Below are 51,628 nucleotides of genomic sequence, written 5' to 3'. Positions count from 1 at the left end.
GCGCCCGCCGCCGCGCCTGCACCGGCGCCCGCCGCCGCGCCTGCACCGGCGCCCGCCGCCGCGCCTGCACCGGCGCCCGCCGCCGCGCCTGCACCGGCGCCCGCCGCCGCGCCTGCACCGGCGCCCGCCGCCGCGCCTGCACCGGCGCCCGTCGCCGCGCCTGCACCGGCGCCCGCCGCCGCGCCTGCACCGGCGCCCGCCGCCGCGCCTGCACCGGCGCCCGTCGCCGCGCCCTCGCCGGCCCCGACGCCTGCGCCCGCCGTCCCGCCGCCGGCCGCGCCGGCCCCCGCCCCTGCGGCCGCGGGCCCGACGGGGGGCCTGCGCGTCGTCCCGGTCGAGACGCCGCCGGACGACCCCAAGAAGGTCCCCGTCGCGCAGATCCGCCGCCTCGCCTTCCTGTTCGGACCCGGACAGGAGGCGAAGTGCGCCGAGTTCGAGAAGTTCCTGCGCAACACGGCGCTCAAGCTCTCGAAGAAGCCCCTGCACATCCGCAGCGCCCTCTTCGCCGAGGTCGGGGAAGGGGCCGCTCCGGAGGCCGTGCTCGAGGCGATGAAAGCCGCCGGCGCCGTGGGCGCCGTCGGAGTGCTCTCCGGACTCTCCGACGCGCGGGTCGGGGAGCTCCAGGAAGTCTGCGCCAAGGCCGACTTCTTCTTCCGCAGCGTGCCGCTCGACCAGACGCAGAAGCGGACGCTGGCGATGGACATGATGCTCGAGCTCATGCTGCTGAAGGCCGGATGATCAAGCGCTGGAGCATCGAGCCGGCCCCGACCGCCCGCGACTCCCGCCGCCGCCGGCTCTTCCTCCACGCCGCCCTTTCCGACGTGCAGGGGCTCATCCGCAAGTTCGGCTCCCTCTGCGGGAGACCGAAGAAGGAGGGCGGGCATTCGCACTGGACCTACAGCCTCGGGCTGAGCGCCGCCGACGAGGGGGCGGTCGAGGCCCTTCGGGCCGAGCTGAGCGCTCTCTGCCCCGCCGAAGGAGCCGCCGGCGCGGCGAAGGCGCCGGAGGCCGCTGCGGCCGTCAAGCTCGAGCCGTCGGCGCCGAAGACCCCGCCGGTGAAGCTCGAGCCGCCGACGACGAACGCCGCGCCGGTCCCCGCGCCCGCGGACCTGGGCCTGGTCTCCCTCTTCGACGACGCTCCTGCGGGCCTCACGTCGGCGGGAGCGGCCTCCCCGCCTCCCGCGGCGACGCCGGCTCCCATGAGCGAGCCCGCCAAGGCCGCTCCACCGGCGGAGACGAAGTCCGGGATGCCGCCGATCAGGCTGCGGACCGAGCCGCCCAAGCCCATCGAGCCGCCGAAGGAGGCCCCGGCCTCCTGGTCCGTGGTCCCGCCCAAGGCCGCGTCCCCGTCGGCGGTCCCCGCCCCCGCGGCGGTCCGGGGCGCGCCCATCCCCGCCGGACCGGCTCTCTCCGCGGCGTGCGTGGAACCCCGCGCGGACATGAGTTTCGACAACCTCCTCGTCGGCTCGTTCAACCGCTTCTCCCACGCCGCGGCCGCGTCCGCGGCGTCCAACCCCGGCGAGCTCTATAACCCGATCTTCCTCTCCGGAGGCCCGGGCACGGGGAAGACCCATCTTCTGAACGCGGTCGCCCGTCAGCTCGCCGGGCAGTATCCCGGAGAGAAGATCTGGCTGACCTCGGGAGGCCGGCTCGCGGCGGCCGCGGCCGCCGCGGAGACGAACGGCCGCAGCGGCGAGCTCGAGGCGCTCGCGCGCGACGCGCGCGCCCTGCTCATCGACGACGCGCATCTCATGGAGTTCAACGACTCCAACCGCGCCCTCATCGTGAAGATCGTCCACGCCTTCATGGACGGTCGTCGGCAGGTCATGATGACCTCGGCCTATCCCGCGCGCCTGCTCGGCGCGCTCGAGCAGGCCCTGCAGCTGCGCTTCAGCTCGGGTTGGACCGGCGACCTGAAGCCCCCGGCCGGCGACCAGCAGGTCGAAGTCCTGCGGCGGCTCTTCCAGAAGACCGGCTTCGACATCTCCTTCGAGGACGCGAACGGGCTCTGCACGCGGCTCGGGGGGACGCTGGCCGAGGCCTCGCTGCTGGCCCGCCGCCTCTTCCGCATGCAGGAGCTGCTCACGCAGGCCCAGCAGCCCGTCGCCCTGCAGGACATGGTGAACGCGGTCATGGCCGCGCCCACGGCGGCGCCGCCGATCCCCGAGGAGGTCCAGGCCGTGCTGGCGGCCAAGACGCTGCTGCTCGACGGGCCCGAGGCCGCGGCGCTCTGCTTCCCCGTCGGGCTCGAGGACTACGCGCGCTTCGGCCTGCGCCGCGTCCAGGACACGGCCCGCCAGAACGGCTGGCCCTGCCCCCTCAAGGTCGGTCCCCTCTGCATCTACGACCCCTCCCAGGTCTTCGGCACCCCCTACGTCGTCGCGGGGGCTCTGCGCGCCGCCGGCGCGCGCACGGCGCTCCTCGTCGGACCGCCTCCGGGCAGCGACCTCGCGCAGCGCGAGGACGAGTTCCACTATGCCGTCGGCCACCTGAGCGCCGACGCCGGCGTCGCGCTGGGCTGGTTGCCGCTCTCCCTGCTCAACGACCCCGGGACCGTGTTCCGCGCCTACCTCGACGTCTCCGAGGCCCTGCGTTGAGCCCCTCGACGCCGCTCGGGGCGCTGGCGGCCGGGACCGCCGCCGCGGCGCTCTGCGCGGCCGCCGCGTACTGGTGGGCCCGCTTCCGCCTCCTGCTCCCGCTCGACCGCGCGCTCTTCCTGGAGCGCGAGCGCGCGCTCGGACTGGGCGCCTTCGCCCGCGAGCTCCTCTCGGACCCGGGAGAGCCGGAGACCCCTCAGCTGCTGGCCGGCGCGCTGCAGTCCGGCGGGGAGGAGCTGGGCCGCCGCTTCGAGAATCTCCACCTCTGCCTCTGGTACCGCATGGGCCTGGGGGGGGCGTTCTCGAACGAACGCGCCGAGCTCGCCCTGCGCACGGGCTTCCTCGCGGCGCTCGAGCCCGTGGACCTGGAGTTCCCCGTCGAGGTCTGGGAGCGCGCCGCGCGCGAGGGGACGGTGCTCTGGAAGGAGGACCTCCCCGAGGCCCTGCGCGAGCGTCTCGCCGCCTGCGGCCTGCGCGCGCTGCGCCTGAGCGCCTGGGGGACGCCCGGGCGGGTCTGGGGCCTGCTCGGCGCCTTCGACGCGGACCCCGCGGCCTCCTCCCTCGGGGAGGGGGCGGGCGCGCTCGACATCCTCACCGCCCACTGCGGCGCCCTCGCCGAGCGCGCCGCCCGCTCCTGGGAGCAGCGGCACGCGCGCGAGCGCCTCGAGGGCGGCCTTCACTTGACGATGCGGCGGCTCGACGAGACCAACCTCCAGCTCATCCAGAAGACGCGCGAGCTGCGCACCGTGCAGGAAGTCACCGAGGCCATCAGCGAGCACCCCGACCAGCCCGACGTGCTCGGGGCCATCGCCTCCACCGTCGCCAAAGCCCTCGAGGCGGACGTCTGCGCCTTCCTCCTCCTCGACGACACGGCCGGCGATCTCGTGACCCAGCCCGGAGCCTTCGGCCTCGAGGACGACGAGGGCTCTCTCTACCGCATCTCGCTGAAGAACGAGATGGCCTCCTCGGTGCGGGTCTTCCGTTCCGGGCAGGCGTTCATGACCGGCGACGCGCAGAACGACCCGCGCGTCCTCGCGCGCTACGCCCGACTGTGGCGCTGTCACTCGCTCGCGGTGGTGCCGCTGAAGATCGAGGCCCGCCGCATCGGCGTCATGCGCGTGGGGAGCTTCCGCAAGAACTTCTTCAACGAGAGCCATCTGCAGTTCGTGCGGGTCATCGCGGAGGAGGCGGCGGTGCTCATCGAGAGCGCGATGATGACCAAGCGCCTGGCCGAGATGAACCGCCAGCTCGCGCACCTGCACCGGCTCAAGGACGACTTCGTCTCGACCGTCAGTCACGAGTTCAAGACGCCGCTGACGACGATCACGGGCTTCCTCTCGGTGGTCCTCGACGAGGAGGCGGGCCCGCTGAGCAAGGACCAGCGCCGCTTCCTGACCTCCTGCAAGGCCGCCTCGGAGCGCCTGCGTCTGCTCGTCAGCGGCCTCCTCGACATCTCCAAGCTCGAGGGCGGCCTGCGCATGGAGTTCGCCTCCGTCGCCCTCGACGACCTCGCGCGCCTGGCGGTGGAGAACCACCTCTGGGACGCCGAGAAGGGGGGGGTGAGCGTGATCTTGGAGGCCCCCAAGCGCCTGCCGCCCGTGCACGGCGACGAGAAGTGGCTCGCCCAGGTGCTCGACAACCTGCTCTCCAACGCCGTCAAGTTCACGCCGAGGGGCGGGAAGGTCGAGCTCGCGCTCGAGAACAAGGGGGAGTGCGTCGAGGTCCGCGTCTGCGACAGCGGCATCGGCATCCCCGAGGAGGACCGCGAGCGCATCTTCGAGAAGTTCTACCGCGGGAAGAACCGCGAGAAGCTCCGTACGCCGGGGACGGGGCTCGGGCTCGCCATCTGCCGCTCCATCATCGACAAGCACGAGGGGCGCATCTGGTTCGAGTCCGAGGCCGGGAAGGGCACCCGCTTCTTCTTTCAGGTCCCCGTGTCCAAAGTCGCCTTGCAGGAGCGTCCGGATAAGCTAAAATCTGAAGGTCGTCCTTCGGAGGGAGAGAACACATGAAGAGCATCAAGATCATTGCCGCCGTCCTCGTCTGCGCCTTCGTCGCCGTCGGCTGCGGCAAGAAGATGGTCAAGGACGGACGCGTCACCGACACCATCAAGCAGGACATGGTCAAGGGCAGCTACATCGAGGCCATCGGCATCGGCGCCTCGGATCCGGCCCTGCCGACCGACACCCAGCGCAAGGCGCTGGCGCGCGACGCGGCCATCGTGAAGGCCCAGTACGAGCTGCTCACCCTGGTCAAGGGCGTGCAGATCGAGGGCGGCATCACCGTCGAGCGCGCGATGGAGACGGACTCCAAGCTCCAGGCCACCGTGAAGGAGTGCATCAAGGGCGCGGAGATCGTCAACACCGAGTTCACCAAGGACGGCGGCGCCGTCGTCACCCTGCATCTGCCGAAGGTCCGCCTCGAGCAGATGATGGGCGTCAAGTTCAAATAGAGCCTCGACCCCGTCGCGGCGCCGGTCTTTCCCCCCGTCGGGGGAGGCCGGCGCCGTCGGCGAGTCGGATCATGCTTCGAAGACTCCTCCTGATCTCCTTGGCCGGCGGCCTCTGCGCCTGTTCCGGCGGCCGGCTCTCGCTGGCCCCCGGAGAAAAAGGGGAGGTCGTCGAATCCGAGGGCTGGGCCCCCGTCGACGCGAAGGACGCGCTCGGGACCAAGACCCGGGCGCTCGCCGAGGCCCAGCGCAAGGCCGTGGAGCGGGTCGTGGGCGTCTACATCTCCGCCAAGACCCGCGTCGCCCAGGCCGTCGACGTGGACCAGAACATCCTCGCGAAGGTCGGCGGCTACGTCCGGAAGTACGACGTCCTCTCCGAAAGGGAGGAGGGCGGCTTCCATAAGACCCGCATCAAGGCCGTCGTGCTCTACGAGAAGGTCGGGGAGGACCTGCGCAAGGCGGGCCTGCTCGGCCGCAGCCCCGCCGCCGGGAACCCCAAGATCGTCGTCCTCATGGCCACGCGCGGCGAATACGCCGAGTCGGCCGACGGGCGCGCGGCCCAGGGCGTGCGCCGCGGCCTGCTCGAGAAGGGCTTCGCCGTCGTCGACCGCAACGACCCGCTCGCCTTCGGCAGCCGCCGCAGCACCGACAGCGCGAGCGCCGTCGGCGTCGGGCGCGAGCTCGCGGCCGATCTCGTCGTGCGCGGCGAGGCCGAGGCCGTTCCGCTGCGGGACGTCCGGCTCGGCGGCTTCTTCTCCAGCCGTGCGACCGTTTCGCTCGAGGTCCTGCGCCCCGACGGGCGCGTCGTCGCCTCGAGGACGCAGGAGGCCTCCGCGCTCGACCCGTCCCCGCTTCTCGCGGCCGGCAAGGCGCTCGACACGGCCGGACTGCTTTCCGGGGAGGGGCTCTCCAACGACCTCGCCGGTGCGCTCGGCTCGCGCGTGCAGGTCACGCTGCGCGTCCTGGGCGTCGCGTCCCTCGCCGAGCTCCAGCGCTTCGCCGAGGACGTGCGTCTCATCCCCGAGGTCCTCGAGGTCTCGCTGGCCTCCTTCGACCGCGAGAAGGGCGCCGAGCTCGCGGTCGCGACGGAGAAGACCCCGGGCGACGAGCTCGCCGCGGCCATGCTGCGCATGCGCAAGTACTCTTTGACGATCGCCGCCGTCTCGCCCTACGAGGTGGTGTTGGATGTCCGGCCGCAGATCCGCTAGCGTCCTCCTGCTCGCGGCGCTGGCGGGGTGCGGGCATAAGGCGGTAAGATACGCGGCGGCGGACCTCCCCGCGCGGATGCCGGCGAGCGTCGCGGTGATGCCGTTCGACAATCTTTCGACGGACGTCGACGCTCCGAAAGTGGTGCGGGGCGTCGTGGAGCGGGACCTCGCCGCGACCGGCCTGTCGGTGCGTCCGGTCGAGGGGACCGACGAGGCCCTCCGGGCCATCGGGGTCACCGACGGCGGGCAGCTGAAGGCCTATGCGCCGGCCGACCTGGCCCGCGCCGTCGGCGCCGACGGATTGCTCTACGGCTCGGTCGAGAGCTTCCAGATCCAGAATCTGGGGGTGTACGTGCGGCGCACGGTCGTCGTGCGTCTCACGCTGGTGGAAGGGGCGAGCGGCGAGAAGCTCTGGGAAGCGGAAGGCAAGGGTTCGTCGCAGAGCTTCGCCCGGCCCCAGCACGCGGGGCGCGAGTTCGTCAGGGAGCTGGTCCAGGATGCGCTGTCGAAGATGACGGGGAAAGTTTTGGCCGCCGAAGCCGAGAAAGCCGTGTTCGCGGCGCTGGCGGAAATGCCCAGGAGGTATTGAAGATGCAACGGACGATCCGGACGATGTCGGCGGCGCTGGCCGCCGCCCTGATGCTCGGCGCCTGCGCGCCCAGCGTCTCCATCCGCAAGGAGCAGGCGGTGAGCGCGAACGTCACCGAGAAGGTGGATTCGAAGTTCGCCGGCCCCAAGCGCCGCATCGGCGTCGTGGACTTCGAGAACAAGACGGCTTACGGGCAGCAGCGCCTGGGCACGGCGGCCACGGACATCCTCATCACCGAGTTGACGAAGACCGGGAAGTTCGTCGTCGTCGAGCGCGACAAGCTGCACAAGATCATGGACGAGCAGAAGCTCCAGGCCTCGGGCGCCATCGACGCCCGCACCGCGGTGCAGGTCGGCAAGATCCTCGGCCTCAACGCCATCGTCACCGGCGCCATCAGCGAGTTCGGCGTCAAGACCGAGGGCAGCGAGTACCTCATCGTCCAGAGCAAGCGGCAGACCGCGGAAGCCACCGTCGACATCCGCATCGTCGACGCGGAGACCGGGCAGGTCCTCCTCGCGGACTCGGGCAAGGGCCGCGCCGCCAGCGGCAAGGGCTCCATCCTCGGGCTCGGCACGCGCGGGGGCTACGACGAGACCCTCGAGGGCAAGTCGCTGCGGGCCGCCATCGCGCAGTTCACCGAGAACATCGTCAGCCAGCTCAACAAGAAGCCCTGGTCCTGCCGCGTCGCGGCCGTCAACGGCAACAAGGCCTATCTCAACGCCGGCCCGAACATGGGCGTCGAGAACGGGCTCAAGCTCGACTGCTACCACCTCGGCAAGGAGATCGTCGATCCGACCACCGGACTCTCCCTCGGCAACGAGGAGATGAAGGTCGCCAAGGTCAAGGTCGCGGGCCCGCTCGGCGACTCGGGCGAGGGCTCCATCGCGGACATCACCGAGGCCACCGGCGCGCTCTCGGCGAAGGACATCTGCCGGCTCGTGGACTGACGAGCGCGCCTCGTACGGGCGCGACCCTGTAGTCCACTCGCCCCTCACCCCCAAACCCCCTCTCCCGCCATGCGGGAGAGGGGGTGTTTTTTGTCCTCCCAGGCCGCTCCGTTTTATGCGTTTTATGTTTTTGTAACACGAAATTCGTCCTTTCTTCGTGATGATTTAACCTCGACCTTCCATACTTCCCAATAGTGCGCGGGGGAAGGCCTTCCCCCGCCCCTCCAGAACGCATGCGCGCGCGCGTAGAGACGCCTAAAGTCGCATTGACCGGTCTCCGGTGGGACGCTATCCTACCTGGAGCGCCGAGTGCGGCCTCCCCCATGCCGTATCCGCAGTTCCTCCGGACCCTCCTGCTCCTGCTCGTCCTCGTCCCGGCCGCCCGCGCGGCCGGACCGGGGACCTCGGCCGCGACCTTCCTGACCCTCGGTTTCGGAGCGCGACCGATGGCCATGGGCGAGGCCTTCGTGGCCCTTGCCGACGACGTCTCCGCGGTGCACTACAACCCCGCCGGCCTGGCCTTCCCCTCCGCGGGTTCCGGGGCGGCGGGGTCCAAGCCCTACGAGATGCTCTTCTCCCACGCCCTGCACATCCAGGACATCCGGATGTCGCAGGCCGGCTTCCTGCGCCGGCCCTACGGCGTGAGCGTCACCCACCTCACCCTCGACGGCATCGAGCGGCGCACGACCGAGACCGCCGCGCCGGAGGGCAGCTTCGGGGCCTCCGACCTGGCCGTGGGCTTCAGCTTCGGCCACCGCTTCGGGCCCACCGGCGTCGGCGCCACCGTGAAGGTCATCCGCGAGACCATCGGCGAGCACTCGGCCTCGGCCTACGCGGCGGACCTCGGCGCGCTGCACCGCCTCGAGAACTGGCCGGTGACCTTCGGCGTCGGGATGTCCAACCTGGGCACGAGCGTGCGCTTCATCGAGCGCAGCGACCCCCTGCCGCTGACCTGGCGCCTCGGTGCGGCCTTCGGCATGACGAAGAGCTTCCCGCACGCCCTGTGCTTCCAGCTCGACCTGCCGCGCGACAACGACCCCGCCGTCCGCGTCGGCCTCGAATACCTCGGCTTCGGGCCCTTCGCCCTTCGCGCCGGCTACCGCAGCGCCTCCGGAGCCCAGCGGAGCGCCGTCCTCGGCCGGGCCCTGGGGAGCAGCGCTTCGGGCATGGCCGAGTTCTACGGCATGTTCATGGGCGCGGGCTTCCGCTCGAAGCTCTGGAACATGGACTACGCCATCCTGCCCTACGGCGAGCTGGGCAGCGCCCACCGCTTCTCACTGAGCGTGAAGTTCGGCGGCCAAGGGGCCGCCGTCCCCGGAGGGCGCCGTTCTTCCGATCCCGCAGGGGGCAACGGGCTGGGCGCGAAGACGGACGTCCCTGCGTCGCCCTCTCTCCCCGCCTTCACGCCCGCCCCCGCCCTCCGGCAAGAGGATACGGGGGGTGCGTGGGGGCGGACGCTGCCCCTTCCTCCCGCGTCTCCCACGCCTTCGGGGGTGGCCCCGTGAGGAGGCTCCTCGGCGCGGCCCTCCTGCTCGTCCTCGCGCTCGCGCGCGGCTATGAGGCCGCCCACGCCGCGACCTGCGTCAGCACGGTCTATGTCACCGTCGGGACCATCCAGGCCGCTGTCAACGGCATCGGCCCGTCGTTCGCCGGAGGCGACTACTGCATCTACATCGACGTGACCCCGACGCGGCAGTACACCGAGCAGGTCCTCATCGAGGGCATCAACACCGACGGCAACCGCATCATCATCGCCGCCGACCCCGCGATGGGGGGCGCCGCGCGCACCGCGGTGCGCGCTCCAGGCGGCGGACTCGGGGCCGCGTTCACCATCCGCAACGCGAGCGTGACCCTCCGTCAGATCGACGTCTCCGACAACGGCGCGGGGATCCCGTTCGGCATCCACATCTCCTCGGCGTACGTGACCCTGAGCAGCGTCGCGGTGCACTCTCAGCTGATCTACGACTCCGGCGTCAAGATCGCCAGCACCGGCTGGACGACGATCGCCTACTCGAGCTCCGATATGATGGGCGCGAACGCCTTCTATCTGGCGGAGAGTTCGACGGTCATGATGGCGCACAGCACGGCGACGAACAACAGCAACACCGGCGGTCAGTTCCCGCTCTGGCTCAACGGCAGCTCGTCGGGGACGTTCGCCTGGACGATGATTCGGAACCTGAACGTCGGCGCCTCGGCGAAAGGCGTCCGCATCGAGAACAGCTCCCGCTTCAACCTCATCGACCGGAGTACGATCACGAGCGGGGGGCCTTCCCTCGAGATCATCGCTTCGTCGACCAATACCGTGACGCAGAGCATCGTCGGCAACGGCGCCTCGATCAACGGGAGCGCCTACAACACGATCTCGTACACGACGGTCACCGCGCAGAACGTCACCTATGCGCTCCATCTCAGCGGCGACGACAACTTCGTGACCCGGAGCTCGTTCACGCATCCCTCGGGCTCGGGGATCTACGTCGTCGGCAGCACCAATACCATCAGCTTCAGTACGGTCACGAACTACGACAACACGTTCGCCGCCGTCTATCTCGGCGGGGGCTACAACACCCTCTCGGAGAGCTTCGCGGGCAACTCGAACGGCGACGCCGTCAGCATCACCGGCAGCTTCAACTCGGTGCAGCGCAGCACGGCGACGAGCCTCGCCGCGTTCGCGGGCTACAGCGGGCTCAAGGTGTGGGGGGGAGCCATCGCCAGCAGCGGGAACGTGATCAGCGAGTCGTATCTGGAGAGCGTGAACGGTTATGGGGCCCGGCTCTACGACTCCGCGGTGAGCAACCAGGTCGTGGGGAGCACGATCACCTCCCCCTCGGCCAATCCGGCTTTCCGGATCGACAGCGGCACGAACACGGTCTCCTCCTCGCTGGTCGTCAGCCCGAACAGCGCCGCGCTCTTCCTCGGGGCCGGGGCGCACATGACGACGATCTTCGGCAGCACGTTCGCCGCTTCCGCCGCCGCCCCCGCGCTCGCCCTGGCGGGCGCCTCGTCCTGTACGGTCACGCGGACGCTCATCCGCAACTTCGCCGCCGCCGGCGACGGCATCTCGCTCGGCGCCGGGTCGTACAACAACCTCTTCGACCAGGTCTGGCGGCCGCAGCCCACGGGCTCGGGCGTCGCGATGAGCTTCACCAGCGTGAGCTCGAACACGGTGCAGAACAGCGTCCTGAGAGCGCTCGGCGCCTCCGCGGTCCTCTTCACCACCAGCGACAGGAACACCATCCTCAGGAGCACCGTCGCCAACAGCGCCGTCGGGAGCGCGGCCGTCTATGTCTCCGCCTCGAGCGACAACCTGCTGAGCCGCTGCCGTCTCGAGAACATCTCCGGGACGGCCGTCCAGATGGACGGGACCTCGGATTCCAACTCGATCCTGCTCAGTTCGGCCGCCGCGAGCGACAACATGGGGGCCTTCATCCTCTCCGGCTCCTCCAACACGATCGGCGACAGCTTCGTCTACAACTCCAACGGGCCCGCGCTGCGGATCAACGCGCCCGGAGTCGGCAACGTCGTCTCCCGCAGCACCTTGGCGGCGGCGGCGTGGGGGACGCTGGGAGGCCTCGTCCTGGTCGGCTCCTCGGGGACGGTCGTGGCCGACAGCTACATCCAGGGCTCGACCGGCGCCTACATCTGGAACCATCCGAATTTCACCGCCGCGGGGAGCACCTTCGCCGCGACGAGCGGCTCCGGCGACGGCATCGGCCTGGGCTCCGGGAACGTCGCGTTCACCGTCTCCTCCTGCACCCTGCGCGGCGGCATCGAGAGCGGCTCCGGAGTCAATCTCGGCTTCAACAACGACGGGATCCTGAGCGTCTCGAGCAGCGTCTTCCCGTTCGGCGCGCGCTACGGCATCTCCGGGCAGGGGCAGAGCGCCGGCGCCCAGGTCTGGATCTCCTCGAACGCCGTCGAGCTCAGCAGCAGCACGCTCGGGGACACCGCCGGCCTCCGCTTCGCCGGCCTGGTCACGGGAGCGACCGTCCACAACAACGACGTCTTCCTCTCGCGTCTGACCGACACGGCGTTCTACATCCGCGGGCTCGAGGCCGTGGGTTCGCAGTACCTGCTCGTCCGGAACAACCGGATCTCGAACCCCGGGCGGACGAACGCGAATCCCTTCTACGTCGCGATGGACTTCCAGGACTCGCCGAACAACGACGTGCTCTACAACGACATCCACAGCACGGGCGCGGCGTCCTGGTGCTATGGTTTCCGGGCGGGCGGTCTTTCGAGCGGTATCCGCGTTCGCGGCAACATCTTCTCGTTCAACATGACGGCAGCCGCGAACTATCTCTACGATGTCGGCGTCGGGGCTTCCCCGGGCTTCGCCTCCGACTACAACCACTTCTTCAACCCGAACGGCCAGAGCAAGTTCATCTTCAACGGACCCGTTTACAATTCGCTGGACCTCTGGCGCGACGGCACCGCGTTCGACCGCCACTCCTACCAGGGGGACCCGCTCTGGAAGGACGTCGGGACGGGGGACTTCCACCTGCGCTCCTCCTTCGGACGCTACGACCCGGCCCTCGGCTGGGTCAACGACGCGATCGATTCGCCCGCCGTCGACCGGGGAGCCCCGACCGACTCCTACACGGCGGAACCCTACCCCAACGGGCTGCTCCCCAACGCCGGCTCGTACGGGGGAACCTATGAAGCTTCCTACTCGGTGCCCGAGACGGTGGTCGGACCGGAGGATGGGACCTATGTGAGCACCCGGACCCCGGCGCTGCTCGTCTCCGGCCAGCCGCCCTACCGCTATCAGTATTCCATCGACGCCGCCTTCAGCGGCATCTTCTTCGACACGGTGACGGATTCCGAGCGCTTCTCCGCACCGATGTCGCTCGCGAGCCTCACGACCTATTGGTGGCGCATCTCGGGGATGAGCGGGCGCTCCTTCGTCGTCGACGTCGACAGCCCCGCCATGTTCGCGGCCCAGCTCGGCACCGATCCCGTCAATGGGACTTGGAAGAGCTACAGCACCGATACCTACATGCCGACGACGACGGTCTCCCTGCGCGTCGAGATCCGCGACCTCGAGGCCGGCCTGCGCGTCACGACCGGCTACCCGACGGGGCTCGTGGGGCTCTGGCACCTTGACGAGTCCTCGGGGCCTTACGCCTACGACTCCTCCACCAACGGCTTTCACGCCCAGCTCATGCCGGGACTTGCGCGCGTACCCGGCCGATTCGGGAACGCCTCCAGCTTCTGGCCGATGCCGTTTCCCGGCGTCCCCATGTATGTGCCGCCTCGACCGCAGCTCGACCTGCACGCCGATTTCACCCTCGAGGCCTGGGCCCAGTCGTTCTACGGGCTCAACGATATGGCCGTGCTCAGCAACTACGTCGTAGGCGGTTCCCAGGGGTTCAGGTTCGGCATCAATCCGACGGGCTATCCCTCCGGCTCGCTCTATTATTCCGATGCGGGGGGGTTGAACGTCCTCACCGCCGCCGAGCTTGGGACGCCGCTCAACGACGGATCCTGGCACCATCTTGCGGCCGTCCGCAAGAACACGAACGTCCACGTCTACGTCGACGGCACCTATCGTGGCACCTTCACTGGCAGCAACGTCCTCTCGGCGGGCTCCGGCCTGGGTATCGGCAGCTCGCCGGAGACGTTCCAGAAGTTCTACGGCAGTCTCGACGAGGTGCGCGTCTTCAGCCTCGCCCGCTCCTCCACGGAGATCCAGCAGGATTTCCTGTCGAGTCCTTATAACGCCCTGGAGGGGACGGCCCCCTATCGCGTGATGTACTCGACCAACGGCGGCGAGACCTGGGTGCGCGCCTCGACCGCGCAGGTGACGCTGAGCGGCATCGACGCCGACCGGACGATGCAGTACCTGACGGTCTCGAGCATGACGCTGACGAGTTCCTCGGGCCCCTCCTCGGCGGCGAACCTCGTCTCCTTCTTCGCCGCCGACTACGCGGGCAACGTCGCGACGCGGACCTACACCGTCATGGTGGACACGACGAGCGTCCCGCCGCCCGGCTGCGGCGAGACCCGCAACGTCCGTCTCGACGGCTTCAACGCCTACACGAGCATCAGCGGGGCGCTGGCGACGCTGCCCGCTGTACTGAGCACTTCGGCCTGCATCGTCATCCGCGACGAAGGACCCTATATCGAGCACGTCGACGTGCGCGGCTTCACGAACTCCCAGCTCATCCGCTTCATCGGCCTGACGGCCGCCGGGAAAGGACGCCCGGTCCTTCAGCCCAACGACACTCCGACCGACTACGCCGGCTTCGAGATCGCCAACTCCAGCGTCTCGCTCGAGAACCTGCACATCATCCTCCGCGCCTTCCCGCAGCAGTACGCCGTGCTCGCCTCCTCGGCCTACGTGCACGTGAGCAGCGTGACCATCGAGGACCCCGAGAGCCGGGTGGGCACCGCGAGCCTGCAGCTCTCGAGCTGGAGCACGCTGTCGTATTCCAGCGTCTCGGCGCAGAACGCCGCCGCGCTCGCGCTGCGCGGGAGCTCCGGCACCGCCGTCTACGCGAGCACCGCGCAGGCTTACGGCGCCGGCTACGCCCTCTACGTGTATGGCGCGCAGAACAACGATTTCGACCTCCTCTTCGCCAGCAACTCCGCGGGGAACGGCGCGCTGTTCATCGTCGGGTCCGACCTCAACCGGGTGCGCCGGAGCACCTTCGCCGCGAGCGACGGCGGCAGCGGCCTCTTCGTCTCCAACGGCTCATCGAACACCTTCCAGGAGAGCGTCTTCATCGGCGGGCACGGGACCGGCGTGTCGGGGCCGGGCGGCAGCGGTCTCGTCTTCTCGGGCGGCGGATACTCTTCCCTGGACCGCATCCAAGCGGCGGGCGGCGACGGCGCGGACGGCGCGAACACCGGGTCGGGCGGGAAGGGGCTCTATCTCATGGGCTCTTCCTCGAACACGATCGAGCGGAGCGTCCTGCGGGGCGGCCCCGGCGGCAGCCAGCCCGGGGGCTTCGGCGGCGGCTTCGGCGGCAGCGCCCTGCGCGCGGAGACGAGCAGCCGGGGGACCCGGGTGCTGCGGAGCGCGCTGGTCGGCGGGGCGGGCGGCGACAGCGGCGGCACGGGCGGCGGCTACGGCGCCGACGCCGGCGACATCGGCGACACGAGCGACGGCTTCGAGTTCATCGGGAGCAGCGCGACCGGCGGCGCGGGGGGAAACAACACCAACGCGCCCGGCAACGGCGCCGGCAATGCCGGACACGGCGTGCGCCTCACCATGATCTCGACGGCCACGGTGCTCGGCGGCGTGCTGACCGGCGGGGTCGGCGGCCCCGGCACCGCGGGTTGCGGCGGCAACGGCGGCAACGGCGGAGCCGGCGGCACCGGCCTCTATGCGATGAACGGCTCCTCGCTCACCGTGCTCGTCAGTACGATGACGGGCGGGACCGGCGGCTCCGGCGGCTGCACTCCCGGGGTCGGCGGCAAAGGCGCCCAGCTGGGCTCCAATACCGCGAGCCTCGTCGCGCGGAGCATCCTGGTCGGCGCCGCGGGCGGCACCAGCGGTTTCAACACGGGCGGCTCCGGCGGCGACGGCCTGTACACCCTGGCCAACACGACGCTCGCGTTCACGGCGAACACCGTCTACTCCGGGACCGGCGGCAGCGGTTTCCCGGGGCCCGGCGCCCAGGCCCGCGCCGTCGTCCTCCAGGGGAACAACGGGACCACCGACGTCGGCGGCAACCGCATCATCGGCCTCCCGCAGGCCGAGGGACTCTATGTCGGCGCAGGGAATACCGGCGTCCTCCAGCTCACGAGCAACACGGTTTCGGGGGCGCGCTTCGGCATCGAAGTCACGACGCAGATCGCAGGTCCCTTCGTCTTCATCGCCTCCAACACGGTGCTCGTGAACGCCGACAACGCCCGCGACACCATCGGCATACTCCTCGACGGGCTGGCGACCGGCGCGACGGTCCAGAACAACGCGGTCGTCCTGCGCCAGGGCGGCGACCTCGGGGCCTTCTCCGCGATGGGCATCATGGCCAAGACCGCCGCGAAGCTCGTCATCGACCACAACCGCGTCTCGAACCCGGGCCTGCTGACGGGCGGCTCCTACGCCGCGCTCTGGCTCTCGGACGCCGACGACGTCCTGGCGGCCTACAACGATTTCCATTCGACCGGCACCGGTCTCCTCCAGGCCTGCCTGGTCGGCGCGGAGGCCGGTTCGACGGGGCTCCTCCTTCGGAACAACGTCTTCTCGAGCTCCTGGACGGTGACGATGAGCTCGGCGACGCTCTTCGTCGACGCCGCGAGCCAGAGCGGCTTCCAGTCCGACTACAACGACTTCTTCTCCTCGAACAGCTTGACGACCTTCGAGTGGGGCGGCGGCGCGACGACGGACCTGGCGGGCTGGAAGGGCCTCACCGGCATGGACGCGCACTCCATCTCGGCGCACCCGCTCTGGGCCGATCCCGGAGCGGGCGTCGAGGACTTCCATCCGCGAAGCCAGGCGTCGAACGGACGCTTCAACCCCGCGACCGGGGTCTTCGACCGGACCGACGCCCTCGCCTCGCCGCTCATCGACGCGGGCGACCCAGTCGACGGCGTCCTCGTCGACCTGGGTCTCGGACTCGAGCCGGCCTCAAACGGCCTGCGCGCGAATCTGGGCTCCTACGGCCGCACCGCCCAGGCCTCGAAGACCTACTGCCCGACCTGGGCGGTCCCCGCCGGCTGCTCGGCCGCCCAGACCAAGAACGTCGTTCAGAACGGCTGCGGCGATGCCGTGGGCATCAACGCCGGCCTCGGCCTGCTTCCGACCTCCTTCAGCGGGGGCGACGCCTGCGTGGTCCTGCGCGACGCGGGGAAGTACTCCGAGACGATGTGGCTGCGCGACATCACGAACAACGACTACTTCCTCCGCATATTCGGCGACCCGTCTTTCACGAGTTCGGCGCCCGTCGTGAGTCCGCTCCCGCTTTCGACGGCGGCCTTCATCGTTCAGAACGCGAGCGTGTCCATCTCCGGGCTCCAGATCCTTCCGACGAGCGCCATGCCCTACGGCATCCTCGCCTCCTCGTCCCAGCTCGTGCTCAGCAGCGTCAGCGTGCTCGACGCGGGCGGCCTGGTCTACACGGCGGGCATCCGCGTCAGCAGTTGGACCTCGCTCTCGCATTCGAGCATCGCGGTGCAGGACACGCACGGCGTCTACGTCACGGGCGTCGGGAGCACGGTCTCCTACAGCACCGTGACGAACCTCTCCGCGGGCTCCTATGCGCTCTACCTGCATTCGGCGGTCTCGAACGTCGTCGTCCGAAGCTCGCTGACCAACATGGGCGGGGGAGCCGTCTCCCTCGACAACCCCGCGACCTATAATCGGATCGACGAGACCTCGATGAGAGGGAACCTCTTCGGGACGGACGCTCTGCGCCTCGTCGGGGCGAGCTACAACAGCTTCACCGGCGACTTCCTCTACAACCCGCTCGGAGACGGCGTGACCCTCTCAGGGTTCGGGAACACGCTCGCGCAGAGCACCGTCACCGCGGGCGGAGGGGGGAACAGCCGCTGCGTCGAGATCGTCAACGGGAGCGACTACACCTTCGTGACGCAGAGCTATATCTCCGCGACCGGCGGCGGATATGCCCTCTGGCTCTACAATGCGAGCCACAGCACCATCAGCTTCAGCACGCTCACGGCGGCCGGAGGCCAGCCGGCCCTTTCCATCGACGGCCCCTCGCCGAAGGCCCGCTTCAATCTGATCACCGACGACTTCATCTACAACACCGGCGCTCCGGCGGTGCATTTCAGCACCGGGGCCGAGGATAACCTGTTGACGCAGAGCACTCTGACGATCGTCGGCGCAGGTACGGCGGCGCTGTGGATCAACGGCGCCTCATCCAACACCGTCTCGCGCTCCTATATCTCGAACACCATCGGGCGCGGGGTCGTCGTCCAGGCGTCCTCGGCGTCCATCGATGCCTCCGCCATCCGCGGTTCGACGGCCGTCTTCGTCCTGGCATCGAGCGGGACCGTCGTCACGGGCAGCACGCTGACGGCTCTGACGAACGCCGGCTCGGCGCTTCACATGCTGGGCGGCGGCAGCGGCCTCTACCTGGGGACGAACACCTTTACGGGAGGAGCGCAGGGGGCCGGGGTCTTCATCGGGGAAGGAGGGGGAGGACTGCTCTCTCTGTTCGGCAACGTCGTCACCTCCGCGGCGGAGATGGGGGTCTACGTCGCGACGCCGGCGGCCGGCGCGTCCGTCTTCATCAGCTCGAACGTCGTCTACCCCCGCATCGTCAACGGCGAAAAGACCTGCGGCCTCTGCCTGCACGGCGCCTCCGGCGCGGTCGTCTGGGGCAACGACGTGCTCCTGCGCGCCTCGGGGACGAGCGGCGCTTCGGGCGAGACGGAGGGCATCTTCGCCCAGGCGGCGGCGAACCTGCTCATCGCGCACAACCGCGTCTCGAACCCCGGGATGATGCTCGCCGACGGTACGTTCGCGGCGCTCTTCCTTTCCCAGTCTCCAGGCGGCGTCATCGAGTACAACGACTTCTATTCGACCGGGACGCTGCTCTCGAGCGCCGCGCTCCTGGTGGTGTCGGAGACCTCCCCGAACGTCGAAGTCCGCCACAACATCTTTTACGGCGAGTTGAGCGAGTTCGCCCCTCCCAGCGGCTCGACCTGGACGCTCGTCGTCTCTGTGGACAGCATGCCCGGCTTCCGCTCGAACCACAACCTCTTCTACAGCGCGAACGGGGTGAACAACGCGGAATGGAACGGTGCTCACGTCGCACTCCCCGGCGCCTGGCAGGCGGTCTCGGGGCAGGACCTCGACTCCATCCTCGCCGATCCGCTCTGGGCCGACCCCGGCTACGACTTCCACCCGAAGTCGCTGAACGGACGCTACAACCCGGCTACGACGGGCTTCGACTTCCTGGACGCCCAGCAGTCTCCGAGCATCGATGCGGGCGCTCCCGGCGCGGATCATTCGGCGGAAACGGGAGCCAACGGCGGCTTCGTGAACCTGGGCTCCTACGGGAACACCGCGGAGGCCTCGCGGTCGTATCCGGGTACGGCCGTCGCGCCCGCGGACGGAGCCTGGGTGAGCACGAACACCCCCGTCTTCCTCTCGTACGGCGCGGGCCTGCGGCGCTATCGGCTCTCCGAGGACGCCGGCTTCGTCGGCGTCCACGAAGACTCCAAGACCTTCGGCGGCTTCCACGTCACGACCGTCACTCTGCCCTTCGCTACGACCGTCTGGTGGCAGGCCTCGGCTTCGCCGGCCTTTACGGTCGTCGTCGACACGGCCGCGCCGCTCTTGTCGCTGCCGCAGGTCAGCACCGACGCGGGGAGCGGGGTCTGGAGCGGCGTCGCCAGCGGCGTCTACATGTCCTCGACGGTCGTCTCCCTGCGGGTGACGGCTCAGGATCCCGACGCGGGCCTCTTCACCTCGACCGGCTTGCCCCAGGGGCTTCGAGGACAATGGCACTTCGACGAGGATTCCGGCCAGGACGCCTTGGATGCTTCCACGGGGACCAGGACCGCGCGGCTGAACAGCGCATCTCGGGTGGATGGCCGGCGCGGCCGCGCGCTCAGTTTCAGCGGGGTCGACGGCAGCTACGCGAGCGTCCCCGACTCGGCTTTCATGCCTCAGGGCGCCAGCCCCCGGACGGTCTCCGCCTGGGTTCGCTCGAACGGCGCCCTCCCCGGCACGAGGATGGCGTACTTCGGCTACGGCGGCGTCGGAACGGGCCTGGCGTTCAACGTGGAATCCGGCGTGCTCGGAGGCGGCAGGCTCTACTTCGTCGGCTACAATACCGCGGATCTCGCGGGCAACGCGGTCATCGCCGACGGGTCCTGGCATCATGTCGCGGCGGTCTACGACGGGGCGGAACTCCGCCTGTACGTCGACGGCGTTCTGGACGTGAGCGCCGCGAAGGCGTTGAACACGTCGGACGTCGGCACGTATCCGCTGACGGTCGGACGGCAGAGCTATCCGGACGGGACCTATTGGCCGCTCGACGGCAGCGTCGATGAGCTCCGCGTCTACGGGACCGCCCTCTCCACGGCGGAGGTCCTCGCGCAATACCAGAGCGACACCCTCGCCGCGCACGCGCGCGGGAAGGCCTACTCCGTGGCGTACTCGACGGATGCGGGCGCGACCTGGAGGCCGGTCGAGGCCTCGAGCGTCGCGCTGAGCGGCTCGAACACGGACCGGACCCCTCAGACCCTGCTGGTCAGCAGCGTGCCCTTCGTCACGACGACCGCCCCCGGCGTCCGCACGAACCTGCTGGCCGTGAGCGTGGCCGACTACGCCGGCAACGTCTCGACCGCGGCCTACGAGGTGCTCGTGGACACGAGCGTGCCTTCCGCTCCTCCCGTGTTCGCCGCGGCCGGGGTCGGAACGGGTACCGCGGCGGGCGTCTGGAGTTTCCTCACGAACTCCACGCACCCCGTCCTCGGCTATCGCCTGGAGCTGTCGACCGTCTCCGACTTCTCCGGGACGATCCAATCCTCCTATACGGCGGCGAACTATGCGGCTTTCGCCAACCTCTCGGCCAATACGACCTTCCACATGAGGGCCATCGCGTGGAACCTGGTCGGGGAGGGCCCCTACACCGTCACGATCGCGACCGCCACCGGCGCGAGGGCGCCGGCGAGCGCCGCCTCGACCTTCTCGGCCCTCGGGACCACGTTCCTGACGGCGCAGTGGTCGGCGGACGGCAACCCGGGCGGCACCCGCTACGATGCGGTGCTGGCGACGAGTGCGGTCTTCTGGACGCTCGACGCCGCCAACGTTTGGGTGACGACGCGGCCGGAAGGCGCTCCCCAGGCCGACTATACCGGGCTCGACGCGAACACGACCTACTTCCTCTACGTGCAGGCCATCGGACACAACGGCAGCTCGACGCCCTTCACCGCGCTGGGCGCCACCGTCACGCTCGTCAACGATCCGGTCGTCGCGGTCGGGGACGCCTTCAGCGGCCGCTCCACGGCCTCGGTCGTGGGCTACTGGGGCGCCAACGGCAACAGCGCCGGGACCCGCTACCGCGCCGTGCTCAGCACCGCCGCGAGCTACAGCGAGGGCGCGGCCTGGAACGTGGTGACGACCACGGACTGCTACGGCACGCCCGCGGCGCCCTTCAACGGCCTCTTCGCCGACACGACCTGGTACCTCTACGTCTCCGCCCTCAACCGGGCCGGCACGCCGACTCCTTATCTCGCCGCCGGTACGACCGTGACCTTCTCGACCGCTCCGACCGGCGTCGTCCCGCCGTTCTCGCTCGTCGGGGCCTCTTCGATGACGGCGTCCTGGTCGGCCAACGGCAGCGGGCCGGGCACCCGCTACGACGCCGTCCTTTCATCGAGCGCGCTCTTCACCGTCACGGACGCCGGGAACGTCTCCGTGAGCACGCGGCCCGAAGGGGCGCCCTCGGCGGAATTCACGCCGCTCTCCCCGAATACGACCTGGTACCTCCATGTGCGGACCTTCGCGCGCGACGGCTCGACGACGGCGTACCAGTCGCTGGGTTCGACCTCGACTTTGGCCGCGGACCCTTCCGCCCCCGCGTACGGGGAGGCGCAGGCGACCGCGCTGACTTTCGTTTGGAACGTGAACGGCAATCTTCTGGGCAAGACCAGCTATTATCTGCAGTGTTCCACGGCGCCGGATTTCACCGGGCAGGATTTTACCCCCAACCAGACCGATATCTCCACGCTGCCGACGGGCGGGGCGGCGGCGACGCTGTCCGGGCTGTCCTCGAACACGACCTATTACGCGCGGCTGCGGGCGTTCAACCACGGCGGGATCCCGTCCGCCGACCTCCTCTTCCCTGCCACGGCGACCCTGGCCCAGCTCCCGGCCTCGTTCGCGCCCGACTTCCCGGTCCTGGGCAGCTCCTCCTCGACGATCCACTGGGGCACCAACGGGAATCCCATCGCGCGGACGACCTATACGGTGACGCTCTCCACCGCGCCCGACTTCAGCGCTCCGTCCGCGCCGTACCAGGTCCGCTTCGACACGGTCCCCGCGTATTGGGACCAGACCGCCTCCTTCTCCGGGCTGGTGCCGAACACGACGTATTACTTCTCCGTCACGGCGCTGAATCACAACGGCCTGCGCAGTCCGACGCTCTCCGGCCCCAGCACGAGCACGCTCGCCGCCGACCCGGTGCTCGGCGCGCAGACCTTCACGGGGATCTCGACCGATACGCTCGGCCTCCTCTGGTCCGCGAACGGGAACCCGCTCGCCGTGACGACCTACACGGTGACGCTCTCGACCGCCGCCGACTTCAGCGCGGGCGGCCTGCCTTATCAGCTCGGCTTCGACACCGTCCCGACGGCCGGTCCGGCGGCTTCCGCCGGCGGCCTCGCCGCGAACACGACCTACCACCTGCGCGTGCGGGCCCGCGACCACGGCGGGGTCCCCACCGACGAGGTCTTCCTCGGCTCCGTCGCGACGCTCGCCTATCCGCCCCAGCCCTTCGCGCCGACCTTCCTCGGCGTGGGACTCGACTCCGTCACCGTGACCTGGAGCGCCAACGGCAACCCGCAGGCGTTCACGACCTACACCGTGGTGATGACCTCTTCCCCGGTCTTCCCCAACGCCTTCGACAACCGCGTGCTCTCGACGGCGCCGCTCTACGCCTTCCCCGCCGCGACGCTCGGCGCTCTGCAGGCGAACACGACCTACTATCTCTGGGGCACGGCGCTCAATCGCGCGGGCCTCGCGAGCGGCTACGTCGCGCTGGGCTCGACGACGACGCTCGCCGCCGACCCCGCGACGGCCGTCTCGACCTTCAGCGCGGTGCAGAAGACCTCGCTGAGCGGACACTGGTCGGCCAACGGCAACGGCGCGGGGACGCTTTACGAGGCCGTCGTCTCGCAGAGCGCGGCCTACTCGGCCGTCGACCCGACCAACGTCCCCGTCTCGACCCGGCCCGAGGGCGCGCCCTCCGCCGACTTCTCGCCGCTTTCCCCGAACACGACCTACTATCTCCATGTGCGCGCCGTGAGCCACAATGCCGTTCCCACCGCTTTCGTCACGCTCGGCGCCACCGTCACCCTCGTCAACGACCCGGTCGTCGCGGTCGGCGACGCCTTCAGCGACCGTTCGACCTCCTCGGTGGTCGGCTATTGGGGCGACGGCGGCAACGGCGCCGGCACCCGCTACCGCGCCGTGCTCAGCACGGCTGCGAGCTACAGCGAGGGCGCGGCCTGGAACGTCGTCGTGACCACCGACAGCTACGGGGCGCCCGCCGCACCCTTCGACGGCCTCCTCGCCGACACGACCTGGTACCTCTATGTCTCCGCCCTCAATCGGGCCGGGACCCCGACCGCCTATATCGCCGCCGGCACGACCGTGACCTTCTCGACCGCTCCGACCGGCATGGTCCCGGCGTTCTCGCTTATCGGGGCCTCCTCGATGACGGCGTCCTGGTCGGCCAACGGGAACGGGCCGGGGACCCGCTACGAAGCCGTCCTTTCGACGAGCGCGCCGTTCTCGGCGACGGACCCGAAGAACGTCTTTAGGAGCACGGCACCGCAGTCGCCGCCTTCCGACATCTTTGCCGGGCTCGATCCGAACACGACCTACTACCTGTACGTGCGGACGCTCGCGCGGGACGGGACGCCGACGGCCTATCAGGCGCTGGGCTCCACTTGGACGCTGGCCGCCGATCCGACCGCCGCCTCCTGGAGCGCCGTCGAGTCCGACGCCCTGACGGCCTCATGGTCCGCGAACGGGAACCTGCTGGGCCAGACGACCTATCAGCTGCAGGCGTCCACCGCCGCGGACTTCAGCTCGGGCTCGGGCGCGCCCTACCAGCTCGACCTGGACACCGTCCCGCTCGCCGGTCCGGCCGCGAGCTTCTCCGGCCTGTTCGTGAACACGACCTACTACCTCCGACTGCGCGCCATCAATCACGGCGGCGTCGCATCGGCGATCCTCGTCTTCACCTCGACCGCCACCCTGGCGCGGACGCCGGGACTCCTGCCGCCGACCTTCAAGGACCTCGGCAGCTCCTCGACGACCGTGCGCTGGAGCGCGAACGGCAACCCGCTCGCAGCCACCACCTTCACGGTGGTCCTCTCGACCGCTCCGGATTACAGCGCGGGCGGGGCCCCGTATCAGCTCTCCCTCGACACCGTCCCCGTCTGGCCGGGCGCCAGCTTCGCCGGCCTGGTCCCCAACACGACCTACTTCGTCTCGCTCACCGCCGTGAACTTCAACGGCGTGCGCACGGCTTCGCTCGCGGGGGGGAGCACCTCGACGCTCGCCGCCGACCCGGCGCTCGGCGCGCAGACCTTCACGGGGGTCTCCACCGACACCCTGAACCTCCTCTGGTCCGCGAACGGGAACCCGCTTGCCGTCACGACCTACACGGTGACGCTCTCGACCGCCGCCGACTTCAGCGCGGGCGGCCTGCCTTATCAGCTCGGCTTCGACACCGTCCCGACGGCCGGTCCGGCGGCTTCCGCCGGCGACCTCGCCGCGAACACGACCTACCACCTGCGCGTGCGGGCCCGCGACCACGGCGGGGTCCCCACCGACGAGGTCTTCCTCGGCTCGGCCGCCACGCTCGCCTATCCGCCTCAGCCCTTCGCGCCGACCTTCCTCGCGGTGGCGCTCGACTCCGTCACCGTGACCTGGAGCGCCAACGGCAACCCGCAGGCGTTCACGACCTACACCGTGGTGATGACCTCTTCCCCGGTCTTCCCCAACGCCTTCGACAACCGCGTCCTTTCGACGGCTCCGCTCTATGCCTTCCCCTCGGCGAGCTTCAGCGGGCTGCAGGCGAACACGACCTACTATCTCTGGGGCACCGCTCTCAATCGCGCGGGGGTCTCGAGCGGCTACGTGCCGCTGGGCTCGACGACGACGCTCGCCGCCGACCCCGCGACGGCCGTCTCGACCTTCAGCGCGGTGCAGAAGACCTCGCTGAGCGGACACTGGTCGGCCAACGGCAACGGCGCGGGGACGCTCTACGAGGCCGTCGTCTCGCAGAGCGCGGCCTACTCGGCCGTCGACCCGACCAACGTCCCGGTCTCGACCCGGCCCGAGGGAGCGCCCTCCGCCGGCTTCTCCCCGCTCTCGCCCAACACGACCTACTACCTGCACGTGCGCGCCTTCAGCCATTCCGGCGTGCCCACCGGCTTCGTGACGCTCGGCGACACCGTCACCCTCGTCAACGACCCGGCCGCCGCGGTCGGCGACGCCTTCAGCGACCGCTCGACCTCCTCGGTGGTCGGCATCTGGGGCGATGGAGGGAACGTCGCCGGCACCCGCTACCGCGCCGTGCTCAGCACGGCCGCGAGCTACAGCGAGGGCGCGGCCTGGAACGTCGTCGTGACCACCGACAGCTACGGGGCGCCCGCCGCACCCTTCGACGGCCTCCTCGCCGACACGACCTGGTACCTCTATGTCTCCGCCCTCAATCGGGCCGGGACCCCGACCGCCTATATCGCCGCCGGCACGACCGTGACCTTCTCGACCGCTCCGACCGGCATGGTCCCGGCGTTCTCGCTCATCGGGGCCTCCTCGATGACGGCGTCCTGGTCGGCCAACGGGAACGGTCCGGGCACCCGCTACGACGCGGTCCTCTCGACGAGCGCGCTGTTCACGGCGTCGGACGGCGGGAACGTCCTCGTGAGCACGCGGCCGCAGGGCGCGCCGTCCGCGGTCTTCACCCCGCTGTCACCGAACACGACCTACTACCTCCACGCGAGGACCTTCGGGCGGGACGGCGCGGCGACCGCGTATCAGGCGCTGGGCTCGACCTCCTCTCAGGCCGCGGAGCCGACGGGCGCCTCGTACGCGGGTCTGGCGACGACCGGCCTGAGCGTGCTGTGGAGCCCGAACGGGAACCTGCTCGCGAGCACGACCTACGAGCTGCAGGCCTCCACGGCGCCCGACTTCAGCGCGACGGCGGCACCGGAGCTCGTGACCCTCTCGACGGCGCCCGCGGCGGGGCCGGCGGCGAGCTTCTCGGGCCTGCTCGTCAACACGACCTACTACGTGCGCCTGCGCGCGCTCAACCACGGCGGTGTGCCCTCGAACAACCTCGTCGTGACCGGGACCTCCACGCTCGCCGATCAGCCCGCAGGCGCGGGCTTCCCGGAGGTCTGGAAGAGCTCCATGACGGTGGAGTGGACCGCCGGCGGCGACCCGGTCGGGACCCGCTTCCTTCTCGCGCTGAGCACGGAGAACGCCTGGCCGAACGCCTTCGCCCTCACGCGGACCCTGTCGACCGCGCCGGTCTCCGTCCCGGCCCACGCCACGCCCGGCGGACTCGTGCCCAACACGACCTACTACCTCTTCATGACCGCGTACAACCATAACGGGGTCCCCAGCGCCTTCGCCGCCCTCGGCTCCACCCTCACCTACGCGGAGCTCCCGCTCTTCCCGGCGGGCTGCTCTTCCTGCGCGGCCCCCGGAGTGAGCTCGATGACGGTCGGCTGGGCGTCGGGAGGCAACCCGGCGGGGACCGAGTACCTCGTCCAGGTCTCCTCGGACTCCGGCTTCTCGGCAGGTTTCGAGCTCCCCGACAGCGGCTGGAGCGTCGCGCTGACGACCGGCTTCGTCCAACTCTCGACGAACTCGCTCTACTACGTCCGCGCGAAGGCCCGCAACGCGTCCCTTCATGAGACGCCGTTCACGACGCTGGGCTCGACCTGGACGCTCGCCGCCGCGCCCGGGACCGCCGTCTCGACCTACAGCGCCGTGGGGATCAGCTCGGTCACCCTGCAGTGGACCTCGGGCGGCAATCCGCCCGGCACGGAGTTCATCGCCCAGGCCTCCACCGACGCGACCTTCGGCGGGATCTGGTCCGCCTCCGGCTGGGGACCGGCCGTGAGCACGGACGTCGCCGGTCTCGGAGGGAACACCACCTTCTACTTCCGCGTCCTCGCGCGCAACGGCGCGGGGGTCCTCTCCGCTCCCCTGCTCGTCGGCTCGACGGTGACGCGCGTCTCGCCGCCCTCGGGCGGGGCCTTCGAGGAGGTCGGCGCCTTCTCCCTGCGCGCGGGCTGGGACGACAGCGGCAACGGCGGCGGCGAGGTCTTCGGCGCCTGGTCCGCCGGGACGCCGCTGCCGGCCTCGCGCAGCGGCCTCGCGCTCGTCCACTCCGGCGGGCGCCTCTATGCCGCCGGCGGGAGCGACGGTACTCCGCGCTCCACGGTCTGGTACGCCGTCCTCGCGCCGGACGGTACGGTCGGGGCTTGGACGGCCGCTTCCTCCCTGCCCGCCGCCCGCGAAGGCCTCGCGCTGGCCGTCTCGGGAGGGAAGCTCTTCGCCTTCGGCGGGACGGACGGCACGGTGCGCGCGAACGTTTATCAGGCGCCCATCCTTGCGGACGGCTCGCTCGGCGCCTGGAGCGAGACGACGCCGCTGCCGGCCGCCCGCTACCGCCACGCGGCGGCGGCGTACGGCGGCCGGGTCTTCGTGAGCGGCGGCGACAACGGCATCGCGGCCCAGAGCACCGTCTGGTACGCCGACGCGCGCGGCGACGGCTCGCTCGGGCTCTGGCAGAGCGCGGCCGCCTTGCCGGCGGCGCGCAGCGGGCACGGCATGGCCGTCTCCAGCGCCGCGCTCTTCGTCGCCGGCGGAACCGGCGCGGGCGTCGAGGACACGCTCTGGCGCGGCGACCTTTCCGCGGGCGCTCCGGCCGCTTGGAGCGTCCGGACCCCGCTGCCCGCCCCGCGCACGCGCGCCGCCTTCGCCGCCACGAGCGGACGGCTCTACCTTCTCGGCGGCCACGACGGGGCCTCCCCGCGCGCCGAGGTCTACAGCGCGGCGGTCTCCACGGACGGCACGGTAGGCGCCTGGCGCGACGCCGGTCCCCTGAGCGGGGCGCGCTACATGGCCGCCGCGGCGCTCGCCGGCGAGCGCGTCTACGCGGCGGGCGGCGACGCGGGCGGCGGCGCGCTCTCGACGGTGCTCGTCTCCTCGTTCACCGGGACGCTCTATCAGCTCGAGCGCGCCCAGGACGCCGGCTTCACGGTGGACTACGGCTCCACCGGCTACCGCCCCGGCGTCGCGCGCGAGTTCACGGGCCTGACGCCGGACCGCATCTACTACCTCCAGGTGCGCGCGCTCAGCGCGGACGGAACGCCGACCTCGGTGCTCCCGCTGGGCTCGACGCGGACCTATTCGGCGCCCCCGGCTCTGACGACGCCCGCCTTCACGGACGTCCAACTCGGCTCGGTGACCGTCGCGTGGGCCGCGGGCGGCAACCCCGGCGGAGTCGCCTACCGCGTCCAGCGCGCGAGCTCCGCCGACTTCGGCGGGACGCTGACCTCCTCGGCGTGGGCCGCCGCCTTCTCCTACGCCTTCGACCCGCTGGCGCCGAACGCGCCCAACAGCTTCCGCGTCCAGTCCCGCGACGGGCTGGGGCGGGAGGGCGCCTTCCGCTTCATCGGCTCGACCTGGACGCTCGCCGCGGCGCCCTCGGGCTCGACCTTCACGGCGGTCGCCGCCGACGGCTTCTCCTTCGAGTGGTCGGGCGGCGCCAACCCGGTCCCGACGCGCTACGAGGTGCAGGTCGCGACGCTGACGGCCTTCGCGAACGTCGTAGGCACGAGCGTCACCTATTCGACGAGCGCGGCCTTCGCCGGCCTGGCGAGCGCGACGACCTTCTACGTCCGCGTGCGCGCCTTCAACGGCGACCTGCTCCCGACGGCCTTCGATGCGGCCGTCTCCACTCTCACGCGCTCCGACGCTCTGACCCCCGCGGCGGCGACCGGCCTGGCGGTCGCTCCGGCCGGGAACGCCGACGCGGTGCTCGTGACCTGGACCGCCCCCGGCGACGACGGGACGACGGGGACACTCCTCGCGGGCAGCCGCTTCTACGTCCAGTGGACGACGGGCAGCCCGTCCGCGGTGACCTGGAGCACGGGGAACGCCCAGGCGAGCGTTTCGACGGGGCCCGTCGTGCCCGGCGCCTCCTCCTCGGCCTACCTCGGAGGCCTGCCGAGCGCGAGCAAGGCCTGGGTCCGCGTCTGGACGCAGGACGCGGCGGGCAACCTCTCGCCGGCCTCCGCGCTCGCGACGGGCTTCGTCTCACCCTTCGCCTTCTCCGGTCTCGACGCCCCGGTCGGCGGCGCGGGCGGGGCCGTCTCGCTCGCCGCCGACCGCTTCGGCATCCTGCACGAGGCCCATATCGGCGGCGCGGCGCGCGAGCTGCGCTACTTCGCGCGCAACGGCGGGCTCTGGGCGGCCGTCGAGTCTCCGGACCCGGGCGTCGCGGCCGCCGCGCCGTCGCTGGCGGTGCACAACGACGGGCGGCCCGCGCTCCTCTACCGCGACGCGGGCTCCGGGAAGCTCAAGCGTGCGACGAAGTCCGGCGTCTGGTCGGCCGCGACCGTCGAGGACGGGAACCTCGTCGCCGGCGGGATCGCCGTCGACGCCGCCGACCGCGAGCACATCAGCTACTACGACGCCGCCGCCGGCGACCTCAAGTACGGCCTATGGGATGGGACGGCCTGGAGCACGAGCGCCGTCGCCTCCGCGGGCGACGTCGGCCGCGCGAGCGCGCTCGCGCTCGACCGGCTCATGCTGCCTCACATCCTCTACTACGACGCGAGCAACGGCGACTTGCGCCATGCCTGGTGGACCGGCGCGGCCTGGAGCGACGAGCTCGTCGACGGGACGGGCGTGGACGTCGGCAGCACGACGGCCCTCGCCGTCGACGGCGAGGGCGTCCTGCACGCCGTCTACGGCGACTCGACGAGCGGCGCCCTGCGCTACTCGAGCCGCACGGCGTCGGGCTGGAACCCCGCCGCGCTCGTCGACCAGGGCGGACCGCAGGCGCGCGTCGGCGGCCTCGTGCTCGACGGGACCGGCAAGCCGGTCGCCGTCTACGGGGACCGCGACCCGGCCGTCCTCGACCTCAAGCTCGCCCGCTGGACCGGGACCTCCTGGAGCACGATGACCGTCGACGGCTTCGGCGAGCAGGGCGCGGAGTCCGCGCTCGCGCTCGACGCGGCGGGCGCCGTGACGCTCGTCTACGCCGACGGCGCCTCCGCGCAGGTCCGCTCCGCGCTCTGGAGCGCGGGCCTGAGCGCTCCGATCGGCGGCGCGCGCTCCATGGTCCAGGCGCCCTACGCCATGAGCGGGACGGCGGTCTCCTCGACGACCCTGCAGTGGAGCTGGACGGACGGCTCGAACGACGAGCTGGGCTTCGCGCTCTACGGCGCGGCGGCCGCGACCGGGCCCTACACCGTCGTGGCCGGCACCGCGTCGATCGCGGCCTCACCGGGCGTCGGCGCGGTCAAGACCTATCTGGAGACGGGCCTGAGTGCGAACGCCACCTACTACCGCTACGCCCTCGCGGTCGCGCCCGGCGGGTTCGCGCCCGCCGGCGTCGCGGGCGCCTACCCCTACGCGGCGGTCGACCACTCCTCGCCGACGATCTCCGTGCACCTGAGCGGCGACGGGGTCTGGCGGCGCGCCAACAACGGGACCTACGACGTCGACTTCGCGGACCTCGGCGGCTCGGGCCTCGCGCGCTTCCAGGCCAAGGCCTCGACGACGGCGGCGGGGGCCGGGACCGACCTCCTCGGCTGGACCGACGTCGTCGTCGCCATCGGCTCCGACACCTACGCCGCCGACTGGGGGCTGCCCGCCGCGGTCTTCACCGCGATGCTCGAGGGGACGACGAACTACGTCGCCCTGCGCGTCGAAGACGGGCTCGGGAACGCGACGACCCTGCTCGACGCCTTCTACGTCCTCAAGGACACGACGACGCCCGTCGTGAGCGATAACCAATCCGGGGACACCGCGCTGCGCTCGGCCGGCGGGACCGTCTACGACGTCGACGCCGCGGACTCCGGCGGCGGGCTCGCGCACTTCCAGTACAGCGTCAGCCTCGCGCCGGCGGCGGGGGACGCCGCGCTGGTCGCCTGGACCGACGTCACGGGCTCCGCCGGTCTGAAGTCCTTCACGGCCGACTGGCCGGTGGACTTCGCGGCCCTCGCCTCGGGGACGACGAACTACGTCTCGGTGCGGGCCATCGACGCGGCCGGCTCGACGACGACCGTCGTCGACGCCTTCTACGTGCTCAAGGACACCGCCGGGCCTTCCGTCCGCATCACGGCGCCGGCTTCCGCCTACCTCTCGGCGCTGACGACGGTCTCCGGGACGGCGTCGGCGCCTCTGAGCGGCGTCAAGGGCGTGGAGGTCAGCATCCAGAACAACCCGCCCGGCGGCTCGTACTGGAACGGCGCCGGCTTCCTCGCGGGCGGGCCGGTCTGGTTCGTCGCCTCGGGGACGACTTCCTGGTCCTACGCCCCCGGCCTGACGCTCGTCAACGGCCAGAGCTACCAGGTCGTCGCACGCGCCTCGAGCACCCTCGACAACTACTCGACGCCGTATTCGACGGCGGCCTTCGTCTTCGACGCGTCCACGCCGACCCTCGTCGTGCAGGCCCCCGTCTCCGGGTCCACCGTGAACTCCCTGCCGGTGATCTCCGGCACCGCGGCCGACCCCGCGCCGACGGACTCGGGGATCTCCTCGGTCGAGGTCCGCCTGCGCCGCAACACGGACAACCTGTGGTGGAACTTCGCCACGGAGACCTGGTCGGCCCTGCCGGTCTCGAGCGTGCCGGCGGGGAGCACGGCCTGGTCGCTGACGCCCTCGGACCTTCTGCAGGCGAGTCTCGCGCACGGGACCAGCTACTACGTCTCCGCGCGCGCCTCCGACAACGCGTCGCCGCCGAACGCCGGCGACTTCTACCTCCAGGGAGCGACCTTCACCTTCAGCGACCCCGCGCCGCCCGCGGCCATCACCGACCTCAGCGCCCTGGAGGGGACCGGACCGGGCGAGCTCCGGCTGACCTGGACGGCCCCGGGCGACGACGGCTCGGTCCGCACGATCCTGCTCGGCCAGTACCGCATCCACTACTCGACCGACGCGGCGGCCGCCTTCAGCACCTCCGCCGCGCAGGTCGCCTTCTCGACCTCCGCGGTGCAGCCCGGCTCCTGGCAGGGACGGACGATCGGCTCGCTGAGCCCCGGGGTGACCTATTACCTGCGCGCCTTCATCGCCGACAGCGCGGGGCAGTGGTCCGCGCTCTCCAACGGGGCGACGGCCTACGCGGGCATGCAGTCGACGACGACCCTCACGGGGCACGTCGTGAAGGTCAGCAGCGAAGGCATCACCGCGGTGCTCGTCGAGGCCTTCGACGCCGCCGGGACGCTCCAGGCGACGACCTTCACGCTCGCCGACGGGAGCGGCACCTACGCTCTCAGCGGACTCGGCCTGGGGACCTACCGCGTCCAGGCGACCTGGACGGCGGGGGACGTGACGAGCGCCGTCTGGCAGGACGGCATCGGGGTGGGTTCCGTCAACGTCGATTTCGTCCTGCAAATCAATTACACTCTGGCGACGCTGACGGGGAGCCTGCAGAGCGTCGGGGCCGCGGCTCCGGCGGGCTTCGGGACGCGCGCGGCCGCCGGCGCCTTCGCGGACAGCCGCGTCGAGCTCTATGCGCGCGGGCGCCAGGCGTTGAGCGTGCCGGTGAGCCCCTCGGGGCGCTGGACCATCTCGAACCTGCTGCCCGGACGCTACGGGGTGCGCGCGTACAACGGTCTCGAGTACACGGACGTCATGGACGTCGAGGTCGGAGAAGGGGAGACGAAGGAGGTGGGCTTCCTCTTCGACCCGCTGCCCGAGGGGGCGGTGTTCGCGTTCCCGAACCCCGCGCGCAGCGCGACGACGGTCCGCTTCACGAGCGGGCTCTCGCCGCTGGAGGCGCAGGTCGCGATCTTCGACATCGCGGGGAACCTGGTGAGGGAGATCGCGGGCACGGAGATGGCCTCCCCGTCCCCGGGGCTCTACCATGCGGACTGGGACCTGCGCAACGGGCGGGGCGAGGACGTGGCGTCGGGCGTCTATCTGTTCATGGTGAAGGTCCGGGGCGGAGCCGGCGGCCAACAGGCGAAAGTGATCAAGAAGCTGGCGGTGGTCCGATGATGCGCGCGGCCCTGCTCCTCGTCGTGCTCGGGGCGGTCCCGGCGCGCGCCGGCCTGCTCACGGCGCAGGGCGTGGCGGTGCTCGACGCCTCCCGCTCCCCGCGCGCCTCCTTCTCGAACAACGAGCGCATCACCTTCCAGGTGAAGATCCACAACGGCGCGGCCAGCGCCAACCGCATCGTCTTCCGCTTCTCCGTCCTCGCCCCGACCGGAGCCCAGGTCTTCGAGCACGCCGGCAACGCGGTCCCCGGCAGCGTGGGCAACGCGGCGAGCCAGGTCTCCGGCATCTCCATCGCCGGCTTCTACGGCGGCCCCGGCGTCTACCGCCTGCTGGCGCAGGCCTCGCTCGACGGCGCGACCGTCGAGCAGACCGCCGACTTCACGGTCTCCTCCCCCAACATCCTGCTCATCTATCCGCCCAACGGCGCGTTGGACCTCGCCGACAGCCCGCTGACCTTCCGCTGGGTCGCGAGCGGGTCGACGCGCTACCGGGTCACGGTCGGCGACAACCCCTCGCTCTACAACGCGCTCTTCAGCCAGGAGACCTCGGGGGCCGAGAACTACCTCACCTACCCGCAGAACCCGAGCGACGCCCGCCAGCGTCTGGCGGCCGGACAGGTCTACTGGTGGAAGGTGGAGGGGCTCGACCCGAGCGGGAACGTCGCGGGCGCCAGCGCCTCCCCGTACAGCTTCTCCGTCAAGAGCTCCGCGATGGCGCGGGACCTCGCGGTGCTCTCCCTCGAGATCTCCGGGCCCCCCGTCGGGGGCGCCCTGCCCTTCCGCGTCGTCGTCAAGGACCAGGGGAACACGAGCGAGGCCAACGTGCCCCTGCGCTTCAGCCTCGGGGGCCTCCCCGCCGCGGGCTCGCCGGTGTCGCTCAGCCTCAGCCCGGGCGACGAGCGGACCTTCGACTTCACGGCCTCGCTGCCCGTCGACCAGGGCGAGAGCCTCGCCATCGCTTGCGTGGAGCTCTTCGACGACACGGTCGCCAACAACTGCAAGACCCTGCAGGTCTCCCGGCCGCCCTCGGCCTCGACGGGGACCGCGGGCGGGACGATCTTCGGGCCGACGGGGCCGATGACCCCCGACCAGGTCTGGGCGGCCGTGCGCGAGCTTCTGCGCGACCGCGGGATCGTCGATATCCTCGACGATTACACGCTCGTCGGCATGGACGGCGACCTCACGGCCGACCAGCTCGCGGCTCTGCTCGACGCGCTGCGCCAGGACCAGGCCAACGTCTCTCTGACCGGGCCGGCTCCCGGGGCTCCGCCGCCCTCCGCCTCCCTCATCCCGCCCGTCTCCTCTCTGCCGGGGGTGGGGGCTCCGCCTTCCGAGGAGGGGGAGCGCGCCGCGGTCTCGGAGGAGGCCGAGCGCGAGGGGCCGACCGCGGAGGACGTCTGGCAGGCCCTGCGCGGGCTCCTGCGCGGACGCGAGGACGTCGCGGACCTCGAGGACTATTCGCTCGTCGGGATGGACGGGGAGCTCTCGGACGAGGAGCTCTCCGGGCTCGGCGACGCGCTGCGGGAAGGAAGGGCGTCCGTCTCCGTCACCGGACCGGGCGAGGAGATCCCCGCCGTCGCGGGACCCGTGGAGGACTCCCTCGCGCCGCTCGAGGAGCCGCGGGCGGACGTTCGGCCGGCCGTGCCCGTCGGCTCGGAATGGTGGGGTTTCACGGTCGCGCCGGCCAAGGACATGCGGACGCTCGTCGTCGAGGACGAGAAGACCTGGCGCCGGGTCTGGCGCCAGACGGGGGAGGACGAGGTCCCCGACGTCGATTTTCGCGAGCACGTCGTGCTCGCGCTGACGGCTCCGCGCGTCCGCCGCGCCGCGAGCGTGGAGATCGTGGAGATCCGGCGCGGCCTGGCCGGGACGGTCGTCCGCTACCGGCTCGTGCGCGAGGCGCCGGCGCCGCAAGTCGGCGGGAAGCGGGAGAACCGTCCGCAGGGGCCCTTCCGCATGAGGGTCGTCCGGCGGCTGGGCGGACGGGTCGTTTTCGAAGAAGTCGAAAAGGGAGGAGAGTGAGATGACGAAGATGACATGGATCAAGGCGGGAGTCGTCGCCGCGGTCTGGACCTTCGCGCTGACGCTGGCCCCGCTGCTCAAGGGAGCGGACGCGGGCGCGAACCGCGTCGTCGCCGGGGTGCTCATCGCGATGACGGGCCGTCCGCTGCTGCAGGTTCCGGGGAGCGACGCCTGGGAGAAGCTGAAGCTCAACCAGTTCGTCTATGAGGGAGACACCCTGCGCACCTCCTCCGGCGAGAAGGCCGCGGTGGCGCTGGTGGGAGGGGCCGAGGTCCGCATCAACGAGCGCTCCGTCTTCGTCATGGAATCCGGCGGAGGCCGCAAGCCCGCCTCGCTCTCGACGAAGGTCGGGCAGGCGTGGACGCGGCTGCTGCACGGCCGCTCGACCGTCCAGGTGCGCAGCGCGCTGGCGGTCTGCTCGGTGCGCGGCACGGAGGCCGACATCGACGTGGGCGAGCGGATGACGGTCAAGGTCTATGAGGGCCTCGTGGACGTCTTCAACGACCAGGGCCGGCAGTCGCTGAGCGCGGGTCAGATGACGCAGGTGACGGGGCCGGGGGCCGCGCCCCAGGCGCCGAAGACGCTCGCGGCCGGGGACGTGGGCGACTGGCAGAACGGCCTCAAGGCGGTGGACGTCGAGAAGAACATCCAGCGCCTCAACAAGGAGGCGGTCCGGACGCGCGCGCTCGAGCTCGAGCTCGACAAGGGCGGACAGAAGAAGAAGATCCAGCTCAAGTTCGAGAAGAAATAGGCGCTTCCGGGCTTCGCCCGGACGCGTCTTCGTGTAGGGCCGATGGGTTGACAACATGAAACGACAACGCGCTCTCGCCGTACTCGCGCTCCTCCTGGGGCTCGCCGCGCCCGTCCGTGCGATGGACGGGGCGAACCTCCAGTTCACCGTGCCCGCGCCCGATCCGGCGCAGGCCGGCGAGACGGTGCTCTTCCAGGCCCTCGCCATCAACACCGGGACCGACGCCTGGCCCCCCGGCTCCTACTACTGGGTGGCCGAGGTCTACGACCTCGACCACAAGTACGCGGGGCGCAGCCGCCAGGTCACCCCCCAGGAGACCGTGCAGGCGGGGGCCGTGGCGTCGGTCTCGGTGCCGTTCTTCATCCCGGAGACGGCGGTCGGTCGGCGCTTCTACCGCATCTTCCTCTATAAGGGCACGGAGCAGCTGCTCGTCTCGGACTACAAGGCCTTCCAGATCGTCGAGAAGCCCATCCCGCCGGCGCCGGAGGCCGTGGACTACCGCATCGAGGGCAACCTCACGCTGTCCTACAAGAACTCGAGCCGCAACAAGTGGAGCTCTCACTCCGGCGCCACGACGCTGAACACGGTCGGAAAGATCAAGGACTCCTCCTATCTGCTCAACGCCTACCTGCTCCACGAGCCGGGGAAGGTCTTCGACCCCTTCATCATCGTGCTCAACTACTACGCGCCCTGGGGGACCGTCTCCGCGGGCGACATCAGCCCGAGCATGAGCCCGCTCTCGGTCTCCGGGCTGGGCATGCGCGGCGGCATGCTCGAGCAGCGGCGCGGCGACTGGAGCTGGAGTCTCGCCGGCGGTCAGACCGTGGGCTCCGTCCCGGGCGACAGCACGACCAACGGCCGCTTCGCGCGCACGATGTACGCCGCCTCCGGGCGCTATTCGTTCCTCGAGACCCTCTCCGCCACGGGCAACGCCTTCCTCAGCGCGGATGAGACGGGCTCGCTCAGCAACGACCCCCGCTCGGGGAACTACCGGGGGCCGACGCTGACCCCCCAGCGCAACAGCGGCTACGGCCTGACCCTCGCCTGGGAGCCCCGCCCGAAGCTCTCGCTGACGGTCGACTACGAGCAGACCTCCTATCAGGCCGACGCCGGCAAGGTGGGGGCCAAGGACTCCGCCTACCGCGCCGAGTTCCGCTGGGCGCGCCCCGTCTTCAAGCTCAAGACCTACCTCCAGCGCACGGGGCCGAAGTACGTCTCCTTCGGCGCGCCCGCGGTGGTCGGCGACCGCATGACCTACGACTTCATGCTCGAGCTCTATCCCCTGCGCAGCTACACCCTCTCGCTCATCGGCAACCAGTACCAGGACAACCTCGGCGGGGACCCGGCGAAGGTGACGACGACCCAGCGCCTCGTGGGACTGACCAACGCCTTCCAGTTCCCCACGGGCACGGGGCTGAGTCTCACGGGCACGATGAACACCGCGAAGGGCAAGCCCGCGACCGCGCTCGACAACCAGACCGTCACCGCCGGCCTGAACCTCTCGCAGGCGATCAAGGCCCACAGCGTCTCGCTCGGCGCCCAGATGAGCCAGTTCAAGGACAAGAACAAGCTCGCCCACGACCTCGACACCCAGACGCTCTCCTTCTCGAGCAACCTCGCCCTGCCGGCGCGCTGGAACGCCACCTTCGGCGCCAGCCGCACCCTCTCGCGCGACAAGGTGGACGGCTCTCAGCGGACCTCGCTCTCCGTCTCGCCGAGCCTCGCCTTCCCCCTGCGCCGGAGCTGGACGGCCCAGATCTGGGGGTCGATGACCTCGAACAAGAGCACCTCGCCCACCCTCGCGGCGGACTCCACGCTGCTCTCCTCGAACTCGGAGTTCACCTGGACCGTGAGCCCGCAGAACAGCCTCACCTTCGGCCTCGGCTACAACCGCAACAAAGACAAGGCCGACGTCTCGCGCAGCTACAGCGAGTCCACCGCCTCCTTCCGCTACTCCCTCTCTTTTTAAACACCCCTCCCTCTTCGAGGGAGGGTATTGGTTGGCGGCGGCATGGCCCGCCGCACCTTAGTGGAGGGTGACAGCCGTCCTGGGACGCGCAAGCGTCCCGACGGCGCCAGAGGGTAGGGGAGGGGCCGGCGGCCCCTCCCACTACGGTGCCGTGGCCGGTCGGGTGGGGTCCGGGAACCACCCATGGGGAGCACCTTGACACTCCATCCGGGTTGAGTTACAACTACATCGCCGGATCGTTCTCAGACGCAGACGGCGCAGAGCCGCAGCGGACGGACTTACGGTGCCAGGCACTTAACTAATTGAACTAACTCGGGGTGGGGGCTTGCGGAGCATCTTGCAGGCGTCGGTGCAGGAGCGGGTGATGAAGCGAGCGATCTCCACGGGGCCGAAGCCGTTGTCGTACGCTTCCTGAACGAATTCCTGACGTGCAGCAGAAACCTCTCCTCTACGGCAGGAGTCCGGTGCCAGGCACTCACCTTATTGACCTTATTGGCGTAGGGGTTTCGTGATTCTCAGGTGGCGGCGCCGGAAGGGTTTGGTTCCATAAGGTGAGTGCCTGGCACTAGGATCTAGGATGCGGCGACTCTACCCTCCCCCAGCCCTCCCTCGAGAGGGAGGGAGACCGGTTGAGTGACAGGCAACAGGAAGACTAGGCGCCCCCTACCCCTGCCCCTTCCCGAAGGGAAGGGGAGATAGGGAACTGTAATGGGCGTGATCCTTATTGGGGCGCGGGCTCGTCGGCTTCGTCGGTCTCTTCTTCGTCCCCTTCCTCGGCGTCGGCCGGGGCGGGGGATTCGTCCATGAGGACCTTGTCCTCCGGGGCCTTCACGGCGCCCGAGGGCGGGGGGAGATCGAGCTTGCGGAGGAACTCCACGAGCTTGGGGTCGCCTGGGGAGAGCGTCAGCGCCCGCTTCCACGCCGCGCGCGCCTGGGGGCGCTGGCCGAGCGAGAAGTAGGCGGAGCCGAGGCGCTTGAGCGAGAGCAGGTCGTCGGGCTCGAGCTGGAGGATGTCGCCCAGGGCCTGGATGGCGAGGTCGTACTTCCCGTCGTAGATGAAGTTGAGCGCGACGAAGCGCTTGAAGGCGAGGAAGCGCATGCCGGGGGTGATGGGGTCCGCGCCGACGAGCTCGGGGTTCCAGTTGAGGAGGAGGTCCTTGAGCGCGGCGATGGAGCGGTCCTCGGGGGCGAGCTCGCAGGCGTAGCGCAGGGCGTTGTGGGCCAGGCGCAGGTCCGGTCGCCGGGCCAGCGCGGCGGAGATGCCCTTCATGGCGAGCGTCCAGGCCTTGCCGGCGCCCGCGCGCGGGGCGACCTTCACGAGCTCTTCCAGGCGCTGCTGGAGGGTCCGGTAGACGGGGTTGGTGAAGTCCTCCTCGATGAAGTTCTGCACGTCGAGGAGGGCGTCGTCGTAGAGGCCCCGGCCGACGAGGGCGTAGAGCTTCTCGAGCCGGTCCTTGCCCTGCTGCTCGAGCTTGCGGCGGGCCTCGGCGATCATCGTCTGGGCCGTGCGCTGCTCGGGGGCGATGCGGAGGATCTCGCTCCATTTCTGGATGGCCTTGACGTACTCCTCGTCGGTGAAGAGCTTGAAGGCCTCGTCGTAGCGCTCGCGCAGGGGGCCGCTGATCTCGTCCTTGGCGGCGGGGGGCGCGGCCCGCAGGGCGGGCGCGAGGAGGAACAGAAGGAGCGCGGCCGCGGGGAGCCTCACGCGCCCTCCTTGCTCAGCTCGCGGATGACGCTGATCTCGATGCGGCGGTTCATGCGCCGCCCGCGCGCGTCCGCGTTCGAGGCGACGGGGCGGAACTCGCCGTAGCCGCGGGCGTGGAAGCGGGCGGCCGGCAGGCCGCGGCTCGAGAGGAACTCGACGACGGAGAAGGCGCGCGCGGCGGAGAGCTCCCAGTTGCTGCGCAGGCGGCCTCCGAGCACGGGGACGTCGTCGGTGTGTCCCTCGACGAGGATCGGGTTGGGGAGCTGCGAGAAGAGGCCGGCGAGCGAGGAGAGCAGCTCCTCGGCGGCGGGATCGAGCCGGTCGGAGCCCTCGCGGAAGAGCACGGGGGAGGGCAGGGTGAGCTCGATGCGGCGGCTGCTCACCTTGAGACCGAAGTCGTCGAGGCGCAGGCGGCTCATCTCCCGCTTCAGACGCACGGCGAGCTCCATCTCCTGGAGCTGACGCTCCTTCTCCGTAAGGCGCTTCTGGGAGGCGATCTCCTTCTCGATGCGCGCGAGCGCCCGGTCGTACTCCGGCGAGCGCGTCGCGTAGGAGAAGACGAAGAGGGCGAGGAACAGGATGACGAGGTTCGACATGAGGTCGGCATAAGGGATCATCCACAGCTTCGTGGGGTCGTCCTGCGGGGTTTCGGGTCGATCCCTAAGCACCGCGCTCCTCCTCGGGGTGGCGCAGGATGACGATCTCGACGCGCCGGTTCTTCGCGCGTCCCGCGTCGTCGCCGTTCGAGGCGATGGGGTGCAGCGGGCCGTAGCCGGAGGTCACGAGGCGCTTCGGGTGCACTCCCGCCGCGACGAGCGCGGAGAGGACCGCGTGCGAGCGGGCGATGGAGAGCTCCCAGTTGCTGCGGTAGCGCCCGCCGATGACCGGGCGGTCGTCGGTGTGTCCCTCGACGACGACGGAGTTCGGCATCTCGCGCAGGACCGCGGCGAGCCGCTCGAGCGTCGTCCCCGCGTTCGCGGCGAGGTCGGCCTCGCCGAAGCCGAAGAGCAGACCTTCCTTCAGGCGCACGCGCACGCCCTCCTCGGTCTCGGCCACGGCCGCGGCCTCCCCGAGCCCTCCCTGCGTGAAGACCCCGCGCAGCCGGTCGGCGTCGCTCTCGCGGAAGGTCGGAAGGGCGGCCTCCTCGGCGCGGGGCTTCCGGTCGACGAGCGCGCCGGCCTCGAAAGTCTTCACCAGGTCCCGCTGGGCCTGCGGCCCCTGCTGGGTCAGCGCGAACATCACGAGGAAGAAGAGCATGAGGTTCGTCATCATGTCGCAGAGGACGACGAGCCAAAGCGGGTTGTCTTCGAGGGTGCTCGGCGCCACGCGATGGAGGAAGGGGATCATCTTCCCCTCGTCCTACGCGGGCACCTTGGCATAGCGCCGTGCGCCGCCGCGGCGCAGGTTGAAGGCGAGGTAGGCCTCCAGGCGCTTGGCGATGAGCCAGGGGGCCTCGCCCTGCTGGAGGGAGAGCAGACCCTTGGCGATGAGCTCGCGATTGAGCATCTCCTCCTCGGAGTAGAAGGCCAGCTTGTTCGCGATGGGGAGGAAGAGGAAGTTCGCGGAGAAGATCCCGTAGAAGGAAGCGGTCATGGCCACGGCCATCGAGGCGCCCATGGCGGAGGGGTTCGTGATGTTGCGCAGGACCTGGACGACGCCGATGAGGGTGCCGAGGAGTCCGAAGATGGGGGCGTAGGTCCCCGCCGAGCGGAAGATGCCGCTCGTCTGCAGGTGGCGGTGGCGGGTGACGAGGATGTCGCGCTCGCAGCGGTCGCGCAGGGTCTCGGCGTCGAGCCCGTCCATGATCATCTGGAGGCCGTCGGCCATGAAGGGGTGGGGGAGGCCCTGGAGCTCGTTGCCGAGGGCGTCGAGGCCCTCGCGGCGGGCGCGCTCGGCCAGGCGCACGAAGGACTGGATGAGCATCATGGCCGGCGGCCGGCGCGGGGGGAAGATCATCATCTTGAGCGCGGCGGGCACGAAGCGGATCGCCGACCACGGGTAGCTGATCATCACCGAGCCCACGGTGCCGCCGAAGATGAGGATGAGGGCCTCGGGGTTGAGGAGGAAGTGGGCCATCTGCCCGATGGCGAGGACGTAGAGGACGACGCCGATGCCCAGGAGCGCGCCCAGGATCGACATCAGGTCCATATCAGCTCTCCCTGCGCAGGGTCACGCGGCCTTCGCGCACGAGCGCGCGCAGGGCGACGAGGACGCGGCGGCGCTCCGCCTCCGCGAGCTCCTTGGGGGGGACCTGCGTGAGCTCGATCTCCTGGGTCAGCCACTCCCCGATGCCGGAGCGCAGCTTGGGCAGGATGCGGGCCTTGAGGTCCTCGGCGGAGCGCAGGACGATCGCGAGGCTGCGCAGGGGGATGCGGCGCACGAGGGCCTTGAGGTCGGCCTCCTCAAGAGCGCCGAGGTCCTCGAGCAGGACGATGCGGCGCTTGAGGCGCGCGCCGAGCTCGGGGTCGCGCTCGCGCAGCGTCCCGAGCATCTCCTCGCGCAGGGCTTCGGGAGCGTGGTCGAGGAGCTCGGCGAGCTTGTGCTCGCCGCCCATGAGGTAGTGGATGCGGGCTCGCAGGGACTCCTCGACGACGCGGACCTGTTCGCGGTCGAGCTGGGTCACGCGGCACATGAGGGCGACGACCTCGCGGCGGCGTTCCGGCGAGAGGGCCTCGAGGACCTGGGCCGCGAGGGCTCCGGGCAGGTAGTGGACGACGACCGCGCAGGTCTGCGCCTTCGCCTTCTGGAGCAGCAGGATGAGGGTCGGGAGGTCCTTCTCCGAGATGAAGCCGAAAGGCAGGGCGGAGCGGTCCTCCTCGTCGATGTCGGCGGCGGCCGCCGCGGCGGCCTCGGCGGCGGCGGCCTCCGGCGCCTCGGCGTCGAGGCGGCGCTCGCTCTTCTCGGCCGCGCTGCGGGAGCTCGCGATCCACTCGCGGCCGACCGCGACGAGCGCGACGGTGCCGCGCTGCAGGCCCAGGAGGCCCGCGGCGGCGAGGAGGAGCCAGAGCAGGGAGAGCAGGCCCGAGGGCTTGAGGAAGTCGGCCGCCGAGATGGGCGGGGCCTTGCGGAAGCGGATCTTCTCGACGGCCAGCGCGTCGCCGCGCTCGGGGACGATCCCGAGGAGGCCTTCGGCGGTCTTGCGGATGAGCGCGAGGTCCTCGGCGGTGGCCGACTCGTCGACGAGCACCGTCGCGAGCACGCGGCGCACCTTCGTGAGGGTCACACCGAGCGGGCCGGGGGTCGCCGGGGTCACCTTGGGGGGGACGCCGGGCATGATCTCCTCGTCGGAGGCCTCGTCCTTCTCCGTCTCGGAGACCATGTCGACGTTGGCGATGACGATGATGTCCTCGCGGTTGAAGGCCTTGCGCAGCACGGCCTCCAGGCGCTTCTCGATGGAGCCCTCGAGCTGGACCTTGGCGCCGATCTCGTCGGAAGGGGTGTTCGCCGGGGCCGCGGAGGCCCCCGGGGCGCCGAGCGCAGCGCAGAGCGCGAGGAGGAGGGGGAGCTTCTTCATGAGAGACCTCATGCGTCCAGGGACTCCCCTTCGCCGCCCTTCTCGGGCGCGGGGCTCCCGACGTCGTCCAGGAGGGAAAGGGTCGGCAGGCCGAACTCGTCCTCGGCCGCAGCGGGGGCCGCGGCGGGCCCCGTCCCCGCGGCGGAGGGAGCGGCGTTCATGCGCTCCTTGAGCTCGCCGACCTGCGCGCGGATGGCCTCGCCGACCTTGCCGATCTCGGAGAGGATCTCCTCGCGGGCCTTGGCGCTCTCGGACTTGAGCGCGGCGAGGCGGGCTTCCTGGAGGGCGAGCGCGCCGTCGACGCGGCGGGTCTCGGCCTCGAGGCCCTCTCCGAGCTTCTCGTCGGCGAGCTTGAGCTCGTCGAGCGCGAGGAGTCGCTCTCCGGCCACCGCCATGCGCTTCTTGAGCTCCGCGATCTCGCCGCGCTTCTCGGCGAGCTCCGCCTGCAGGCCGATGAGGTCGGTCGCCTGGCGGGAGCAGTACTTGCGCAGGCCCACGAGCGCGTTGGCCAGCACCGCCATCTGCTCCTCGAGCGAATGGATGCACGCGACGTCCTGGAGCGTCGGGTCGGCCGGGAGGGCGCCGCGCCAGCGGGTGCGGGCCCCCTGGCCGCCGACGGCCTCGAGCACCGGCATCGCCAGGGCGGGGACCGCGGCCGCGCGCGTCCACTGCGGGGAGCCGGAGGCGAGGTCCTCGTCGTCGCAGACGAGGGCGTCCGCGCCGAAGCCGTCCACGACGGAGAGCTCGGATTCCCCGTAGGGGCCGAGCACTTGTCCATGGAGGAAGAGCCAGTACTTCGTCTTCGTCCCTTCCATAATAGAGGTATCGGGAGTGTAGCGGTCCGGTGTTTCGGAATCATAACAGAATAATCCGCAAATCCTGAGGACGCCGCCCTCCCTCCAGATAGACTCATATCGGGTATCCCCGAACCAGGTTCGGCGGAACCAGGTTCGGCGAGCCGCGGCTGGAGGGAACTTTCCGGCCCCCCCGGGCGTAACCAGGGGGTGATCGCCCGGTTCTGGTCGGCGGCGGTGAGCGGCATCGACGGCTTCCTCGTGGCCGTCGAGTTCGACCTCGCCAACGGCCTTCCCTGCTTCAAGACCGTCGGCCTGCCCGACGGCTCGGTGCGCGAGGCGCGCGAGCGCGTCGTCTCGGCGGTGCGCAACGCCGGCTTCGAGTTCCCCGGCCGGCGCGTGACGGTGAACCTCTCCCCGGCGGAGACCCGCAAGGCCGGCACCCACTTCGACCTGCCCATCGCGCTCGGGGCCCTGGCCGCCTCGGAGCAGGTCGAGGCCGTCTCCTCCGCGGCGGACCTCTGCTTCCTCGGCGAGCTCGCGCTCGACGGGGCGGTCCGGCCGGTCTCGGGGGTGCTCTCCATGGCGGCCGCGGCGCGCCGGCGGGGTCTGCGCGGGGTCGTGGTCCCTCGCGAGAACCTGCGCGAGGCGGCGGCGTCCCCGGGCCTCGAGGCCTACGGGGTCTCCACGCTGCGGGAGGCCGTCGACCTGCTGCGCGGGGCCCTGCCCGAGCGGCTCCCGGAGCCCGAGGAGGAGCCCCTGCCCGCCGGCGGGGAGGATCTGGGCGACGTGCGCGGACAGGCGCTGGCGCGCCGCGCGGTCGAACTCGCGGCCGCCGGCGGGCACAACCTCCTGCTCATCGGCCCGCCGGGAACGGGGAAATCCATGCTCGCCCGGCGCCTGCCCGGCCTGCTCCCGCCGCTCGGGCGCGAGGAGGCGCTCGAGGTCACGCGCGTCTACTCGGTCTGCGGCCGCCTCCCGCCGGGAGGGGGGCTCGTGCGCGCGCGCCCGTTCCGGGCGCCGCACCACACGACGACCCCGACCGCGCTGGTGGGCGGCGGCGCGCGCTGCCGCCCGGGAGAGGTCACGCTCGCGCACCGCGGGGTGCTCTTCCTCGACGAGTGGCCGGAGTTCGGCCGCGAGGCGCTCGAGTCCCTGCGCCAGCCCATGGAGGACCGCTGCGTCGGGGTCTCCCGCCTGAGGGAGTCGGTCCTCTATCCCTCCGACTTCACGCTCGTCGCGGCGATGAACCCCTGCCCCTGCGGCTACCTCGGCCATCCGGGTCGGCGCTGCGAGTGCACGGAGCGCGACGTGCGCCGCTACCGCGGCCGCGTCTCCGGCCCGCTGCTCGACCGCGTCGATCTGCAGGCGGAGCTCTCTCCGGTGCCCTTCGCCGAGTGGGAAGGGGTCGGCCCCGTGCCGGAATCGACGGCCGAGGTCCGCGGGCGCGTCCTCGCCGCCCGGGCTTTCGCCCGCGGCCGCGGCTCCCGGGAGCTCAACGCGCGCCTCGCCGGCGCGGACCTGCGCGAGGCCTGCCGCGTCGACGGGGACGGGCGGCTCCTCCTCGAGGCCGCGGCACGCCGGTCGGCGCTCTCTCCGCGAGGGCTCGACCGCCTCCTCCGGGTCGCCCGGACGGCGGCGGATCTGGAAGGTTCCGGGCCCGTCCTGCGCAAACATCTGGCGGAAGCGGCTTCCTATTTGGGAAAATGGCGGACCCTATGAAGATACTCCTATTAGCGCTTCTGCTCGCTCCGGCGGTCGTCCGCGCCGAGTCGCGGCACACGGTCGTCCCCGGGGACACCCTCTGGGACCTGGCGGGCCGCTACTATGAGGATAACTTCGGCTGGCGCCGCATCGCGGACGCCAACCCCGCGCCGTCCGTCAAGGACCCGCACTGGATCTACCCCGGGCAGATCATCGTCATCCCCGACGCCGCCGCTCCCGTGTCGGAGCCCGGCCCCGCGCTCGGACCCGACACCGAAGCGCAGGACATCCCCCGCGAGGCCCCGGAGCCCAAGGAGGAGCCCGCGGCCGCTCCCGAGCCGGCGCCTGAACCCCCCGCCCCGGTCGAGAAGGGTCCGCCCTTCGATCCCAGCGCCTCGGCGGGCGCCATCGCCCTGCCGGACGCGCTCTCCATGGAGATCCCCTCGGGTCAGACGGGCCAGACTCCGGCCCTGCGCCGGCTGCTCATGCCCGCGTCATGGAAGGAGGACGGCAAGGTCCTCGAGTCGCCCGAGCGCCTGCAGGCGTCCCAGGGGGACCATGTCCTCCTCCTCATCGAGCGCTCCGGGGTCGCGAAGCGGCAGCGCTACGGCGTGTACCGCCGGACCTCTCGGACCGAGGCCGACACCGACCCCAAGGGTCTCTACATGCAGAAGATCGGCATCGTCGAGGTCTCCAGGAAGCTGGCCGACAAGGACCGCTACCGCGCGCTCGTCGTCGGCGCGGGCGACACGGTCCAGCCCGGCGACCTGCTCAAGCTGGAGGAGTAGATGAAGAAGTTCGTCATCTCCGTCGTCCTCGTCATCTTCGGCGTGGGCTATATCCGCAGCCACTATACCTTCCACGACGTGGTCGTCTACAACCAGAAGCATCCCGACCCGAGGCGCTCACCTCAGGTGGCCTACTACGTGGGGATGACGACCTTCCTGCGCAGCGACTTCCCGACGGCCACGGAGGCCTTCACCCAGCTGCTGACCGACTATCCGACCTGTCAGTACGCGCCGAAGGCGCTGCTGCGCCTCGGGACGATCTACTCCGAGCAGCAGAAGTGGGAGGACGCGCGGATCCAGTTCCAGCGCTACATCGAGGAGTATCCGAGCGGGCCGGACATCGAGACGGTGAAGAACAAGTATGAGTTCATCAAGTTCAAATGACGCGGCGGCCGCCGACGCGGCACCTTTCGTCGAGCTCGTCCGGCGCGCGATGGACGCGCGGGCGCTCGGTCTGAGGGAGCTCTGCCGCGCGGCGGACCTCGACCCCTCCTTCCTCTCGAAGGTCCTTTCGGGCAAGCGCAACCCTCCCGCCGAGGAGGACGCCCTGCGGCGCCTCGCGGGTGCGCTCGGCCTCGACGCGACGCGCCTGGCGGTGTGCGCCGGGCGCATCCCCTCCGAGTGGCGCCGCGTGCGCGTCGACGAGGACTCCTTCCGCGCCGCGCACGCCCTCATCACCGGCTCTGCGCGCGAGCGGACCGAAGAAGCGCCCCCGCCGCCCGCGCGGGGCTGGCGGAGCCCCGCGCGGCCCGCGCCGGCCCGGCCGGAGTCCCGACCGCGGCCCGCCGCCGACCTGCCCCTGCGCCCTTCCCGTCCCTTCGGCGAGGAGCTCCTTTGAGCGACCGCCTCCTGCGCCTCGAGGACCCCGGCTACCCCGAGGTCTTGCGCGAGGTCGCCGACGCGCCGTCCCTGCTCCACGTGCGCGGGGTCCTGCCGCCTTCGGCGGGCGCCGTCGCGATCGTCGGCTCGCGGAAGGCGACCCCCTACGGCCGGCGCATGGCCCGCCGCCTCGCCGAGGGCTGCGCCCGCGCCGGGGTCCCGGTGGTCAGCGGCCTGGCCCGCGGGGTGGACACCGAGGCGCATCTCGCCGCGCTCGACGCCGGGGGGACGACCTGGGCCGTGCTCGGCTGCGGCCTCGACGTCGCCTATCCGCCCGAGAACGCCGCGCTCGCCGAGCGCATCGTCCGTTCCGGCGGCGCCCTCCTCAGCGAGTTCCCGCCCGGGACCCCGCCGCTGGCCGCCCATTTCCCGCGCCGCAACCGGATCATCTCCGCGCTGGCCTGCGCCGTGGTCGTCGTCGAGGGCGACCTCCGCTCCGGCTCCCTCATCACGGCCCGCATCGCCCTCGCCCAGGGCCGCGAGGTCTTCGCCGTCCCCGGGCCCGCCGACTCCCCGCTGAGCGCCGGCCCGCTCGAGCTCCTGCGCCAGGGCGCCGCGCTCGCCCGGGGCTACGAGGACCTCGCCGAGGAGCTGCCCGAACTGCTCCCCGCGCCCGCTTCCACCGTCGATTCCGGACCCGCTTGCGCCGCCCAGTTGAGCGCGGACGAGGGAAAAATCATAGAATTGCTCGCTTCAAGCTCCATGACCGTAGAGGAGCTCGCCGCCGGGACCGGCTGGCCGACGCCGCGCCTGCTTGGAGTCCTGACGGAACTCGAAGGCCGGGACCTGGTCCTGGCCATGGCTGGTCAAAGATATGCCCGATACTGAAGCCGACGACAATACTCCCGCCAAGGCGCCCAAGGCGGCCAAGGCCCCGAAGGCGGTGAAAGCCCCGAAGGCGGCCAAAGCCCCCAAGGCGGCGAAGGCGCCGAAGGCCCCCAAGGCCTCCGCGCCGGGCACCGGACCCGACCTCGTCATCGTCGAGTCGCCCGCGAAGCAGCGCACGATCTCGCGCTTCCTGAAGAAGGGCTACGTCGTCGCCAGCTCCTACGGCCACGTGCGCGACCTCCCCGAGAAGAGTCTCGGCGTCGACGAGGCGCACGGCTTCGAGCCCACGTACGCCCTGCTGACGCGCACCAAGAAGCTCCTCCCCGACCTCAAGAAGCTCGCCAAGGAGGCCGGCTGCGTCTACCTCGCCACCGACCATGACCGCGAGGGAGAATCCATCGCCTGGCACCTCGTGCAGATCCTCGAGCTCGAGGACGCCCGCGCGCGGCGCATCACCTTCCACGAGATCACGCCGCACGCCATCCAGGACGCGCTCAAGAGCCCGCGCAACGTCGACATGAACCTCGTCCAGGCCCAGCAGGCCCGGCGCGTCATCGACCGCCTGCTCGGCTACAAGCTCTCGCCGCTCCTCTGGCGGAAGATCCGGCGCGGCCTCTCCGCCGGCCGCGTGCAGTCCGTCGCCTGCCGCCTGCTCGTCGAGCGCGAGAAGGAGATCTCGGGCTTCTCCTCCGAGGCCTACTGGACGCTCAAGGTCCGCCTCGAGAAGGCGGGCTCCCCGCCGGTCTTCGAGGCGCGGCTGACCCACTGGAAGGGCGAGAAGATCGAGACCGTCCGCGCCTTCAAGCTCTTCTCCGAGGAGTACCGGGTCAAGGCCACCCCCTTCCGCACCCGCGAAGAGATCGACGCCGTCGTCTCCGCGGTCGCCTCCGGTCCCTTCGACGTCATCGAGGTCAAGCGCAAGGAAGTCCGCCGCCGTCCCCAGCCGCCCTTCATCACCAGCACGCTCCAGCAGGCCGCTTCCCAGCGGCTCGGCTACGCGGCCGACCGCACGATGATGATCGCCCAGCAGCTCTACGAAGGCGTCGACGTGGGCAAGGGCGAGCCCGCCGGTCTCATCACCTACATGCGTACGGACTCCGTCAACGTGGCGACCATCGCCCAGACGGAGGCCCGGAGCTTCCTGCTCGCGAGCCCCGATTACGGCGCCCAGTTCGCGCCCGAGACCTCGCCGGTCTACGCGAGCAAGGTCCGCGGCGCCCAGGAGGCGCACGAGGCGATCCGCCCCACCGGCATGCGCCCGCCGGAGGAGCTGCGCGCCTACCTGACCCCCGAGCAGTTCAAGCTCTACGACCTCGTCTTCCGCCGCTTCCTGGCCAGCCAGATGGCCGACGCGGTCTACGACACCGTCGCCGCCGACGTCCGCAGCGGCGAGGCCCTCTTCCGCGCCAACGGCCGCACCCTCAAGTTCGAGGGCTTCCTGCGCGCCTGGAAGGCCGGGACGAAGGCCGCCGAGACCGAGGAGTTCAAGGAGGAGGACGAGGCCGACGAGGAGAGCGCCGAGGGACGCCTGCCCGAGCTGCAGACGGGCGACAAGCTCGCCCTCGACGGGGCCGACGGCGTCTGCGCCGAGGACCATAAGACCTCCCCGCCCCCCTGCTACAACGAAGCCAGCCTCATCCGCGCGCTCGAGAAGCACGGCATCGGACGCCCCTCGACCTACGCGCCGACCATCAAGACCATCATCGAGCGCGGCTACGTCGACCGCGCGCCCAAGGACCGGCGGCTGACCCCGACCGACCTCGGGCGGATCGTCGTCGAGAAGCTCAAGCTCCACTTCCCCGACCAGCTCGACCTCGGCTACACGGCCCAGGTCGAAGAGCAGCTCGACGAGATCGCCGAGGGCCAGCGCCCCTGGCGCGAGGTCGTCCAGGGCTTCCACGACCCCCTGATCAAGGCGCTCGCCCTGGCCCAGGAGACGATGGAGGACTCGCGCGTGAAGCCGCAGGAGAGCGACGAGAAGTGCCCGCTCTGCGGCGAGCCCATGCTCATCCGCGAGAGCCGCTTCGGCAAGTACCTCTCCTGCTCGCGCTTCCCCAAGTGCAAGGGAAAGGCGCAGCTCGACGCCGAGGGCAAGCGGGTCGTCCCCCAGCAGACCGACGAGAAGTGCGACCTCTGCGGCAAGGGGATGGTCATCCGCACCGGGCGCAAGGGGCGCTTCCTCGCCTGCTCGGGCTACCCGGCCTGCCGCAACACCTTCTCCCTCGACGCCGAGGGCAAGAAGATCGAGGGCTCCCGTCCCGTCCTGACCTCGCGCAAGTGCAACAAGTGCTCGAGCCCGATGTGGATGCGGCTGGGCAAGCGCGGGCACTTCCTCGCCTGCTCGGGTTTCCCGAAGTGCCGGAACATCAAGCCCCTCTCCAAAGAGGACGCTGAGACGATTCAGGCCGAACCGCCGGTGAAGCCCGTCCCGCGCAAATAATGTGAGAAGCTGCGTCCAGCGCTTCCTGTCGCACCTGCGCGCTGCCCGCAACCTCTCCGAGCACACCCTCCGGGCCTACCGCTCCGACCTCGCCGAGTTCGAGCGCTTCTGGGAGGCCCGCGGCTGGGGCGCGGAGGAGCCCTCCCGCCTCGACCGCCAGCGCCTGCGCGTCTGGCTCTCCGAACTCTCCGGGCGGCCCATCCGCCGCACCTCCGTCCTTCGCAAGATCGCCGCGCTGCGCTCGCTGGTGCGCTGGCTCATCGAAGAGGACGTCCTCCGCCGCGACCCCTTCCTCAACCTGCCCATGCCGCGCCGCGAGGGGCGCCTGCCCCGCTTCCTCAGCTCTCCCGAGACGGAGTCCCTGCTCGAGAAGGGGGCCCCGGGGGACCGCCTCCTCGACCTGCGCGACCGCGCCGTGCTCGAGCTCTTCTTCTCGAGCGGCCTGCGCCGCGGCGAGCTGGCCCGGCTCAACGTAGGCGACGTGGACTTCGTCGGCGGCACCGTGCGCGTCTTCGGCAAGGGCTCGCGCGAACGCGTCGTCCCCGTCGGACACGCCGCGCTGCGCGTCCTGCGCGCCTACCTCGAGGCCCGTCCCGTCGGCGGGCCTGAGCGCCGACGGGACGGCGCGAGAGGAGAAGGGCACGCGCGCCGACCCGGCGACGGGCTCGTCGGTTCGAGCCCTCTCTGGCTCAACGCGCGGGGGGGGCGGCTCGGCGAGGGCTCCGTCGCCCAGGTCGTGCGCCGCGCGGCCCGCAAGGCGGGCCTCCTCAAGGGCGTGACCCCGCACGCGCTGCGCCACAGCTTCGCCACTCAGATGCTCGGGCGCGGCTGCGACGTCCGCACGCTCCAGGAGATGCTCGGCCACCGCTCGCTCTCCACCACCCAGGTCTACACCCACGCCACGCTCGAGGGGATCCGCCGGGTCTACGAGAAGGCGCATCCGCGGGGAGCGCCGGCGCGCTCCCCCTCACCCCCCGATACCCCCTCTCCCGCACGGCGGGCGAGGGGGACCGAGAAGGAGGATGAGTGAAAGATAAGGTGGCTCTCCTTATGGAGGAGACGGGCTGCGACCGGGCCGAGGCCGAGCTCGCGCTCGAGCTCTGCAGCTACGACCTCCAGAGCGCGGTGCAGGCCGTCCCGCGCCTCTTCCAGAACATCCTCGTGCTCAAGGGGCGCCTGCGCGCCCGCCACGAGTCCCTCTACGGGCTCTGGCTCGCCATCCTCAACCTCAAGGACCGCTCGCTGCTGCGCGCCCGGGCCGTCGTCTCCTACAACCCGGCCGTCTACACCTGCGACTTCGACGCGCACTGGTTCGACTTCGAGGGCCGCCTCTACGCCTGCCGGCTCTGGGCGGGGACGCTCCAGGACCTGAGCCAGGAGGCCGAGCGGCTCCTGGCCGGCTTCTTCGATTCCTCCGAGGCGGCCCCTTTCTTCTCCGAGAAGCCGAAGCTCGGGGCCGCGGAGTTCGCCCGCCTGCAGAACGCCCTCGCGCCCCGGCTCGGGGAGGCCGAGGTCCAGGCCCGGGCCGAGCTCCTCGACAT

26 protein-coding genes (1 of these 26 cut by a window edge) are annotated in these 51,628 nt (G+C 70.9%); 20 read left to right on the top strand and 6 right to left on the bottom strand.

Features of this window, described 5'->3' with window-relative positions; translation table 11 throughout:
- The 12 genes from WC969_12340 to WC969_12285 form a co-directional block, all read left to right on the top strand.
- The coding region (locus tag WC969_12340; GenBank protein ID MFA6030637.1) for a hypothetical protein at nt 1-738 on the top strand (738 nt) is incomplete at its 5' end.
- Entirely contained in the window at nt 735-2,597 is a 1,863-nt protein-coding gene (locus tag WC969_12335; protein ID MFA6030636.1) for a DnaA/Hda family protein, read from the top strand. The genes WC969_12340 and WC969_12335, both read left to right, overlap by 4 nt.
- Nucleotides 2,594-4,609 carry a GAF domain-containing sensor histidine kinase gene (locus WC969_12330; protein MFA6030635.1) on the top strand — a complete coding sequence of 672 codons (2,016 nt, stop codon included), beginning with the start codon at nt 2,594-2,596 and terminating at the stop codon, nt 4,607-4,609. The genes WC969_12335 and WC969_12330 overlap by 4 nt, the downstream gene beginning before the upstream one ends.
- The gene (locus WC969_12325) at nt 4,606-5,049 is read left to right on the top strand and encodes a hypothetical protein (protein ID MFA6030634.1); all 444 of its coding nucleotides are present in this window, start codon (nt 4,606-4,608) and stop codon (nt 5,047-5,049) included. Before WC969_12330 ends, WC969_12325 begins: the two co-directional genes overlap by 4 nt.
- 71 nt (nt 5,050-5,120) lie before the next feature.
- The gene (locus WC969_12320) at nt 5,121-6,254 is read left to right on the top strand and encodes a hypothetical protein (protein MFA6030633.1); all 1,134 of its coding nucleotides are present in this window, start codon (nt 5,121-5,123) and stop codon (nt 6,252-6,254) included.
- Entirely contained in the window at nt 6,232-6,843 is a 612-nt protein-coding gene (locus tag WC969_12315; GenBank protein ID MFA6030632.1) for a GNA1162 family protein, read from the top strand. The genes WC969_12320 and WC969_12315 overlap by 23 nt, the downstream gene beginning before the upstream one ends.
- A gap of 2 nt (nt 6,844-6,845) precedes the next feature.
- Nucleotides 6,846-7,790, top strand: coding sequence for a CsgG/HfaB family protein (locus WC969_12310; protein ID MFA6030631.1), 945 nt, complete (start codon nt 6,846-6,848; stop codon nt 7,788-7,790).
- Nucleotides 7,791-8,113: 323 nt separating this feature from the next.
- Entirely contained in the window at nt 8,114-9,295 is a 1,182-nt protein-coding gene (locus WC969_12305; GenBank protein MFA6030630.1) for a PorV/PorQ family protein, read from the top strand.
- The gene (locus tag WC969_12300) at nt 9,292-32,694 is read left to right on the top strand and encodes a right-handed parallel beta-helix repeat-containing protein (GenBank protein ID MFA6030629.1); all 23,403 of its coding nucleotides are present in this window, start codon (nt 9,292-9,294) and stop codon (nt 32,692-32,694) included. Before WC969_12305 ends, WC969_12300 begins: the two co-directional genes overlap by 4 nt.
- Entirely contained in the window at nt 32,691-34,715 is a 2,025-nt protein-coding gene (locus tag WC969_12295; protein MFA6030628.1) for a hypothetical protein, read from the top strand. Before WC969_12300 ends, WC969_12295 begins: the two co-directional genes overlap by 4 nt.
- A 1-nt stretch (nt 34,716) precedes the next feature.
- The gene (locus WC969_12290; protein MFA6030627.1) at nt 34,717-35,466 is read left to right on the top strand and encodes a FecR family protein; all 750 of its coding nucleotides are present in this window, start codon (nt 34,717-34,719) and stop codon (nt 35,464-35,466) included.
- A gap of 55 nt (nt 35,467-35,521) precedes the next feature.
- Nucleotides 35,522-37,435: a hypothetical protein gene (locus WC969_12285; protein ID MFA6030626.1), complete on the top strand. Its 1,914-nt coding sequence runs from the start codon at nt 35,522-35,524 to the stop codon at nt 37,433-37,435.
- 721 nt (nt 37,436-38,156) lie between these two features.
- Here the strand turns inward: WC969_12285 and WC969_12280 are convergent.
- The 6 genes from WC969_12280 to WC969_12255 are packed head-to-tail and all read right to left on the bottom strand — an operon-like array spanning nt 38,157 to nt 43,469.
- Nucleotides 38,157-39,140: a tetratricopeptide repeat protein gene (locus tag WC969_12280; GenBank protein ID MFA6030625.1), complete on the bottom strand. Its 984-nt coding sequence runs from the start codon at nt 39,138-39,140 to the stop codon at nt 38,157-38,159.
- Nucleotides 39,137-39,808 carry a flagellar motor protein MotB gene (locus WC969_12275; protein MFA6030624.1) on the bottom strand — a complete coding sequence of 224 codons (672 nt, stop codon included), beginning with the start codon at nt 39,806-39,808 and terminating at the stop codon, nt 39,137-39,139. The genes WC969_12280 and WC969_12275 overlap by 4 nt, the downstream gene beginning before the upstream one ends.
- Nucleotides 39,801-40,487: an OmpA family protein gene (locus WC969_12270; GenBank protein MFA6030623.1), complete on the bottom strand. Its 687-nt coding sequence runs from the start codon at nt 40,485-40,487 to the stop codon at nt 39,801-39,803. Before WC969_12270 ends, WC969_12275 begins: the two co-directional genes overlap by 8 nt.
- 12 nt (nt 40,488-40,499) lie before the next feature.
- Complete coding sequence (locus WC969_12265; protein MFA6030622.1) at nt 40,500-41,288, bottom strand: MotA/TolQ/ExbB proton channel family protein; 789 nt, start codon at nt 41,286-41,288, stop codon at nt 40,500-40,502.
- Between the two features lies 1 nt (nt 41,289).
- Nucleotides 41,290-42,654 carry a FliG C-terminal domain-containing protein gene (locus WC969_12260; GenBank protein MFA6030621.1) on the bottom strand — a complete coding sequence of 455 codons (1,365 nt, stop codon included), beginning with the start codon at nt 42,652-42,654 and terminating at the stop codon, nt 41,290-41,292.
- An 8-nt stretch (nt 42,655-42,662) separates the two neighbouring features.
- Nucleotides 42,663-43,469, bottom strand: a complete 807-nt coding sequence (locus WC969_12255; protein ID MFA6030620.1) for a hypothetical protein — start codon at nt 43,467-43,469, stop codon at nt 42,663-42,665.
- A 189-nt stretch (nt 43,470-43,658) separates the two neighbouring features.
- On the opposite strand from WC969_12255, the gene WC969_12250 reads away from it, so the two are divergent.
- The 8 genes in view from WC969_12250 to WC969_12215 are tightly spaced (at most 1 nt apart) and all read left to right on the top strand, a layout consistent with a single transcriptional unit that may run on beyond the window.
- Nucleotides 43,659-45,170 (top strand): YifB family Mg chelatase-like AAA ATPase, encoded by a 1,512-nt coding sequence (locus WC969_12250; GenBank protein MFA6030619.1) that lies wholly within the window; start codon nt 43,659-43,661, stop codon nt 45,168-45,170.
- The gene (locus tag WC969_12245; protein ID MFA6030618.1) at nt 45,167-45,940 is read left to right on the top strand and encodes a LysM peptidoglycan-binding domain-containing protein; all 774 of its coding nucleotides are present in this window, start codon (nt 45,167-45,169) and stop codon (nt 45,938-45,940) included. The genes WC969_12250 and WC969_12245 overlap by 4 nt, the downstream gene beginning before the upstream one ends.
- Nucleotides 45,941-46,324 carry a tetratricopeptide repeat protein gene (locus tag WC969_12240; GenBank protein MFA6030617.1) on the top strand — a complete coding sequence of 128 codons (384 nt, stop codon included), beginning with the start codon at nt 45,941-45,943 and terminating at the stop codon, nt 46,322-46,324.
- Nucleotides 46,302-46,778, top strand: a complete 477-nt coding sequence (locus WC969_12235) for a helix-turn-helix transcriptional regulator (GenBank protein MFA6030616.1) — start codon at nt 46,302-46,304, stop codon at nt 46,776-46,778. The genes WC969_12240 and WC969_12235 overlap by 23 nt, the downstream gene beginning before the upstream one ends.
- Complete coding sequence (dprA, locus tag WC969_12230; GenBank protein MFA6030615.1) at nt 46,775-47,647, top strand: DNA-processing protein DprA; 873 nt, start codon at nt 46,775-46,777, stop codon at nt 47,645-47,647. Before WC969_12235 ends, dprA begins: the two co-directional genes overlap by 4 nt.
- Nucleotides 47,634-50,087, top strand: coding sequence for a type I DNA topoisomerase (gene topA / locus WC969_12225; protein ID MFA6030614.1), 2,454 nt, complete (start codon nt 47,634-47,636; stop codon nt 50,085-50,087). The genes dprA and topA overlap by 14 nt, the downstream gene beginning before the upstream one ends.
- Before the next feature lies 1 nt (nt 50,088).
- The gene (locus tag WC969_12220) at nt 50,089-51,117 is read left to right on the top strand and encodes a tyrosine-type recombinase/integrase (GenBank protein MFA6030613.1); all 1,029 of its coding nucleotides are present in this window, start codon (nt 50,089-50,091) and stop codon (nt 51,115-51,117) included.
- Nucleotides 51,114-51,628, top strand: partial view of a hypothetical protein gene (locus WC969_12215; protein ID MFA6030612.1) — the 5' portion only. It continues 424 nt past the right edge of the window; only the first 515 of its 939 coding nucleotides appear in the window; the start codon lies at nt 51,114-51,116; its stop codon lies beyond the right edge, outside the window. The genes WC969_12220 and WC969_12215 overlap by 4 nt, the downstream gene beginning before the upstream one ends.

This window comes from Elusimicrobiota bacterium (assembly GCA_041660925.1).
In the GTDB taxonomy this organism is placed as follows: domain Bacteria; phylum Elusimicrobiota; class Elusimicrobia; order UBA1565; family UBA1565; genus JBAZUV01.
The sequence above is the reverse complement of the archived record's forward strand: the minus strand, read 5'-3'. Positions and strand labels throughout refer to the sequence as shown.

Coding starts and splice junctions, on each gene's coding strand:
- WC969_12335 (MFA6030636.1), top strand. CDS start 735: ATGATCAAGCGCTGGAGCATCGAGCCGGCCCCGACCGCCCGCGACTCC.
- WC969_12325 (MFA6030634.1), top strand. CDS start 4,606: ATGAAGAGCATCAAGATCATTGCCGCCGTCCTCGTCTGCGCCTTCGTC.
- WC969_12320 (MFA6030633.1), top strand. CDS start 5,121: ATGCTTCGAAGACTCCTCCTGATCTCCTTGGCCGGCGGCCTCTGCGCC.
- WC969_12315 (MFA6030632.1), top strand. CDS start 6,232: ATGTCCGGCCGCAGATCCGCTAGCGTCCTCCTGCTCGCGGCGCTGGCG.
- WC969_12310 (MFA6030631.1), top strand. CDS start 6,846: ATGCAACGGACGATCCGGACGATGTCGGCGGCGCTGGCCGCCGCCCTG.
- WC969_12305 (MFA6030630.1), top strand. CDS start 8,114: ATGCCGTATCCGCAGTTCCTCCGGACCCTCCTGCTCCTGCTCGTCCTC.
- WC969_12295 (MFA6030628.1), top strand. CDS start 32,691: ATGATGCGCGCGGCCCTGCTCCTCGTCGTGCTCGGGGCGGTCCCGGCG.
- WC969_12290 (MFA6030627.1), top strand. CDS start 34,717: ATGACGAAGATGACATGGATCAAGGCGGGAGTCGTCGCCGCGGTCTGG.
- WC969_12285 (MFA6030626.1), top strand. CDS start 35,522: ATGAAACGACAACGCGCTCTCGCCGTACTCGCGCTCCTCCTGGGGCTC.
- WC969_12270 (MFA6030623.1), bottom strand. CDS start 40,487: ATGATCCCCTTCCTCCATCGCGTGGCGCCGAGCACCCTCGAAGACAAC.
- WC969_12265 (MFA6030622.1), bottom strand. CDS start 41,288: ATGGACCTGATGTCGATCCTGGGCGCGCTCCTGGGCATCGGCGTCGTC.
- WC969_12260 (MFA6030621.1), bottom strand. CDS start 42,654: ATGAAGAAGCTCCCCCTCCTCCTCGCGCTCTGCGCTGCGCTCGGCGCC.
- WC969_12255 (MFA6030620.1), bottom strand. CDS start 43,469: ATGGAAGGGACGAAGACGAAGTACTGGCTCTTCCTCCATGGACAAGTG.
- WC969_12245 (MFA6030618.1), top strand. CDS start 45,167: ATGAAGATACTCCTATTAGCGCTTCTGCTCGCTCCGGCGGTCGTCCGC.
- WC969_12240 (MFA6030617.1), top strand. CDS start 45,941: ATGAAGAAGTTCGTCATCTCCGTCGTCCTCGTCATCTTCGGCGTGGGC.
- WC969_12235 (MFA6030616.1), top strand. CDS start 46,302: ATGAGTTCATCAAGTTCAAATGACGCGGCGGCCGCCGACGCGGCACCT.
- topA (MFA6030614.1), top strand. CDS start 47,634: ATGCCCGATACTGAAGCCGACGACAATACTCCCGCCAAGGCGCCCAAG.